Source organism: Dendronalium phyllosphericum CENA369 (assembly GCF_016056275.1).
Classification (GTDB): domain Bacteria; phylum Cyanobacteriota; class Cyanobacteriia; order Cyanobacteriales; family Nostocaceae; genus Dendronalium; species Dendronalium phyllosphericum.
This window is the reverse complement of record NZ_JAECZA010000029.1, coordinates 1-42793: the sequence shown is the minus strand read 5'-3', so window position 1 is coordinate 42793 and position 42793 is coordinate 1. Positions and strand designations below refer to the sequence as shown.

General features: G+C 41.9%; 38 protein-coding genes. 22 read left to right on the top strand and 16 right to left on the bottom strand.

Annotated elements, in window-relative coordinates; translation table 11 throughout:
- The first annotated feature begins 108 nt into the window (after nucleotides 1-108).
- Both I8752_RS09860 and I8752_RS09855 read left to right on the top strand, forming a co-directional pair.
- Nucleotides 109-684 (top strand): TIGR04376 family protein, encoded by a 576-nt coding sequence (locus I8752_RS09860; protein WP_214432133.1) that lies wholly within the window; start codon nucleotides 109-111, stop codon nucleotides 682-684.
- A gap of 292 nt (nucleotides 685-976) precedes the next feature.
- On the top strand, nucleotides 977-1549 hold the full coding sequence (locus tag I8752_RS09855) for an ABC transporter permease (protein ID WP_214432126.1): 573 nt from the start codon (nucleotides 977-979) through the stop codon (nucleotides 1547-1549).
- 107 nt (nucleotides 1550-1656) lie between these two features.
- On the opposite strand, the gene I8752_RS09850 is transcribed toward I8752_RS09855, so the two are convergent.
- A complete protein-coding gene (locus I8752_RS09850) occupies nucleotides 1657-3060 on the bottom strand; it encodes a collagen-like protein (RefSeq protein WP_214432125.1) in 1404 nt (467 codons plus the stop codon).
- A gap of 254 nt (nucleotides 3061-3314) precedes the next feature.
- Between I8752_RS09850 and I8752_RS37270 the strand changes: the two genes are divergently transcribed.
- Both I8752_RS37270 and I8752_RS37265 read left to right on the top strand, forming a co-directional pair.
- Nucleotides 3315-3674 carry a hypothetical protein gene (locus tag I8752_RS37270; protein WP_225895558.1) on the top strand — a complete coding sequence of 120 codons (360 nt, stop codon included), beginning with the start codon at nucleotides 3315-3317 and terminating at the stop codon, nucleotides 3672-3674.
- A 152-nt stretch (nucleotides 3675-3826) separates the two neighbouring features.
- On the top strand, nucleotides 3827-4048 hold the full coding sequence (locus tag I8752_RS37265; protein WP_225895557.1) for a hypothetical protein: 222 nt from the start codon (nucleotides 3827-3829) through the stop codon (nucleotides 4046-4048).
- Nucleotides 4049-4136: 88 nt separating this feature from the next.
- Here the strand turns inward: I8752_RS37265 and acsF are convergent, their stop codons facing one another.
- Nucleotides 4137-5213, bottom strand: coding sequence for a magnesium-protoporphyrin IX monomethyl ester (oxidative) cyclase (acsF, locus tag I8752_RS09840; RefSeq protein ID WP_214432124.1), 1077 nt, complete (start codon nucleotides 5211-5213; stop codon nucleotides 4137-4139).
- A gap of 531 nt (nucleotides 5214-5744) precedes the next feature.
- On the opposite strand from acsF, the gene I8752_RS09835 reads away from it, so the two are divergent.
- Nucleotides 5745-6239 (top strand): TM2 domain-containing protein, encoded by a 495-nt coding sequence (locus tag I8752_RS09835; RefSeq protein ID WP_214432123.1) that lies wholly within the window; start codon nucleotides 5745-5747, stop codon nucleotides 6237-6239.
- Nucleotides 6240-6530: 291 nt separating this feature from the next.
- On the opposite strand, the gene I8752_RS09830 is transcribed toward I8752_RS09835, so the two are convergent.
- Nucleotides 6531-7286, bottom strand: coding sequence for a DUF2996 domain-containing protein (locus tag I8752_RS09830; protein ID WP_214432122.1), 756 nt, complete (start codon nucleotides 7284-7286; stop codon nucleotides 6531-6533).
- A gap of 265 nt (nucleotides 7287-7551) precedes the next feature.
- Nucleotides 7552-8592 (bottom strand): threonine aldolase family protein, encoded by a 1041-nt coding sequence (locus I8752_RS09825; protein WP_214432121.1) that lies wholly within the window; start codon nucleotides 8590-8592, stop codon nucleotides 7552-7554.
- A 134-nt stretch (nucleotides 8593-8726) separates the two neighbouring features.
- On the opposite strand from I8752_RS09825, the gene I8752_RS09820 reads away from it, so the two are divergent.
- On the top strand, nucleotides 8727-9080 hold the full coding sequence (locus I8752_RS09820) for a hypothetical protein (protein WP_214432132.1): 354 nt from the start codon (nucleotides 8727-8729) through the stop codon (nucleotides 9078-9080).
- Between the two features lie 152 nt (nucleotides 9081-9232).
- Here the strand turns inward: I8752_RS09820 and I8752_RS09815 are convergent, their stop codons facing one another.
- Together I8752_RS09815 and thrC are read right to left on the bottom strand one after the other, a co-directional pair.
- Nucleotides 9233-9508 (bottom strand): MoaD/ThiS family protein, encoded by a 276-nt coding sequence (locus tag I8752_RS09815; RefSeq protein WP_214432120.1) that lies wholly within the window; start codon nucleotides 9506-9508, stop codon nucleotides 9233-9235.
- A gap of 72 nt (nucleotides 9509-9580) precedes the next feature.
- Nucleotides 9581-10885: a threonine synthase gene (gene thrC / locus I8752_RS09810; protein ID WP_214432131.1), complete on the bottom strand. Its 1305-nt coding sequence runs from the start codon at nucleotides 10883-10885 to the stop codon at nucleotides 9581-9583.
- Nucleotides 10886-11573: 688 nt separating this feature from the next.
- Here thrC and I8752_RS09805 point away from each other — a divergent pair.
- The 6 genes from I8752_RS09805 to I8752_RS09780 all read left to right on the top strand — a co-directional run bounded on the left by I8752_RS09805 (nucleotide 11574) and on the right by I8752_RS09780 (nucleotide 23397).
- Complete coding sequence (locus I8752_RS09805; protein WP_214432119.1) at nucleotides 11574-14165, top strand: beta strand repeat-containing protein; 2592 nt, start codon at nucleotides 11574-11576, stop codon at nucleotides 14163-14165.
- 32 nt (nucleotides 14166-14197) lie between these two features.
- Entirely contained in the window at nucleotides 14198-14761 is a 564-nt protein-coding gene (locus I8752_RS09800; RefSeq protein WP_214432118.1) for a DUF11 domain-containing protein, read from the top strand.
- 255 nt (nucleotides 14762-15016) lie between these two features.
- Nucleotides 15017-16483, top strand: a complete 1467-nt coding sequence (locus tag I8752_RS09795; protein ID WP_225895563.1) for a DUF11 domain-containing protein — start codon at nucleotides 15017-15019, stop codon at nucleotides 16481-16483.
- Nucleotides 16480-20424: a TonB-dependent receptor gene (locus tag I8752_RS09790; protein WP_214432116.1), complete on the top strand. Its 3945-nt coding sequence runs from the start codon at nucleotides 16480-16482 to the stop codon at nucleotides 20422-20424. The genes I8752_RS09795 and I8752_RS09790 overlap by 4 nt, the downstream gene beginning before the upstream one ends.
- Nucleotides 20421-20597, top strand: coding sequence for a hypothetical protein (locus I8752_RS09785; RefSeq protein WP_214432115.1), 177 nt, complete (start codon nucleotides 20421-20423; stop codon nucleotides 20595-20597). The genes I8752_RS09790 and I8752_RS09785 overlap by 4 nt, the downstream gene beginning before the upstream one ends.
- A gap of 10 nt (nucleotides 20598-20607) precedes the next feature.
- Nucleotides 20608-23397 carry a DUF11 domain-containing protein gene (locus tag I8752_RS09780; protein WP_225895556.1) on the top strand — a complete coding sequence of 930 codons (2790 nt, stop codon included), beginning with the start codon at nucleotides 20608-20610 and terminating at the stop codon, nucleotides 23395-23397.
- Between the two features lie 43 nt (nucleotides 23398-23440).
- Here the strand turns inward: I8752_RS09780 and I8752_RS09775 are convergent, their stop codons facing one another.
- Complete coding sequence (locus I8752_RS09775; RefSeq protein WP_214432114.1) at nucleotides 23441-23701, bottom strand: MoaD/ThiS family protein; 261 nt, start codon at nucleotides 23699-23701, stop codon at nucleotides 23441-23443.
- Nucleotides 23702-24212: 511 nt separating this feature from the next.
- Between I8752_RS09775 and I8752_RS09770 the strand changes: the two genes are divergently transcribed.
- The 6 genes from I8752_RS09770 to I8752_RS09745 all read left to right on the top strand — a co-directional run bounded on the left by I8752_RS09770 (nucleotide 24213) and on the right by I8752_RS09745 (nucleotide 29451).
- Nucleotides 24213-24662 (top strand): PIN domain-containing protein, encoded by a 450-nt coding sequence (locus I8752_RS09770; RefSeq protein ID WP_214432113.1) that lies wholly within the window; start codon nucleotides 24213-24215, stop codon nucleotides 24660-24662.
- Nucleotides 24663-25015: 353 nt separating this feature from the next.
- Nucleotides 25016-25357 (top strand): helix-turn-helix transcriptional regulator, encoded by a 342-nt coding sequence (locus I8752_RS09765; protein ID WP_214432112.1) that lies wholly within the window; start codon nucleotides 25016-25018, stop codon nucleotides 25355-25357.
- A gap of 245 nt (nucleotides 25358-25602) precedes the next feature.
- Nucleotides 25603-26952, top strand: coding sequence for an FAD-binding oxidoreductase (locus tag I8752_RS09760; RefSeq protein ID WP_214432111.1), 1350 nt, complete (start codon nucleotides 25603-25605; stop codon nucleotides 26950-26952).
- A gap of 143 nt (nucleotides 26953-27095) precedes the next feature.
- A complete protein-coding gene (rtcA, locus tag I8752_RS09755) occupies nucleotides 27096-28145 on the top strand; it encodes an RNA 3'-terminal phosphate cyclase (RefSeq protein WP_214432110.1) in 1050 nt (349 codons plus the stop codon).
- Between the two features lie 906 nt (nucleotides 28146-29051).
- Complete coding sequence (locus tag I8752_RS09750; RefSeq protein ID WP_214432109.1) at nucleotides 29052-29222, top strand: hypothetical protein; 171 nt, start codon at nucleotides 29052-29054, stop codon at nucleotides 29220-29222.
- A 58-nt stretch (nucleotides 29223-29280) separates the two neighbouring features.
- Nucleotides 29281-29451, top strand: a complete 171-nt coding sequence (locus tag I8752_RS09745) for a hypothetical protein (protein ID WP_214432108.1) — start codon at nucleotides 29281-29283, stop codon at nucleotides 29449-29451.
- A 45-nt stretch (nucleotides 29452-29496) separates the two neighbouring features.
- Here the strand turns inward: I8752_RS09745 and I8752_RS37260 are convergent, their stop codons facing one another.
- From I8752_RS37260 to I8752_RS09735, 3 genes are all read right to left on the bottom strand, one after another.
- Entirely contained in the window at nucleotides 29497-29712 is a 216-nt protein-coding gene (locus tag I8752_RS37260) for a DUF1830 domain-containing protein (RefSeq protein ID WP_225895555.1), read from the bottom strand.
- The gene (locus I8752_RS37255) at nucleotides 29705-30034 is read right to left on the bottom strand and encodes a hypothetical protein (RefSeq protein ID WP_225895554.1); all 330 of its coding nucleotides are present in this window, start codon (nucleotides 30032-30034) and stop codon (nucleotides 29705-29707) included. The genes I8752_RS37260 and I8752_RS37255 overlap by 8 nt, the downstream gene beginning before the upstream one ends.
- Before the next feature lie 311 nt (nucleotides 30035-30345).
- Nucleotides 30346-31038 (bottom strand): response regulator transcription factor, encoded by a 693-nt coding sequence (locus tag I8752_RS09735; protein ID WP_214432107.1) that lies wholly within the window; start codon nucleotides 31036-31038, stop codon nucleotides 30346-30348.
- A 139-nt stretch (nucleotides 31039-31177) separates the two neighbouring features.
- Between I8752_RS09735 and I8752_RS09730 the strand changes: the two genes are divergently transcribed.
- From I8752_RS09730 to I8752_RS37985, 3 genes are all read left to right on the top strand, one after another.
- The gene (locus tag I8752_RS09730; RefSeq protein WP_214432106.1) at nucleotides 31178-32557 is read left to right on the top strand and encodes a sensor histidine kinase; all 1380 of its coding nucleotides are present in this window, start codon (nucleotides 31178-31180) and stop codon (nucleotides 32555-32557) included.
- A gap of 321 nt (nucleotides 32558-32878) precedes the next feature.
- Nucleotides 32879-34099, top strand: coding sequence for a calcium-binding protein (locus I8752_RS09725; protein ID WP_214432105.1), 1221 nt, complete (start codon nucleotides 32879-32881; stop codon nucleotides 34097-34099).
- A 280-nt stretch (nucleotides 34100-34379) separates the two neighbouring features.
- On the top strand, nucleotides 34380-35603 hold the full coding sequence (locus I8752_RS37985) for a calcium-binding protein (protein ID WP_263985295.1): 1224 nt from the start codon (nucleotides 34380-34382) through the stop codon (nucleotides 35601-35603).
- 267 nt (nucleotides 35604-35870) lie between these two features.
- On the opposite strand, the gene I8752_RS09700 is transcribed toward I8752_RS37985, so the two are convergent.
- The 6 genes from I8752_RS09700 to I8752_RS09675 all read right to left on the bottom strand — a co-directional run bounded on the left by I8752_RS09700 (nucleotide 35871) and on the right by I8752_RS09675 (nucleotide 41910).
- Nucleotides 35871-37964: a hybrid sensor histidine kinase/response regulator gene (locus I8752_RS09700; protein ID WP_214432104.1), complete on the bottom strand. Its 2094-nt coding sequence runs from the start codon at nucleotides 37962-37964 to the stop codon at nucleotides 35871-35873.
- 4 nt (nucleotides 37965-37968) lie between these two features.
- Entirely contained in the window at nucleotides 37969-38541 is a 573-nt protein-coding gene (locus I8752_RS09695; protein WP_214432103.1) for a chemotaxis protein CheB, read from the bottom strand.
- Nucleotides 38541-39371: a CheR family methyltransferase gene (locus tag I8752_RS09690; RefSeq protein ID WP_214432102.1), complete on the bottom strand. Its 831-nt coding sequence runs from the start codon at nucleotides 39369-39371 to the stop codon at nucleotides 38541-38543. Before I8752_RS09690 ends, I8752_RS09695 begins: the two co-directional genes overlap by 1 nt.
- Before the next feature lie 606 nt (nucleotides 39372-39977).
- On the bottom strand, nucleotides 39978-40514 hold the full coding sequence (locus tag I8752_RS09685; protein ID WP_214432101.1) for an ABC transporter permease: 537 nt from the start codon (nucleotides 40512-40514) through the stop codon (nucleotides 39978-39980).
- Between the two features lie 138 nt (nucleotides 40515-40652).
- Nucleotides 40653-40880 (bottom strand): hypothetical protein, encoded by a 228-nt coding sequence (locus I8752_RS09680; RefSeq protein WP_214432100.1) that lies wholly within the window; start codon nucleotides 40878-40880, stop codon nucleotides 40653-40655.
- 460 nt (nucleotides 40881-41340) lie between these two features.
- Nucleotides 41341-41910 (bottom strand): PadR family transcriptional regulator, encoded by a 570-nt coding sequence (locus I8752_RS09675; protein ID WP_214432099.1) that lies wholly within the window; start codon nucleotides 41908-41910, stop codon nucleotides 41341-41343.
- Nucleotides 41911-42173: 263 nt separating this feature from the next.
- On the opposite strand from I8752_RS09675, the gene I8752_RS09665 reads away from it, so the two are divergent.
- Entirely contained in the window at nucleotides 42174-42584 is a 411-nt protein-coding gene (locus I8752_RS09665; protein WP_318780829.1) for a hypothetical protein, read from the top strand.
- Nucleotides 42585-42793 lie beyond the last annotated feature (209 nt).

Here is a 42793-nt window from a genome sequence, read left to right as displayed (position 1 = left end):
CATCTCCCCCATCTCCCCACTCCCCTGCTTAAAATTTTGGGAGACACTGCATTGCCAGGGTTCCACTACAATAAAATAGTCACACACCTGACTTCTGGAGTTCCGGCAGTGGGCTTATTTGATGATTTGAGTCGGTTTCTAGAAAACCGTTTAGAAGAATTCTTGCGTAATAATCCACATTTGGAGTTAGAGGCGCTGTTAGAGCAGCTGCGGCAGCAAGAGGAAGATACTTTAAAGTTGATTGCAGATTTACAAGTACAAGAAAAGCGATCGCAAGAGGAAATTTTGTCCACCGCTCAAGAAATTCAGCGTTGGCACATCCGCGTGCAAAAGGCACAGAATGCAAATAGACAGGATTTAGCAGCAGCCGCGCAAGAGAGAGAAGCAGCCCTATTGCGTGAAGGAAATCAGCGCTGGGGACACATGCAAGGGTTGAAAGAACGCATAGATCAATCTCAAGAACTATTGGGGAAAATTCAGGTGCGACGACAAGAGGTACAAGCTAAAGCCGCTGAAGCCCAGACAGCCCGTGCTAAAGCTCAAACCCAGCAGCGCTTAGAAACCAACGGCTGGTGGAATCCAGCTAGCAGTTATTCCAGTGGATTTGATGACTTAGAAGACAAGTTTCGCCGCTGGGAAACCCAAGACGAGTTAGAGCAGATGAAGCGTAATATGGGGAAATAATCTGTTTTTAGTAAACAGTAATGGGCGATCGCTCTCTAAATTGTTCGTTAAATTACTGTTTACCAATAGTATTGAACGCTCTAAAAATTATTTTTAATGGTATTTTTCTAGATTTTAGATTATCAGCCTTTAAAAACTGAATTATTGAGATTTTATTTATTTTTTTAATTAAGCTTTGATTCTTTGATAAATTTAACTTAAGCTGATTTTCATAGCTTTTTTCTGTGTATCTATTCGGTATTTTTTGTGATTGCCGCAGTATTCCCTAGACGTTCCAAATGAGAACTGAGGCATGGAATATAGTATATTTTTGGATGTTTTAGCTAGCTTACAAAAACTATTTGTAGGTTACATACCAGCCGCCGTTTTAGGTAGTTTCATCGGATATTTAATAGGCATCAATGGCACAATATATCAGGTGTTAAAGCGGATATTTGAAATCCCACATAGTATCCCTCCCATAGCCCTACTACCCATTACGCTCATAGTGTTTAGAGAGAGCGAACCTGCAACCATAGTCATAATTTTTATTGGCACTCTCTGGTCAACAATCATTAATATGGCAATAGGTATGCAGCATTTTCGCCGACAGAATAATAACTTTAGAGCAGCTATTTTTCATACATTTCATACTTTGAAAGTTGGCATTTGGGTAGCTTGGTTTACAGTTATTGCCGCAGAAATGTTGATCGGCCCAAGAGGACTTGGTTTTCTCCTCTGGGAGGCTTATAAAGCTGGCAATATTAATTACATCATCCAGATGCTACTTTACATTCTTATTATTGGTAGTCTAATGGATCAATTGTTAGATTTAGCAGGCAATCTTCTCTCGCAGATTGCCTCTGATGGTAAAAAATCCTCTTAAAAAGTAGATAGGTCGTAGGGTGCGTTATGGACGGAACGTCCTAACGCACCATCAGAAATTTGCGGTGCGTTATTCATTAAACAGAGTTAAATTTTAATCGATAAAAATTATCTCGCCTTGCGGATAGCACCCTGCCAGTTAATAGTTTGTTTTGCGGAACGTCCTGCTAAGGAGCGAGTTGCTACCACTTTAATATCGACGTTGACACCAGCGTTAAGGGCATCGGCAGGAATTTTCAACTTACCTAAAGCGAGAATATAACGGTTATAGTCGCGGGTTACAAGTTCGGCGGGAATGTCCCCTTCATATTCAGTTGTGTAGTCCGAGAAACCACGAGAGTCATCTCGCGCCCGAAACTTTACTCGAAACTGAGTCTGAATTACGTCAGACTTGGCAGCTAAATCAACTATTTTCAAATTAAGGTTTTGTCCTGCATCAGCAAATTCTGACACAGCTAGCCGCGTCACATCTTTTTGAGAAATTGCATGATTAACAGTAAACGTAGTCAAGTTAGCCTCGCTTTTGCTACTACCATCAACCCACAAATCATCAGGGAAAGTAACTTCCACTTGCTTGCTGTCATTTAAACTCACTGTTACAGTTTGATTGCCAAAGCTGGCAATAGGTTCTCTCTCTTGCCAAACCACTCGAACACTCTCTTCCAAACGCTGTTCAAATTCTTGATATTCATCGGCAATGACAGAACCAGGGGCAAGTAAAGCAGTTGCCCCCTGACGAAAATTCCACTTGTTCTTGGAGAGGTTGAATTGTTTGCCTGTCAATTCGGAAACTGTCAGCTTAAGGGTTGGAGTATCCGCTACCAAAGGTTCTTTGCTGTTAACAATACTCAAAATTCCTAAGCGCCCTTGCTTACCATCGCTACCATCGCTACCGTCGCGCCCATCGCTGCCAGGATAGCACCTATAGCGCTTCTTAGTACATTTATGGTCGGGGCTTCCAGGAGTACCTTTACAGGTTTCCACTTCCCAACTCCGCCTGCGACAGTTACAACCTGCTGTGCCATTGCCACCCCGACCGCCTCTTCCGCCTTCTCCTGGCGTGGCACGGACGAGAATGTTTCGTAAGTCTGCCAAATTTGTGTAATAGGCGGTGAGGGAACCACCATTGCCCCCATCTCCTCCTTTACCGCCATTGCCACCAGCACCGCCATCTGCTGCATTGATGTCATGGTCTACGTTATCACGTTGGCGATCGCAGTTTGGTCTATAACCACGTTCGCCGTCTTCCCCATCCTCACCATCCTCACCAGACAAGTCAAGATTTACTGGCGAACTATTGACAAAAATATTTTGGTTCTCGCCGTCACGACCATTTCTACCAGACCTTCCATCATCGCCTTTGCGACCATCTATGCCATATTCCCTACTTGCTAATTTGTATTTTTCAGAGGCAACTGCTGGACATAAAACCGAGCCTGACGCAGGCAAAAAGCTAGTAGATAAGCAGAATATTAACAGTAATGGCAGCTTACTCCCAAAACCTTTTTCCATTTGGGTAAATCTAGATTATTTTAATTACCGATGACGATAAATTACGACGATTTGCTCCCTATTATCAAGTAGTCAATGATACTGAGGCTTTCTAATAAATTCAAATGGTTACTTTTATGTATTACGGATGCGATCGCATCCCTGGACACGTCATTAATGTTACGTTAATTATTTGAGAACATTCTTATAAGAGTGACTACGAATTCACAAAAACTACTGTATTAATAACTACTTATCTACCAGGAGCAAGCAAGATGGGATTCACTGATGATATTGTTAAGGTATCCGAACAAGTGCGTAAACGAGCCGATCAAGTGGTTGGTGAAGAATCTACCAAGATGTCACTGATTGTTCCTTTTTTAAGCGCTCTTGGCTACGATGTTTATGACCCTAGTGAAGTAATGCCAGAATATGTAGCAGACTTTGCTGAAAGAAGAGCGCGGCAGCTTGAAAAGGTAGATTATGCTCTAGCTATTAACGGTAATATAGTTATGCTCGTAGAAGCAAAAGCTAGAGGTCAAAAAGCTGAAGTACATGATGGGCAACTTAGCCGTTATTTTAATGCTCTTGTAACAACAAAAGTGAACCTCAAGATCCTCAAGAATCAAAAATAGTCACAACAGCTGAAGAAATCACAGCTTTTGAAAAAATTAAAGCTATTACGCAAACCTCAAAAAGCTGCAATTTTGAAATTAAATATAAAGACACTGCTTCCTATTTTGGTATAAATCTTGGTAAAACTACCTGGTGGTTTTTGCGGCTGTATTTGTCTTCGCAGAAAAAAAGTATTATTACTCGGCTAAGTACAGATGAAGTCAAATCCCTAGCACCAAATTTTGAAGTGCAGGAAGTAACAGCTTCATTAGGGGATGCAGCGTCAAAAATAATCATTACCTCTGTGACTGATATTGATAAGCTTGCATCACTGATTCTCAAGTGTTATGAAGCAGAAGCAGCCAAGCACCAAACAATAAAAAAATCAGCTTAAATGATTACTTGACATTGTTAGTAATTTCCATAAAAAAGTGGTTCTGTTGTCTACAGAACCACTAACTCTTTTGCACAAATTTTATAACTTAGCGAGCCGTACCTTGAGCGGGAACAGCATCAATTGGTTTCATCAAGTATAGCCGCAGCAATTGCCAGCCATGCGAGACGTAAATAGGTAGCTTCTGGAAGAATTGCAAGAATTTGGGAGTGTTGGAATTGGAAATTGCTGTCAACTTCTCGTTATTCTTGACACATACATCTAACCGTTGATAAAACTTTGGATTATCTACATCCAGCATCAACGGGAACACTCGACCTGCGGTTTCGTTGGTCTTCTTAATTACATAGATGTCGTATTCTCGCGCATCTAGTCCAAGGGTGGCATAAAAGTCTTTGCGCTGAATGTCATTGAGATACATCGTTGCAAATACCGACAACAAAAAGAAGCGACTCCATAGCCTAGCTTTCCAGTCATTCAATATTTGTGGCTGGGCTTTCATCACGGCATCAAAGAAATCACCGTGACGGTTTTCATCTTGACACCAGTTTTCAAAGAACCGGAAGATTGGATAAACTCTGTCTTCTGGATGTGCTTCGAGGTGACGATAAATGGTGATATAGCGCCAATAACCGATTTTTTCGGAAAGATAAGTAGCGTAGAAGATGAATTTCGGCTTAAAGAAGGTATAAGCGCGGCTCTTAGTCAAAAACCCTAAATCCAAGGACATATTGAAGTCTGACAGAGCTTTATTTAAAAAGCCAGCATGACGCGCTTCATCCCGTGACATCAAGTTGAAGCATTCTGCCAAAACGGGGCTTTTATCCTTCAAACGACGGCCGAGTTCTTTATACAGCAAAAATCCAGAGAATTCTGCCGTACAAGAACGTTCTAGAAATTCTATGAATAACTGGCGAGTTTCGCCGTCAATATGATCCCAGGATTGGTCAAACTCGGCATCCCGAACGAAGTGATGGCGGTTGTAGTCGGTGCGAAACTCTTCCAAAATGGCTCTTAACTCGTCTTCATTAACGGAGATGTCCATCCGCGCCATTTCATCAAAATCGGTAGTATAAAACCGGGGTGTTAACAGGGTTTCTTTTGCCGGGACTTTAATCCCCGGCCGCATTTCTTCAAAGCCTGGTTTTTTGAGGGAATCTACCATGTCTTGATTGCTCTTTTGCCTTTATTATCTTGAGTACACCAGAATAAAGCTACTGGTAATGCTCTCACACGGTGCAGCAGCTGACAATAATTTATTTGTATAAAGTTCAGTCTACCAAGGTGTAGCCAGGAAACTGTTACGTAAAACGTTAAGAGTTGCAACAAGACATCAATAATTTGCGGAATCGAGAATCGAGAATTGGTAGCCAACTCTAGAACGAAGCATTAAAGTTGAAAGATGATGTATATCCCACAGATCGATCTGCTGAGTTGAGGAGTGACAGATAAACCGCAACAAAGAACTCTTGAGCACACTCAATCTTACACGAGTTCAACGGGCTTGACTTTGACCTCTCTCCTGCCCAAAGATTTCAAACACCTACTAATTTAGCTGTTTTTAGTTGTTGCCTCTTTTGTGGAGGAAAGGGAGGCTATTAAGGAGAGGTTCGATGTCGGTGAAGCTGATAGAAACAAAACACCATTAAAAAATCATCTTAGATAACAAGAGCAAATCCAAAAGGTTGAAAACAAGATGAATCTTGAAAACAATCAGCATAAAGACCGTATTCTTGTCTCTTACATCTTGTGTGCAGTTGGGTTTATGGGTATAGGAGGGCTGCACCGTTTATACAACGGCAAGATAGGCACAGGTTTGTTATGGCTGTGTACTGGAGGTTTGTTATACGTAGGACAGTTCGTCGATCTGTTCCTCGTCTCTAATATGGTTGACGATTACGAACTGAACCTGAGAGCAAAAGCAGGTCTATCTCCCTTGGGTGTACCCTTGAATAAAGCTGCGATCGCTACTCAAGTCTACCGCCCCACTGGCAACCAACTCATGGTTAAACTAATTGAAGTAGCGGAAACTAGAGGTGGTAGCTTGACTGTAACTCAAGGCGTGAAAGCAACAGGAGCTAGTTTTGCTGAAATAGAAGCTACTCTTAAGGAAATGTATAAATCAGGTTACGTAAAAATAGATAACGACCCCATCACTGGAGCCGTCACCTATCACTTCCACGACCTTTAAAGTCGTAGAGACGCGATACCAGTCGCTACAACGGGGAGCCACTGCGTTGGGCGGCTTTGCCGACTTGAAGCAAGTGGCGTGGGAACCCCCCTTCGGGTGACGCTCGCAGGCTCGCTAACGCTGCGCTAACACAGTTGCCCGCGGAGGGAAACCCTCCCCGAAGTCGCCTCAACGGGGGTTCCCCCCGCACAGCGCTTCTCTCCGCAGCACTGATTCACCGCAACGCGCTGGCTCATTAATCGCGTCTGTTTATTCTCCGCGTCCTTATCATCCCCCGTCTTCATTCAACAACTAATTTCTACCCAGCCACTTTTGACCGTTTAAGCGCTGCGTTATGCCATATATCAGTAAGTCGAGTGTAATTTTGCGCTCATCGATGAGGAATGACTCAAGAGTACTAGGTCTTTTGCCTTCATTACAGGAAAATGCCTTTTTCCCTTGAATGTCTTCATCGGGGAAATATAGGTTGAAGTTGTGTACACCATTTTGCCAACTGCCAACCACTTGCCAGCATTCTTCAGCTGATTGGAAGCCAACGACGGGAACCTTCTGTTTTGCAAAAGATAATTGTAAATCTTTTACTCCTTGGTCAGCGATCGCCTTTTGCAAAGCTGGCAAATAGTCTTGCTGGATGAACTCTACAAATGGTTTGTCTTCAACAGAGGGGGCTTTCTCCTTTTTAGCTTTAGCTGCGGGTTTTTCCTCTGCGTCAGCTTTTTCTTCGCCAGCGGGTTTATCTGCTTTTGCGGCTTTAGCTGCGGGTTTTTCCCCTGCGTCGGATTTTTCTTCGCCAGCGGGTTTATCTGCTTTTGCGGCTTTAGCTGCGGCGGGTTTTTCTTGCTTGGGGGATGCAGCAGCTGGCTTAGCAGCATTGGGGTTAGTTTCTGGGTTTACTGCTTTGGGGTCTGGCGCGTTGGCAGTAGGAATATCTGTCGCTTCGGGTGAGTCTGTACTAGGAGCGTGTTCTTCAGCGACACTGGGAGCCTGCTTATCAACAGTGCTGGGAGCCACTTCGCCAGCTTCATTATGATTTTGTTCTTCTGCCATTGCTCAGGTCAATCCTTAATTTAGCTTTCACAGCGATCGCTCACCGTTAAGTAGTAAGTTACCTTTATTTTGACATTAGTCAATGGTCAACAGTCAACGACTTTGCCCTCTTGACTAATGGTCTGCCAAGGAAACTTTGCTTGGTTAAAAATTCTCTCCGTCCCCATATCCCCGCGTCTCCCGAAGTTTGCTCAACGGGGGGAACCCCCGCACGCAACTTCTCTCCGTGTCAGCCTTAACCCAGCAATTTTGGGTTGGTCAAGTACTAGGAGGCGATCGCTTCCTTAATATCTCTTAGCAATTCATCCATTTTTAATTGGGTTGTATTCCAGGAACACATAAAACGTACTCCTCCCACCCCGATAAAGGTATAAAATTGCCAGTTCTTAGTTTTTAAGCTTTGAATCACGTGCTCAGGTAATTTGACAAAAACGGCGTTTGCTTCTCGCGGAAACATCATTTCAACACCATCTATATTTAATAATTGATTTTCTAAATATTCAGCACATTGATTGGCATGTCGGGCATTTTTTAACCACGCGCCAGTTTCTAACAAACCTAACCAAGGAGCTGAAATAAATCGCATTTTTGATGCTAACTGACCTGCTTGCTTGCATCGATAATCAAAATCTTCTGCTAATGTTTTGTTAAAGAAGAGAATCGCTTCACCTAATGCCATCCCATTTTTAGTACCGCAAAAACATAAGACATCTACACCACTTTTCCAGGTAATTTCTGCGGGGCTTTTATTCATAGCAGCAACTGCATTTGCAAAGCGAGCGCCGTCCATATGAATTTTTAAGTTATATTTTCGCGCGATTTCTTTTATTCCCACAAGTTCTTCAATAGAATATAAAGTTCCTAATTCAGTTGCTTGGGTAATGCTAATCACTTTCGGCTTCGGATAATGAATATCAGCCCGCCTAGTTACAATTGCTTCTATAGCCTGTAGTGTTAATTTACCATTTTCCCCTTTAGCAAGTAATAGTTTAGAGCCATTAGAAGCAAATTCCGGTGCGCCGCATTCATCTGTTTCTATGTGGGCTGTTTCATGACAAATCACACTGTGATATGACTGACAAAGGGCGGCTAACGATAAAGAATTAGCTGCTGTACCGTTAAAGGTAAAAAATACTTCGCAATCAATTTCAAAGAGTTCTCGAAAATAATCTGTTGCTTTTTGAGTCCATTCATCATTGCCATAAGCTGGCGCGCTACCTTGATTAGCTTGAATCATGTACTCGAATGCTTCCGGACAAATACCAGAGCAATTATCACTGGCAAACTGTTCTGATTGGTTACTCATAATCTCTAGTTTTGTACAATTAACAAAATATTAGTTAATAAGCTTGGCAGTAGTTCTAACTTAAAGGTAATACCAGGATGATAAGGTGTTTTTGGGGAACACTAAGTAAAAAACTACTGACGAAGGAGTTGATGATGCGGCTGAGTATAATTGACGAAAAATTGCAGATAGAATTTACATGGCAAGAGCAACTACTGGCTGTTCGCTTTCATAAACTTTGGGAAATACCGCTTACCCATATCCAACAAGTTACAATCGCCGAACCTCAAAGCAATTGGAAAGAATTGCGTGCCCCTGGTAGCTTTATTCCTGGATTAATTAAAGCTGGGACTTATTATACAAACCGAGGCAAAGAATTTTGGTATGTGAATAGAGAAACAAATTATTTAACCATTGATCTACAAGATGAATCCTATCAGCGGATTATCTTGACTATTAACAACAATGAATTTTGGCAGCAAAGACTTAATGAGGCGATCGCAACATAATTTTTCAAACAAAATCTATCTGAAAATATAGGGGCACAAAACAGTGCCCCTAATAACAATTATTGAAGATTTATTTAGTATAGCCTCACACCCTTTAAGCCAATTGCGATACAGCAACTGGGTTTTTACTCAGCACTCAGCACTTTGCTACATCAGCCTCCAGCGACAGCAGGCACAATACTAACTTCATCGCCATCTTTGAGGGCTGTATCTGTACCCTCTAAAAAGCGAATATCTTCGCTGTTGAGATACAAATTCAGAAAACGGCGTGGCTTACCCTCTTCATCACACAACCGTCCTTTAATCCCAGGAAAGTTAGTTTCTAAGGAGTCTAAAAGTTCGGCAATGGTAGTACCGCTACATTCGAGGGTAGCTTGGTTATTAGTAAAATTCTGAAGCGCAGTAGGAACTAAAACTGTTACAGACATAGTTAGTTGTTAGTAGTCAATTGTCAGTTGTCAGTTGTCAGTTGTCAGTTGTCATTTACTACTGACTAATGATTAAACGAGAACTTGTTGCCATTCCAAGCGATCGAGTGTACGAGAACGCTCAAGGGCACGTTCAAAACTATCGAGTTTGGCATCAATAGTCAAGGGTTCGCCAATGTAGCCTTGTACGGCTTCTTGGGTTTTCAGACCATTGCCAGTGATGTAAACCACGGTAGTTTCATCGGGATCGATCTTGCCAGCTTCTACCAGTTTTTTCAGCACGGCAACAGTTGTACCACCAGCTGTTTCTGTGAAGATGCCTTCGGTTTCTGCCAACAGCTTGATTCCTTCGATAATTTCAGCGTCATTAACTGATTCAATATTACCGCCAGTTTTCTTAGCGATTTCAACAGCATAAATTCCGTCTGCTGGATTGCCGATCGCAATCGATTTCGCAATTGTATTCGGTTTCACTGGCTTAATAAAGTCGCGGTCTTGTTTAAATGCTTCGGCGATGGGAGAACAACCTTCAGCTTGCGCGCCGCTGAAACGCACATTCTTGCCTTCTACCAAACCGACTTCGACAAATTCCTGGAAGCCTTTGTGGATTTTGGTAAATAGCGAACCAGAAGCTAGAGGAGCAACAATATGATCTGGTAATTGCCAACCCAGCTGTTCGGCAACTTCAAAGCCTAGAGTTTTGGAACCTTCCGAGTAGTATGGACGCAAATTGATATTGACAAATCCCCAACCATGTGTATTAGCAACTTCCGAACAGAGACGATTTACCTGATCGTAATTGCCTTTGACTGCCATCAAGGTGGGACTGTAGATCAAGCTACCCAGAATCTTACCTGCTTCTAAATCTGCGGGGATGAACACACAGCAATCTAAACCTGCGTGAGCTGCGATCGCCGCTGTAGAATTTGCCAAGTTACCTGTACTAGCGCAAGAAACAGTAGTAAAACCCAATTCCCGCGCGCGGGTGAGGGCAACAGACACCACCCGATCCTTGAAGCTGAGGGTGGGCATGTTGACGGCATCATTTTTAATATAAAGCTTGTTTAAACCCAGGCGACGCGCAAGACGGTGGGAACGAACCAACGGAGTCATACCAGTTCCCACATCAATTACATTGTCAGTTGCAACAGGCAAAAAAGGACGGTAACGCCAAATGGAATTTGGCCCAGCTTGAATTTTTTCACGAGTGACGGTGCGACGTAGAGCGCTGTAATCATACAAGACTTCCAACGGCCCAAAGCATAACTCACAAACATTGCTGGCTTTGAGTTCGTATTCTGCACCACATTCCTTACACTTCAAGGATTTAAAGGTAGCGGTGGTTGCTGAATTGTGTATGGTTGTCGCCTGAGTCATAAATCTCGCTTTCCCTGTTTGTCCGTCTACTGTCCGAAGCATACTAACACGAGCAAAAATACTAGTCAAACATACCCGATAAAATTTGTCGGGTTTGATTTACTGAAACAAAATCTCAGCGTACATCAAGATAATTGCTTGATGTATTGGCAATAGTACAGAACAAGCTTTCTCTACAGAAGAAGATTTTTTTTGTACTGATATACATAATTAATACTAAGCACTTAAGTATGTATAATTAAATTTCCTGACTCAACTCCAGTTTGAGTAATTCTGTATAAAATATTTTTATTTTATGAGTATGGTACTTAAGCAGCAATACCATTTTTTCTAAAAATAAATTTATTTTAATACCAGTAATTAAACTGTTTTAAATTCTCCGATCTTCGTTTTAAGGTTCTACTATTAGATTCTTGATTTGAAAAAATCACCAGTTTAAGGCTTAGTAACTAAAAACTTTTAGAACCTAAGTTAGTAGAGCGCAATTAGATGTTGCGTACTGCGAAAAATACCGAAAAAACAGCTATATATTGACAGTTTCAAGCAATAATTCCTGCTGCGAAACAAGTTTTTTTGTGTCTGATTGTCTTCAATCCTCACCCCGTATTTGAGACATCAGGCAAATTATGCGTTTTATTTCTGTTGACAGCATCAAGATAACAGTCTACTGAGCAACTACACTAATGCAATGAAATTTCCGAAGCAATCTACCAAAAGTAAACAATTTAATTTTTACCGTTGTTTAGTAGCAACAACATTATTAGCTAATGGAATTTTCCAACTTGTAGCGCCTGTATTAGCTGATGGTACAACTGCTGGTCAATCTATTAGCAACACAGCAACTGCGACCTATGAAGATCCCAATAGTCCGGGAACAACAATAAATTCTACCTCTAATACAGTCGTTGTGACTGTAGCAGAAGTTGCTGGTATTACTGTCTCGGCATCAGGTGTCGAAGATAGCAACGGTGGTAGTGTTGGAGTTGGTGATTTACTAATATATACCTACACTCTGACAAACGTAGGTAACGACCCCACCCAATTCCGGATTCCTAACTTAGCTACAACAACTGGGCCGGGTACAGTTTCTGGTACATTGCCTGGTGGTACAGCTAATAACTTGCAATACAGCACCGACGGTGGTAAGACTTGGCAAAATATCACTAGCACTGAAGTATTCACACCCTCGGTTTCGCCTGGCGGTACTGTATTGGTACGCGTGCCAGTCACCGTACAGGCAGGCGCTCAAACCAATGACGTAATTACCGTTACCCTTGGTAATACTCCTGGTAATGCTCAAAACCAACTGCGGAATCCCGATGGTGGCGACGTTTATACCGCTGATAACCCTGATGGTACTCCTGGTGAAGTAGCTGGTTTGCCTGTCAACGGTACGCGAGAAGCTAGCGCCACTGCTCAAATTAAGGTTGGTTCTACTGCTAAGACTTACACCTTAGCAACAATTCTGAAGACTCGCAGTACTTACAACAATGCTGGCACAGCTCAAATTACAGATGACAAACTCACTTACGATTTGAGTTTACGAGTTGAGTCCAACGACCCAACAGGACAAGGTATTACTCCAGCACCGCTAGTAGGTACAAGCATTAACGTTGATGGTACGGCTGCCACCTACATATTGGTCTCAGATGCAATACCTGCGGGTACAGATTTAGTAGTTGCACCAACTCCTCCTCCTGGGTGGCAAGCAGTTTACACCACTGACCCAGTTACAACTGATGCCAATACAGCTAATTGGAAAACTTTCCCTTTAAAAGGTGCTGACACTCTTGGTAGTGTCACCCGCGTTGGTTTTATCAATTTGCCATCTTCGATTACTTCTGTTGCTCCTGGTGTAACAGTTAGTGGCTTTTCGATTCAGATAGTTGTTGAACCTGGTGCAACTTCACCTTTGACCGTTGCTAACATCGCTCAATTATTTGGTCAAACCCCCGGTACTAACGCCCCAGTATACGACGAATCCGGCGACCAAAATCCTAGCAACTACGACGGCTCTCCAGGCAGTATGACACCACCTCCAGGTACAGATACCAATAATGATGGGATTCCCGATACTCTACCGCCTACCAGCGTTGATGACGGCTACATTAATAACCCAACCAGTCCAGAAACAGGAACCGACCCAAGTAACAACAACAGTGGTACTGGTACAGGTGGTGAGGCAAACACTTTCGTAATACAAACACCTGTTGCCTCGGCAATACTCAACGGGCCGCAGAATGCACCAGATGCTGTAGGCCCATCAGGTCTAACCAATGATGACTTCACTAATAAATCTTCTCTCGTTCCTGCTGGTACACCCCCTGGTACTAAGCTTGACCCAGCAGCGGTTGGATTTACTAACACAATTAAAAACAATGGTACTAGTACTGGCACTATTACGCTAACGCCAACTAAACCAACTAATGCCAACGATTTACCTGATGGTACAAAGGTGACAGTTACTTATGGTGGTCAGTCTGCTGTCTATACCTACAATAAAGGAACAGGAACCTTTACAACTGCCAGTACACCAATTTCCATCCCCAACGTTGCTGCTGGTGCAACTATTAATTATGGTGTAGAAGTCGATTTGCCAGCCAACACATCTCTGTCAACCGATACCATCCCAGACTATGCAGGCGACCAAGAATTTGGCTATCCAGTTTATATAACTGCCTCTATTGATACGAATGGAGATGGTACAGCTGATAGTCAAAATATCACTATCGATCGCGTATACACTGGCTATTTGAAACTGGTGAAACTGTCACGAGTTTTACAAGGAACCGGGCCAGCAGTTGGTACAGGTCAAGGTGACTTTGAGTCTACACCAGCTTCCAATGGCATCGATCCCAATGCCAACGTTGCTGATGTACCAAGAACACCTGCTCCTGGAAACATGATTGAGTACCAGATTCGATACAAAAATATTTCTGACCCTCAAGCTGGCAGCGGTAACGTAATTTTAAATGCTGACAAAGTTGTGATTGTTGAAGACGGCACAACCGCTGATGATACTCCTGCTGGTTCTAACAATTGGGCACTAGACAACGATAAAAATGGTCTCATCGATACCAGCAATATTGTCGGTTCGGCTAAAGATTCTGGGGCTGCAACCATCCAATTCTACAGCGGTAATAACCCAGCTAACACTTCTGGTATTGACCAAACTGGAACCACAGTGACTACCGATGTCACGAAGTATGTAGACACCGTTACTGGCAAAGTTGCGCCAGGCGAGCTGAGAACATTTACCTTCCAACGCAAGGTTAATTAAGTAGTTTCCGCAAATTTGTAGAGGTTATGCAGATGAAAGGTGTTTCTATTGCAAGTATAGGAGCGATCGCTCTAATTGCCACAGTTTCAACAGTCAGCCAGATACCAGGAGTGCCTTCTTTATGGCAGTCGAAAAGTGCAACTGCCCAAAATATCAAAAGTCAACCGCAAATACAATTGCGCTTGGAAGCAGAAAAGCAAGTAGTGGTCAAAGATCGCCAGGGCAAGCAAAGCAAGAATTGGCAACCTCTGAAAGGTCAAGCTGTGGTACAGCCAGGAGATGTGCTGCGCTATACCTTGACTAGTGAAAATAAGAGCGATCGCCCAGTCAAGAATTTGACTCTCAATCAACCCATTTCCAAACAAATGGTATACGTGCTGAAGTCTGTAAGTGTAACTAATGATGCCAAAATTACTTATAGCATTGATGGCGGACGCAGTTTCGTAGAAAATCCCACTGTTAAAGTCACCCTCCCTAACGGCAAAGTGGAAACTCAACCAGCACCAGCCAGTGCTTATACTAACATCCGCTTACAGGTTCCATTAGTGGCGGTGAAAACAACGCTCAAAGCAACTTATCAAACCCAAGTGCGCTGATTTACGCCATAAGTGATTCTCAGTTGTATTCAACACGAAATATAAACCTCACCTCCAACCCCCTTCCCTAATAGAGAAGGGGAGTAAGGCAATTTAGCATCTATGTATTTTCACATTTTTAAAAGTGCTTTTATTAACAAAAAAAAAGATATTTCAGAGGAGATAAGTTCAGCGCTCCATGCTGAAAAACAAAAGCAGAATAATTTTATTGGTAGCTTGTGTCAACGACTAACAGCAGTAGTTTTGCTGGGAAGTATGTTGTATACTACCACACCGACGACAGCACAGGCGCAACAGGCTGAAAGTCCAGTTGCAGCTCAACCTCTATTAAACCTCACTAATCAAGCTACCTATACTTATACAAATCCTGCCACTGATGCTCCATATCAAGGAATTTCTAGTCAAATTAATTTGACTCCGAACCTATTAGTTGACCCATTAGGGCGCATTTTAGGCTGTGCGGGCGCAGTTTTACCTGACTATACAGGTTTTTCAGTTGGCATATACGAACCATTACCTAACGACCCAACGAAAACAGAATTAGGACAATTGGTTTCTCTAACTCGCACAGAGTTGCCGGATGTTCCTAATAACAACATTCCTGGCGGCAAAACGCCAAATATAGAGAATAGTAACCCTTACTTCATTACGAATAATCAGGCTGGGATCTATAACTTTCTACTCGATCCGAATAAGGGTCAAACCACTCCAGGTAAAACCTACATTTTTGTAGTTAATCCCCCACAGAATTCTATCTATCAGCAAAGGCGGATCGAGATTCAAATTATTGATAATACTGATACGAGTAATAACGGTGTTATCCGGTATACTGCTTCTGCTTTAGATGGTCAACCAATCAATCTTCAAGGTGAAACCAAGGTAGAGGGCAAACTTGTTTTGGTTCCCAATGCAGAATTAGTGGGACTGGACTTATTTACCTTTGAATTCACCACAAATATGTGTCAAGCAACTCAGGTGCAACTCGTCAAAACAGGCGATCGCGCTACTGCTGCACCTGGAGATACAGTTATCTACCGCTTGTCGGTGAGAAATTTAGCTGATGCTGATTTGAACAATGTCACTGTCACCGACACTTTACCTTTAGGATTCAACTTTTTAGCTAAATCTGTGCGAGGAGAAATAAATGGTCAGTTAGTCACCGTTAACTCCGAACGCAATGGCAACACAGTGACATTTCGCACAAATACAAATATTCCCATTGGAAAAGTTCTAAATGTTGCCTACGCTGCACAGCTAACGAATGATTCGCAACGCGGTACTGGTCGTAATAGTGCGATCGTCAATGCACTACGAGCTGACAACCGCTTCAGTATCAAAGACGGCCCGGCAACCCACCAATTAAAAATTAGATCGGGAATTCTTTCTGACTGCGGCACAATCATTGGTCGCGTGTTTATTGATAAGAACTTTGATGGCGAACAGCAAGCTGGAGAACCAGGAGTCCCCAATGCGGTGATTTATCTAGAAGACGGCAACCGCATTACCACAGATCCCAATGGTTTGTTCTCTGTAGCCAATGTCTTACCAGGAAGTCACACAGGCGTATTAGACCTTAGCAGCATCCCTGGCTACACCTTAGCTCCCAACCGAAAATTCCGCGAACGCAACAGCCAATCTCGCCTAGTGCGTTTAGAGCCTAGTGGCTTGGTACGTATGAACTTTGCAGTCACCCCCACCTCCCAGGAGCAAGTCAAGAAATGAAACCCAGACTGCACCGTGCAACTACTTTGAATTTGAAGTTGATGGGGGCGATGGCAGGAGCCTTGAGCGTTGTTTTGTATGCAGCTATAGCCCATGCCGAAGCCACAGACACTCCACTTGCGCCAAATCAAACTGAGACTAACTCCGCAAATACAACACAACTTCAGATAGTGAAATCCCAACAAGCTGTCACGTTTCCAGCAACTGGGATGAAAGAGGTACAAGAGAAGTTCGTACCAAATTTTCTGAGCGCTGGGGAGGCTATTCAAGTCACTTCAGCAATTGAGACAACAGCACAGAATCAGAAATTTGTACCATCTAGTGCTGAAGAGGCTGTGCCAGTAACTCCAACAACACCGAGCAATTCTTTGAATCTTCGGCATCCTGCAAACCCAATAGAATCATTTCAACCAGCAACTGATACGCTCTTACCAAGAGGCTTAAGAAAAATAGCACAAAGAACTGAGGAAAATTTCTCGCCCCAGACTACTACCACAACTGAAATACAACCTTTTCAACCTGAAACTGCTACCGAGTTGCCTAGAGGCTTACGCAAAATAGCAGCAACAGAAAGCAGGGGTGAAGGGCGTAGAGAGACGATAAGTGCCGATGCTGCTTCCCCAACTGCAACAATACAAATCCTCAGTCCAACTCCTGAGAGCGTGATGGATGTACCAGCTACTACAGTGAAGGTGCAATTTCCTGCTGGAAGTCAAATAGAATTGCGGCTGAATGGGATATTGGTAGATCCTTCTTTAGTAGGACAAACAGAAACTGATGCCAGCACTAACTTAGTAACGCAGACTTGGTACGGTGTCTCTTTACAAGCAGGTGAGAACACCATTTCTGCACAGGTAGTAGGAAAGTCGGAACCTGCTGTGACGGTGCGGGTAGTAGTCACAGGAGCGCCACAGCAATTAACAGTAGAAACAGTTGAGTCTCGGATTTCGGCTGATGGACGTTCGACAGCTACAGTCCGGGGTCAACTGATTGATAGTAAGGGCAATCGCTCTAACCGAGATGCTGTTGTCACCCTTATACCTACTGCTGGAGAGTTTGTCGAAAAAGACTTCAAACCCGACCAACCGGGATTTCAGGTAGAAGCACGCAACGGACAATTCACTGCTACTTTACGCTCTGATTTAAAAGCGCAAACTGTGCGAATTCGGGCAATAGCTAATGATTTAGAAGCTTTTACCCAACTGCAATTTGAAACAGCACTGCGTCCCAGTTTGGTAACTGGGGTAGTAGATTTACGTTTAGGTGCGAGAGGCACAGATTATTACGGTAGTTTCCGTGATTTTCTGCGTCCTGACAAAGATACCAGAACGCAATTAGATTTTCATTCAGCGGTGTTTGCGACTGGTGCGATCGGGGAGTGGTTGTTTACAGGTGCATACAATAGTTCTCGCAATCTGAACGAAGATTGTAACTGCGATAATCGTCTATTTAGAACTTACCAATTCAACGAGCAAAATTATCCCGTTTACGGCGATAGTTCTAAGGTTGATGTTGTCACTCCTTCCATTGACAGCGTATTTGTGCGTTTTGAGCGTTCGACTGGTATCCCCGGAACTGCGCCTGATTATGCTATGTGGGGCGACTATGACACTGAAGAATTTGCCCGTTCTTCGCAGCAATTTACTTCTATTACCCGCCAACTCCACGGTTTTAAAGCTAACTATAACCTGGGGAATGTTCAAATTACGGGATTCTATGGAAATCATCTAGAAGGTTTTCAACGCGATACCATTCCTCCTGATGGCACTAGTGGCTATTATTTCCTCTCCCGTCGGATACTCGTTCCAGGCAGTGAAAATGTCTTCATTGAGTTAGAAGAACTTAATCGCCCCGGTACAGTGCTGCAACGCAAACAGCTAAACCGAGGGCCAGACTACGAAATCGATTACGATCGCGGTACTTTATTATTCCGCGAACCGATTCTTCGCACTGATATCGATGAAGTCGGACAAGTATTGGTACGTCGGATTGTAGTTACTTATCAATACGATAATCAAGAATCTGACAGCAATATCTTTGCCGGTCGCGTACAATACAACCTTTCTCGCACTCTCAACCAGGAAAGTTGGTTAGGAGCGACTTATGTCCAAGAAAATCAGGGGGTGCGTGACTTTCAACTCTACGGTGCGGATGCTTTGATTGCTTTAGGTGACAAGGGCAAGTTAATTGCAGAATATGCCCATTCCACTAATGATTCTGACGTGATGGGAAACGTTAGTGGTGAGGCTTATCGCTTGGAAGCTGAGGGACGGATTACCAATGGCATTCAAGGTCGTGCCTATTATCGCTATGCCGATACAGGTTTTGCGAATAATGCCACTGTCAGCTTTGTACCAGGACAAACTCGTTATGGAGCGCAGCTTACAGGAAGACTGACCTCAACTACTAATGCACGAGTGCAATACGACCATGAAGACAACTTTGGTATTGCTCCTCAACCCTTAGATACCTTTGAAGAACTATTTGCACCGCGTTCTGAGGCGATACCTGGGAGCCAAGTCGATAACTCGCTAACGACAATTTCGGCTGGAATTCAACAACGTTTGGGTAAAGCTACTGTTGATGTGGATTGGATTCATCGTGACAGAGAAGACCGCATTCCGACTAATGCTCTTAGTAGTAGTTCGGATCAATTGCGATCGCGTTTTACTTACGCCCTCGCCAAAAACCTGACTTTCCAAGCCCAAAACGAACTCACCTTATCTTCTCAAGAAGATAGCGTCTACCCAGACCGTACCATCTTGGGGTTGAATTGGGCGGCAATCCCTGGTATCAACATCAGTCTTGCCCAACAGTTTTACACTAGCGGTCAGTTTGAGGGTAATTCCATCACCAGCTTAAGTGTCAACGGCGAACACAAACTTGGTTCAGATACTACTTTGACTGGCCGTTACACAATTTTAGGAGGTGCAAATCAACTTACTACTCAAGGAGCCATTGGTTTAAATAACCGCTGGACTCTTGCTCCTGGTTTGCGGCTGAATTTGGCTTACGAACACGTATTTGGTAACTTCTTCGGGCGGACGGCAGCAGGTCAGCAATATGCCCAACCCTTCGCTGTTGGTCAATCAGCTTCTGCGATCGGTTTTGATAGTGGTGATAGCTACAGCGTTGGGCTGGAATACATTGATAATCCGCAGTTCCAAGCCAGCGCTCGTTACGAGCATCGTACTTCTTCTGGTGGTTCTAATACTGTTATTTCAGCAGCCGCTACAGGTAAGATTTCCCCTGCTCTCACCGCCTTGGTACGCTATCAACAGGCAAACTCTTCTAATCAAAAGCTTTCGGGATTGGGAGATACAGTTAATCTCAAAGTGGGTTTAGCCTACCGCGACCCCAACGATGATAAATTTAATGCTTTGTTGCGTTATGAATATCGTCAAAATCCAGCAACTATACCTGATACTATCCTTTTAGGTAGTGGTACGGGGTCTGAAGACCATACTTTTGCTTTAGAAGCTATCTACGCCCCCAACTGGCAATGGGAATTCTACGGCAAATATGCCCTACGTAACAGTACTTCTTACTTGGCTAACGATTTAGCAGGTACTAGTACGGTAAATTTGGCACAATTGCGAGCTACCTATCGCTTAGGATACAGCATGGATTTAGTGGGTGAAGCTCGTTGGATTGGTCAATCTAACTATACAGAGACAGGCTTTGTTGTAGAAACAGGTTATTACCTAACTCCTAACTTGCGCCTTGCTGCGGGATATGTGTTTGGGAAAGTCGATGACCGAGATTTTTCGGGTACGCGTTCCGCAGGCGGCCCTTATTTGGGTTTAACCTTGAAACTTAACGAATTGTTTGATGGTTTTGGACAGCAAAAAATTCCACCACCACAACGACAAGAATCCACAACCTTGGTAAATAGACTCAAGAATGCAACGTTGGCTAGAGAGTCGGCAATCAAACCATGAAATCTTTATTTAGGTATTTGAGAGCGATCGCCACTATGAATATAAATGCAGATGGTAGATTTTACCTGACTTTGGGCAAACTCAAAGCGGGCGATCGCTCAATTAAAACAGCTAATGGAACCTCTAAACCTGCTGTAAATACCCCGATAGATTTGTTTGTTCTCCTTAATTAGTAGTTGCTAAATGCAGAAACCACCTATGAACATCAGGATGAAACGTCCATTCTCAAGCAGCTATAAAGGAAAATTACTAGGTAGCTTTGCCTTTGTTCTATGCATTTTAGGACAAGGAATACAACCTAGCTGGGCTGAGGGAAGCAAAGAATTAGTCGCCGATGGTGGATATAGACCTTACTTAGAATGGGCAAATACAACTACTGCGGGTATTACCAGACAAACAACACTCCAAGTTTACGTCCAAGCAGGAGAAATTGTTAATCTTGGTTCTAGTGTCCCTACAAGTGCTAATGGAACTAAAGATATTGTCTACAGCAGTCCCTTTGGGGGTCAAAATGGGTCTTGTGATGTTCTAGCCTCTGGCTTTGGCTTGATTGATACTGTTGCTAAAGAATCAGCTGGCCCTCTACCAAACGCAGGTGGGTACACCCCTTGTAGTTTCACTGCTACAGAAACTGGTATTTACAAAGTAGAGTTTCATGCCCCAAATACAACTAACAATCCCCCACCTAGAACTACAACTGCGGCATTTCCTACAGATGGCAGCCAAAATGCGGGGGTGGCTGCTTGGGATATTACAGTTAAAGATAGTAGCAACAATACCAAAAAAGGGCGGGTATTTACTAACTACATTGCTATGAATATGGGGGCAAATGCTAGTGGAAGCACTCCCATAGCACTCAACTCCAAGCTTTATATTCAAACCAAAGATGGGTATCGGTACGAAACCGATATGAATGGGGTCGATCCCTTTGGCTTCATCTTTTTTGCTAACAGTCGTGGATATCTTGACAAAACGAATAACAGCACTCTTTACCATTCTGCCGGCGGTGCTACTGATAATAATCTTAACTTTGCTGGCAATGTGCGAGTTCAAGATCCGACTGTTGCCGATACTGCAACGGACATTACGCACTTGGTTTTTTTCAACCGACCTGATACCGCAACGCTTAGTTATTTGGGGATTGATACACAAGCAAGCATACCGACACCACCTACTAATTTTCAATTCACTGGAAAAAATGGGGGAAGCGGTAATCAAACTTATGTTGGGGTAGGGGGTTACTTTAGTTTTGATTCTAGTTCTAGCGGTAGCTATCAAATCATCATCGACACCAATAATGATGGTATTTATGACCCTAGTTCCGATAGGGTGCTACAAAACATACTGTCTTTTGGTTCTAATGTAGTCTCTTGGGATGGCAAAGATGCTAGTGGAACGGATGTACAACCCCTACCAAGTAATGCACCTTACAAGGCTCAAATCATAACAAGGGCAGGCGAATATCACTTTCCTATGTTAGATGCTGAGAATAATCCTCTGGGGTTCAGAATTACGATGGAAAACCCCCCTGCCGCATTTCCTAGTCTTACAGATCAAAATGGACAGCAGATTAGCTCTACGACAGTTTATTACAACGATAATAATTACACTACTGCTAATGCAACATCAATTAATCTAAATGGTACGGGAGCTACTAATCCTCGTAATGCTGCTAGAGGGATCAATAGTGCAACGGGAGAGCATGAGTTTAGTAGCAACTACGGAGATTTTAAGGGGATAGACACCTGGACATACTTTCCCAGTCAAGCAGTACTGACTCCCTTAGTAATTACTACAAACAAGCAGGCCAATGTTAAAGGAACTAAGTCTGTTCGCTTCTTGAATGACAATGATGGTAGCGGTACGGTGACTGTGGGCGATAACATCGAATACACCATCACTTATTCCAACCTCAACCCAGGTAACAGTGACGCAATTAATTTTGTTGTTAAGGATTCCTTGCCTTCGCAGTTAACTTATGTAAGTGCAGCAATTACTGCTGCGACTGCGGGGAATAATATCACTCTCAATTCCAGTTACAACGGTTCTGGTGCTGTTACCAATTCTGGTACTTTGCGTGTAGGCGACACCATCACCATTAAAATTACTGCCACAATTAACAATGCCAATGGCAGCAATCCCATTAGTAACCAAGCAAATGCTACCTTCAACACTCCAGATAATCCTTCAGGAACAGTTGGCACTGTATTCACAGATGCAGACTCTGCTGGTGCTACTACTAATCCACCTACTTTAGGTAATTATTTCTTACAAACTGCTGACGATGGTGTGAACTTAGGTAACGATCCTAGTAAAACAGGGGATGATGACCCTACTTTATTCACAGCATTAAATGTTGTCAGTTCTAATCCTCAAATGCTGTTAATTAAACGCATCACTCGGATTAATAATCAAGATTTAACTGACATTGTGGATGGTCGTAGTGATGTTTCTGCTACTGCTACTAACTACGTACCAGCACCCTATGATGCTGATGATAACGATGCCAAATGGCCTGCTAGTTACTTACGGGGATTAATTAATGCTGGCACTGTCAAACCAGGGGATGAAGTTGAATACACTATCTACTTCCTCTCTAAAGGTCAAGGTAATGCAACGAATGTCAAACTCTGTGATTTAGTCCCTAGTAATACTACTTTTATTCCCACTGCATTTAATGGTATGACTCCTAATGATGGTGGTTTAGTAGGAGCAGACCAAGGTATTGCTTTGGCTGTTGGTTCTAATACACCTACAGTTTACTTGAGCAATGTAGCAGATGGCAGCGATCGCGGACGTTTTTATCTTGCTAACGATTCAACCACACCATCATCCTGCGGTGCTAACACGAATGGGGCAGTAGTGGTAAATATTACACGAAGTCCAGATTTGCCCAACCTACCCCCAGCAACTAACCCTGGTACACCTGCTAATTCTTATGGATTTATTCGCTTCCGCGCCAAAGTGAAATAGTAAAAGTATGGTTGTGGCTTGAGTTACACAAGCCAAAATTGAATTAGCCACCACTGACAGGAGGAATTAATACTACCTCGTCGCCATCTTGCAAGAGAGTATCTGGTTCGACAAAGATTAAATTAATTCCAAAGCGGGTGAGGTCTCGCCATTGCGCTAGTTCTGGGTGTTCGATAATCAGGCGATCGCACACCACTTTAACTGGTGTACCATCAGGAAACTCCAGCACCAGTTCCGAAACCCCATAGGCTTCTTGATAAGCAGCAAACAATTTGACAGTAACTGTGATTGCAGACTTAGACATATAATATGCTCTGGGAACACCACCAAGCACTTTCATAGTAGAAGAATACTCTATATCTATTATTTATCGAAATCGTAGATTTACATTGTTTTAAAATAGGGAACAGATTTTACTGGGTAAACAGGACTTTTACTTAGCTAAAGATACCCGTTCTAACTAGGAACTACAAAAAATAATTTTTCGTCATATTCATTTATTGCCAACTTCAGGCAGGGTACTATTAAAGCCTGTTTTTAGTTTTGTAGTATGTCTGTATTTATTGAGAAATTTGGCATTTCTTCAGAAATATGCTTCCTTTAGTTTGTAGTTAATCATGTATAAGCCAAACAGAGATGCGGCTTTGCAAGTTAATGCACGTTCAATTTGAATTGCGTCTGCGGCTATTTACAGTATTTATTGTTAAAAATATAACAATTTTTTACTGAAAGCCGACTACCTTTGGTAATTCAAATTGTATGCGTATTAGCAGCTCTCTTGCACTACATTTATCGATCCATAAGAGGAGTTAAAAGTGATCGGGATTTTAGTGGATGCTGACTTAATAATAGAAGCTTTGCTAAATCGTAATGAATTTGCAGAAGATGTCAGAGAATTACTGGATATTATACATCCATCAATTCAGATGCATTTAACAGATGTTGGCTGGCAAAAAATTTATGCATATGCCAGTCGCTTTAAGAATAATAAGACTGCTGAGATAGTAGGCGATTGGTTACAAAAGAAAATTCAGATTTGCGTTGTTGACCAGACCGTTCTACAAAAAGCACGCTTGTTACCTCTCAAGGATTTTGAATCTGCTGTGGAGTTAGTCTGTGTCAGCTATCATCAACTGGATGCAATTGTTACCCATAAACAACAAGATTTTGCGGAGGCTCCAAATAAGTTCTGGGTTTGGTCGGTAGCAGACTTGCGACTGCGCGCAAATTTAGAAAGTAAGTTACAAACCACAATATCTAGTTAGTTCCATTTAAGTAGAGTTGTGTTAGTAATTTTGCATTACTGAACAATAAGTACTTAGACAAAATTAATTATACGCATTGGTTTCTTGTTCCCTGTTTTCTGTTAAAAGTTCTGTGTCTTCACTCATAAAGTTAATTTTCTCGGCTGGTTGCAGCGAAGCGCAATTCTTGAGTGTGACAGTCCTCACGATACTTTTATGTTGGTGGCAGTAAAACTTATATATTTAAAAAGTTTAGCCTAAGATTTTTGGTGTATTGAGAATTTAAGTAAAAGTTTTTTCGTGATTTTTTAAGCACAGGTTTTTTTGGTGGTAGGATCTACGACTATAAGATGTAAGATAAAATTGCTGTTGCTGTGAAACATAAGCCAAAACCAAGGATCGCTTTGCTTCGTGAAAAAGCAGGGCTAACCCAGCTTGAATTGTCGCGCCTTGTTGGCGTGACTGAAAGCACTATCCAAAACTGGGAAAGCGGCAGGACTGGGACAGAGCATATTGAAAGAATCATTAGGTTTTGCAAAGCCCTGAATTGCCAAGTCGATGACCTAATTGAGTATTTAAGCGAGTCATTAGAGGAGCCTGTAGCTCAACCTGGTTCGTTAAGTGAAATACATCATCTTTTGGGAACAGAGGAGCCAATTAGAGCTACAAGTCCCGAACGTGAGGTTACGCAAAAGCGAAAAGCTAGGAGCAGTTAATACTACGGAATCTGCTTTCACGATCGCGAAACTTGAGGCAGATGTAGAGATTGAATCTTAACTTCTAACTCTAGCTTATTCAAGGTGTAAATCGAAATAATTTATTCTTTTTGGTGTTTTGGTGGTAAAGAATTTCACTTTTTTACCACTAAAACACGAAGATGAAAAGCTGACAATTTAGTTAATCTTTTCTAGGATTTGTGGCCCATTTTGAAAGGGTATTTGTAAATTTAACAAATATACCTATGAAAAAAATCGACCTCGATATTCTAACCACTGCTTTCGCTGGCATAGAAACGATCGCAGACCCCGCCCAAGTAGCAAAGTTATCCCAGGATTACCATACCTTTAGTCCGGTGTTAGCACCAAAACTAGAAGGAAAGGTTGGAGATATAGTGGTGCGTCCTGCCAACGAACAAGAGGTTTTAAAAGTTGCAGCTATTTGTGCGAAATATCGCGTACCTGTGACTGTAAGGGGTGCAGGTACGGGCAATTACGGGCAATGCGTACCGTTGCACGGGGGTGTAATTGTTGATATGACCCGGATGCACGAAATAGTTTGGTTGAAACCAGGAGTGGCGCGTTTAGAAGCTGGGGTAAAGTTAGCAGCTTTGGATAAACAAGCCAGAGGAATTGGCTGGGAAATGCGAATGGCTCCTTCGACATACCGCACAGCGACAATCGGCGGATTTATTGCTGGTGGAAGTGGGGGCATTGGCTCGATACAATATGGATTGTTAAGCGATCGCGGCAATCTTCTAGCACTGCGAGTTGTGACTTTAGAAGATGAACCCCGGATCGTCGAATTACGCGGCGATGATGTCCGCAAGGTAAATCATGCTTGGGGAATTAATGGTATCATCACCCAATTAGAAATTCCTTTGGGGCCTGCTTATCCTTGGGCAGAAGTCATTATCACCTTTGAAGACTTCATCACAGCAGCAAAGTTTGGTCAGGCCCTTGGTAATGCTGATGGCATGATTAAGAAGTTGATTGCGATCTTTGCATCCCCAATTCCCCAATACTTTCACGCCTTACAAGAGTATATTCCTGAAGGTGTTCACCCAGCATTCTTAATGGTTGCCGAATCCAGCTTGGAATCATTACCTGGGTTAGTGCAGCAGTATGGCGGTCAAATTACTTATCAAAAACCCGCGCAGGAAGCTGGAAAAGGCACGCATTTAGCAGAATTTACCTGGAACCACGCGACTCTCCACGCTCGGACTGTAGATACTTCCATTACCTATTTGCAAAGTATGTTCCCTGCCGATTCCAGTCTGCAACTGGTAGAGCATATGTATCATTACTTCGGCGATGAGGTGATGATGCATTTAGAATTCTTGCGAGTAAACGGTAAGGTAACTCCCGGCGCTTTACAACTCGTGCGCTACACCACAGAAGAACGCCTCAACGAAATTATTCGTTACCACGAAGAACAAGGCGTGCAAATTGCCAATCCTCACACATACATAATTGAAGACAGCGGTAGAAAAGTAATTGACTCCGAACAGTTAAAATTTAAAGAAATGGTCGATCCCTATGGATTGATGAATCCTGGTAAAAGTAAGGTTCTCCAATTTAAAATTACCAGCTAAAAATTAAAAATATAAAAAAATCCATTGCCGATATCTACAATCTGTGCTTAGATTTCAAAAGTTGTGGGGAAAACCCAAAATAACGTCACTTTGTTCTATGGGGAAACCTCATACGCAAGTGACCCCACCATGCAACATCGCTCATGATTGACATTGACGGTTCTTACGGGGAGGGAGGAGGACAAGTTCTCCGCAGTTCTCTAAGTCTAGCCGCCATCACTGGCGAACCCATACGCATTGTCGGAATTCGCGCCGGACGCAAAAAGCCAGGGTTAGCAGCTCAACATTTAACAGCAGTTCGCGCTGCGGCTAGAATTTGTAATGCCCAACTGCGTGGAGATGCTTTGGGTTCGATGCTGCTGGAATTCATTCCCGGTACTGCTGTACAAGCAGGAATATATACTTTTGATGTCAGGGAAGCACAACAAGGTGGTTCTGCTGGTGCTATTGCTTTGGTATTACAGACGATTCTTTTGCCTTTAGCCTTAGCAACTGGTGATTCTCAGGTAACGCTACGGGGTGGGACTCATGTCAGCTTTAGCCCGACAATGACGTACATTGAGCAAGTTTATCTGTCGATGTTACGGCGAATGGGGGTAGAGGCAGAAGTCAAATTAGGTGCTTGGGGATGGTATCCCCAAGGAGGTGGAGAAGTGAAGATGCAAGTCAGCAGTGGGATAAAACTCGGTGGCATCAACTTGCTAAAACGGGGAGATTTGCAGCAGGTGCGGGGACTGGCAGTGGCGACAGAACTTCCCGCGCATATTCCCCAACGTATGGCAAATCGTGCTGAGAATTTATTGAGGGAAGCAGGACTAAAAGCATCTGTACAGGCTTTGCGAGAAAAGGGTGTAGCACCGGGAGCAGGTATTTTTTTAACTGCTGAGTATCAAAATAGCTTGACTGGGTTTGGTGGGTTCGGACGTTTGCGGATGACATCGGAAAAAGTGGCAGAAATCGCCTGCGAACAGCTATTGAAGTTTCATCAAACTGGCGCACCAGTGGACGAACATTTAGCAGATCAGTTGTTATTGCCAGCTGCTTTAGCATCACAGCAAAGTCAATATCGAGTGGCTGAAGTGAGTACGCACTTGACGACAAATGCAGCAGTAATTGAACAGTTTGGGTTGGCGAGGATAAGGGTAGATGAGTCTGAGAAAACAGTTACAGTGATTCCTGTGATTGGGGATTAGGGATTGGGGATTGGGGATTGGGGATTAGTATTTTTACTCAGAACTCTAGTTTTTATGAGTGCATGAATTACTCAAATGAGTCAGTAAACTGGTAAATTTAGAAAGTAATCTGCCTGTTTGCTTGCGGAAAACACCAAAATGAGAAAGCAAACTGAGGTTTGAGAAAGTAATCTGCCTGTTTGCTTGCGGAAAACACTAAAATGAGTGCGCGATCTACTGAAATGAGAAAGCAAACTGGGGTTTGAGAAAGCAATCTGCCTGTTTGTTTGCGGAAAACACCAAAATGAGAAAGCAATATGCCTTTTTGCTTACTAAAAATACCAAAATGAGAAAGCAAACAAGGTAAATGAGTTCTGATACCAATTCTTTATAAAGATGCGCCTAATTTTAGGACATAGTAGATTCTCTCTCTGAGAAAACCTCTGTGACGGCAGTCGCATCAAGCCAGGGAACCCGTCCAACGCACTGCCTCAAGCATTTATAGGAAGCGAATTAAAGATTAGGACATCTTGAAAGCGTGGATGTTAGGAATAGTAGTGTTTTTCCTCCTGCTTTCTGCCTCCTGGTATAAATTATATAATTGGTTAATTAAACCAATAGAAAATAACCTCAAACAAACGGAAGCTAAAGCAATTACCCCTCTTCTGTCACTCTCCGTGAGGGCGATTGCTAGAAGTCTCACGAGGCAATCAATACAACCTATACTATTAGAAAAAAATTGCTCTTGAATTTGTTATTAGAAAATAATCGCGCGATCGCTTGCTGTACAAAAGCTCTAGAATTCAGAAATGGCAAATGTTTTCGGAGACTGACAGAAGAGGGGTATTTATGCACCCGATGGTAAACTCAGATATATTCCTTTAGCAGCATTGTGCAATAGCAAAAATTGGTTAGCGCAACGTTTCAATGAATGCATTTGACACAGCCTTAAAAGCAGGAAATATCACAAAAGCTGAAGCTTTGCAAAAAGCACAAATTGCTTTAATGACAGGTGATTCTTCCGGACTGGGTAAAGGAGAATCAATAGTAGGGCAAAGCAGCGATAAAAAGAGTGAGTTTAGCCATCCCTACTATTAGGCATCCTTCATTTTGATTGGTAACGGACTGTAAAAATCGGCGTTGCTGAATAAAGGGGATGATTGAGGGTGACGCGGGGACGCGGAGAAACGGAGACTTGGTGAGCCAAGCAAGTGGTTTTTACTCAGCACTCAGCACTTTGCTCTATCTATATTTTTTCAAATCTACCACTGCCGCGATCGTCGGTTTTAATTTTGGCAAAAAGTTTCATATCCATGAGTTGAAATAGGTATAACGTCAAGCACACTATATAAGTGTTTATATATTAATTAATCTAGTCTTCACCTAACACTTTCAGATAGAGACACAGAATTTTACTTGTTTTAATTACACCTGTTTTAGTGTCAGTATCTATTTTTAGCTCAGTATCAGGACGAGCTTTAAATAAAAGTTGTTCCCCTGGAAATACTACTTGCTCAAAACACTCATTGCGAGCAATTTGGAGTTGATTAGTTGTGTTTTTGTAAAAACAAAGAATTTGATTATTCATCTGCAAAGTCTAAGAAGCGTCGAATTTTAGGTTTACTAACTGAAGTAGTAAAGTCAGAAATAGAAATCGCCAAAGCTATATGTTCTTGAGAACTAAGATAAGAGTTGTTATAGGATTCATTTAAAAAACGCATGAGTGCTAAACTTGCAGACTCTAGTTTTGCTCTTTTCCTAGCTGCCCTCATAGCCTGACATAGAGTTGGATAAACATGATAATTACTAATTCCTATTTGCTTATCTGGTATCCAACACTTAAATGCATAGCCTTCAGAGGATGGTATTAATTCAATCAACCAACCATAATATGAATCTTTCCATGTCATGCACAATTTGCCTCCTGGTTCATTGATTGAAATCTTAAGCCTTAGAAGGTAGTTATAAAATAAACACTCAATTCTGTAGGATACGAAGTGTGAAAAGGTAATGCATCATCTACAGATTTTTGAGCGTATGTAATGCCTGAAAATCATTAATCGCCTTTCAATATAAAGTATTATGGCATCACACACTCTACTTAATATTTTCTACCTGCTAATGTCAGAAGAAAATTATATAACCCATATATGCGATCGCTGTGCAGATTTTGTGTAGAATCTGTGTAGACATAACACCAATCAATTTTTCTTTCAAATTCTTATTGCAGACGATAGCCCAGTCCATGAACCGTCTCAATAAAATTTTCTGGCGCGCCTAAAGTTCTCAGCTTTTGCCGAAGACATCTAATGTGAGATCGAACGGTTTCCTCTACCGGAGAGTCGTCTACTGACCAAACCTGCTCAATAATGCTAGAACGGCTCAACACCCTTCTGCCATTAGCAACCAGCAATTCTAAAATTGCATATTCTTTAGGAGTTAATGACAAAGGGGAACCGTCATAAGTCGCCTCAAAAGTACTAGGATTCAAATACAGTTTTTCCCAAGATAGACTAACTGTGCTTGCACAACTACCGCGTCTGAGTAAAGCACGTATACGAGCCATTAACTCTTCTAAGTCAAATGGTTTGGCAACATAATCATCTGCTCCTGCATCTAACCCAGCTATTTTATCAGCTACAGTATCGCGGGCTGTTAACATTAGTACTGGTGCGCCAGAGTTGCGATGCGCTGGATTGTTTGTGCTACTAGTACGTAAACGTTGACAAAACTTTATACCATCTAGTTTTGGTAGCGTCACATCTAGTACTACTAAGTCATACTTCATTGACTCTGCTGAGTTCCAAGCCATTTCTCCATCTTTGGCAACATCTACTACATACTGTCGTCTGCTTAAAGCTTCTGTCAACACCTCCGCTAGTTGAGTATCATCTTCAACTACAAGAATTCTCATGATTTATTCCTTGTTTACCAAGAAGCAAGTAGGTAAACATCAACTTCACTTTATCATGCCAGCTATTCTACTGTAGTGTCATTGCTTTACTTTTAATAGAATAAACAAGCATAAAACAAGCTTTTGTTCGCCCTAATTTATGACTCGGCAATTGATAAAATGGTCTTTTCAAGGTAAATGGATTGCAGGAGGGTTTGGTTTAACCCTGTTACTTATCGGATTAGTCACTTTCGCTTCATTTAACAATACAACTGAAATTAAACAAAGCGCTAATAGAGTACACCATACATATCAAACTCTCAATACTTTGACAAATTTTTCTGCGGCAATGACAGGTGCAGAATCAGCGCGCCGAGGGTATATATTTTTGGGAAATACACAAGATTTCAAGCGTTATCAAGATGAAGTAGCAAATATGCGGTCTGAAATTAAGCTTTTAAAAGAGCAAATATATTCTAGTTTGAGTCAGCAACAGCGATTTATCCAGTTGAATGCATTAGTCAGTCAAAGATTAGCTCTTTTGCAACAGTCCATAGAACTCTATCAAAAAGATAGAACAGCATTGCCAACACAAAACAATATTACCGATCGCAGCATTAGTATCCGAGAAAAAATTCTACCAATCATAGCAGCTATTACAGCAGAAGAACAAAGTTATCTCCAAACTTCTCTTCAGCAATCTGAGTATAGTATTAACTTAAGAATATTCATAGAAATACTAGGAACAGTTTTAATTATTGTCGTAATTTTTAGTTTATGTGTCATACTTGAGCGTCAATGGATCAAACGCGATCGCATTGAATCTTTAGAATCTTCTCTGGCTCAAGAAATAAAGTTAGGAGAACTCAAAATCCAATTGTTTTCTATGATTTCTCATGAATTTCGGACACCTTTGAGTGTAATTTTACTTTCTTCTCAATTATTAAAAGAGATTCTTGAAGAGTTGGTGGATGAAAAACAATTAAAAAATCTCTACCGTATCCAATCTTCAGCCAAATTAATGAATCATTTATTAACAGATATCTTAACTTTAACTAGAGCGGAAGCTGGTAAACTAGATTACAAATCTCAATTAATCAACGTAGAAAGTTTTTGTTTAAATTTAGTAGAAGATTTACGGCTTTTCGATACAACACCACATCTGATAGAGTTTAAGAATTATAGTGAGTGTTTTCGTGCCTATCTCGACGAAAAACTATTGTATTCCATCCTCAGTAATTTGCTTTTAAATGCGATTAAATATTCATCGGCTGACAAAAAAATATACTTAGTTTTAAACTCCGAATCAAAAGCGATAGTTTTTCAAGTTATAGATGAAGGCATAGGCATTCCCTTAGCAGAACAGCAAAAAATTTACGAGCCTTTCTATCGATGTCAAAATGTTGACAACATAGTTGGTACAGGACTGGGATTATCAGTGGTCAAGAAGTGTGTAGAACGACACCAAGGAGAAATTACTGTCAAAAGTCAAGTAGGAGTTGGAACAACATTTACTGTCAAGATTCCTCACCAAATGTAGCCACGGTTTAATATTACGCGACAAGCTGCCAACGAAAAGTATTTGTTATGGCTGGCGTTTATATAACAGTTTCCAAAAGTGTTTTCTAGGCAATTTCTGCAATTTACTTATGCATGTCCTTGAACAGCAGCGATAATTAACCGCACGAATTATTAGAGAATTATTTTGAAAACGAGTATTCTGTGCAGAAATTTGCAGTGAGTGCAATCCAATCCAACATTTCTAAATCATCCTTGAGATAGATGTATTTCTATTAAATAAAAACACTTAATAAAAACGTAATTTTTAATACAAAAAATACATCAAAGGGAGTTAACGGTTATGTCAGTTATCACTGGTACTTTGTTTAACGATACTTTAACTGGAACTATATATAATGATACACTCAGCGGTTTAGCTGGAAACGACATCCTTTACGGTTATGAGGGTAGCGATTGGCTTGATGGTGGTGCGGGAAATGATACATTAATTGGCGATCGCTTAATTGGTCTTCAAGACGATGGGGTAGGAAATACCAATGCTGATGATGTTCTCAAATTTAACCGTGAGGGAAAAGATACTTTAATAGGTGGCTTTGGTAATGATTTTTTAGAAGGCGGTGCTGGCAAAGATACTTTGATTGGCGGTACGGGTAATGATGTTTTATGGGGTGGTTTTGAGCCTAGTCAAGCATATGGAGACTATGTTGATGATGGTTTTGGTGAGTTTTTGGACGAGTACTTCAAAAATGGTTATGGTAATGACCTTTTAGTAGGCGGCTCTGGAAACGACACTTTATACGGCGATTCTGGTACTCCTTTTCAAGATGCCGATAGAATTCCTACTGGAGATGACACTCTAGATGGTGGTGCAGGAGACGATTTTCTAGAGGGCGGTGGAAGAAATGATTACCTCTACGGCGGCTCTGGGAACGATACTATGTATGGTGGTTATGAAGCTCTCGGCCCCCGGAGTCAAGTTGTTACAAACAACGACACTTTATATGGTGGCTCTGGTGATGACTACCTTGCAGGCACTTTCGGTAATGACTTTCTAGACGGCGGTACAGGTAACGACACATTAATAGGCGATCGCGGGTCTACGCTTAACGGTGATGATGACACTTTATATGGTGGCTCTGGTGACGATTCGTTACAAGGAAACAAAGGAAGTGATTTTCTAGATGGCGGTGCTGGAAATGATGTGTTGAGTGGCGATGAACCCTCTTACGGTTACGGAGTTTTTGCAGATGCCGTTGACACCTTGATAGGTGGCGCAGGAGCAGACCAATTTATTCTAGGGTATGAGTATGGTGGTATATATGATGGCAGTCCATTCAGCCAATACTCACTCATAACAGACTTTAACCCTAGTCAAGATATTATTCAACTTGCTAGTTTTGATTCTTCAGGAATACAGAATCAGTTTGTCTTAGGTTCTGCTCCTGTTGGTTTACCACAAGGGACAGGGATATATGTTGACCAAGACACAGACGTGCTAATTGCAGTTTTACAAGGAGTTACAGGTCTAAGTCTTCAAGGAAGCTATTTCCGTTACGTTTGATTGAGCCAAATTTCTTAGTTAGCTCATAGTTTCCAAAAATGTTTTTTATGCAATTTCTGCAATTTACTTATGCTTATTATTGTAAAGCAGCAATAAACAACCATATAAATTGTTAGAGAATTTTTTTGGAAACGAGTATTCTGTGTAAAAGTTTGCTATCAGCGCAATACAATCCAGTACTTCTACATCATCCTTTAGATAGTTGCATTTTTAACCCAAAAAATAATTGACATCAAGGTTACTTTTAATACCAACAATACATTAAAGGAAGTTAACGATTATGGCAGTTAAAACTGGTACTTTGTTTAACGATACTTTAAGTGGAACCATATATAATGACACACTCAGCGGTTTAGCTGGAAACGACATCCTCATTGGCTATGACAGTAGCGATTGGCTTGATGGTGGTGCGGGAAATGATACATTACGTGGCGAGTTTTCTCTAAGTGATATAGGTTTTGACGCTCACTATGATTTTTTGACACTCCACCGCCAAGGACAAGATACTCTACTAGGTGGCAATGGTAATGATTTTCTGGAAGGTGGCTTTGGCAAAGATACCTTAATAGGTGGTGCGGGCGATGATGTTTTATGGGGTGGTGACACTGGTTACGACATAGGATATTTTGACAGCGATTATACTCAGGAATACAATGACAACGGTTACGGTAACGATCTGTTAGTAGGTGGGTCGGGAAACGATAGCCTACATGGCGATTCTATTTTGGCAGATCCCTTTTTTGGAAACTTTACTGATAATCTTGGTGGAAAAGACACACTCGATGGAGGTTCGGGAGATGATTTTTTAGAAGGTGGAGTCGGGAACGATTATCTCTATGGCGGCACTGGTAACGACACTATATATGGTGGTGCAGAATATTATTCCAGTTCGCGTGTATTTGCTCCTGGTGATGATACCTTTTATGGCGGCCCTGGTAATGACTCCTTGGTGGGCACTTTTGGTGACGACTTTCTAGACGGTGGTACGGGCAACGACACGTTGATTGGTAATGATAATGGTTACGTTTATGATAATAACGATACTTTAATTGGTGGCTCTGGTAACGATTTATTAATAGCAGGCCCTGGAAGTGATGTCTTAGATGGGGGTACTGGTGATGATGTACTTATTGGCGATGTTGTGGACAATTTTTACGATATTCCAGTTGATACGTTGACAGGCGGTGCAGGAAGAGACCAATTTATTCTAGGAGGAGAATATGGCAATCTTTATTATTCGTCTGACCCTGTCCTGCAAAGTAACAAAGAATATGCAATCATTACTGACTTCAGCCGCAGCCAAGATGTTATTCAACTGCCCAAATCATATTCTAATTATGGTGAGCCTTTAGGAATACCAGTGAAATATATTTTAGGCTCTTCTCCTATTGGTTTACCACAAGGAACAGCAATATATATTGACCAAGACACAGATGTGTTAATTGCAATTATACAAGGAGTTTCAGGTCTAAGTCTTGACGAAAGCTACTTCCGTTTCGTTTAGACTTTTATCCTTCAGGTGCAATTGATTGAGCCAAATTTCTTAGTTAGCTCATCGTTTCTAAAATTGTTTTTTATACGATTTCTGCAAATTGCTATATTACGCATTTTCTTGTACAGTAGCGAGAAACAACCGCACGAATTATTAAAGAATTCTTTTGGAGACGATTATTCTGTGCAAAATTTTGCTGTCAGCGCAATACAACAAAGCATTTCTAAATCATCCTTGAGATAGTTGCATTTTTAAGAAACAGAGATAATGGCGCTAGATTTAGCTAACTGGAACTGGTGGAGGTAGTTTTAAAAGATTGGCAACTACAGCAATTAACTTGTTGGGGTCAACAGGTTTAGATAAATGCTGTTGAAAGCCAGCTGTCAGAGCTTGTAGGCGGTCTTCTTCTCGTGAATATGCTGTTAAAGCGATCGCAGGAATACTTCCTCCTTTTTCCGGTTCTAGAGAACGTAATTGACGGATCAAGGTGTAACCATTTTGTTCTGACATGCCGATGTCGCTAATTAAGACATCCGGTTTTGATTGTTCGAGTACTTCCAAAGCAGCCTCTACCGATGCTACTGCTGTGGCACTTGCTCCGTACTCCTCAAACATAAAGGCGAGAAAGTTACGGGTATCAGCTTCATCATCCACAATCAGCACATTTAAGCCATTCAGGGGGGCAGAAGTATCGGGGAAAGAGGAAATAGCAAAATTTTCTTGCCCTGCTTCACTACTTCTGTTGCCCTGGTTTCCATCTGGCATTAGTGGTAGCCTCACGGTAAAGGTTGCTCCTTGTCCCGGTCCTGGACTTTCTGCCAAAATCATACCGCCATGCAATTCTACTAAATGCCGAACGATCGCTAGTCCCAATCCCAATCCATTGTGCGCTCGTGTTGTGGTGCTATCTGCTTGGCGAAAACGTTCAAATACTTTAGGCAAAAAGTCAGACTCAATGCCAACACCTGTATCAATTACTCGGATTTGAGCGTAGGATGATGCTGGAAAGGAAAGGGGCACAGAAGCGGATGTCAGCTGAATATCTCTGCTTTCTTGCTCTATTTTTTCTAGCCGGATTTCTACTTCCCCACCTTTAGGCGTGAATTTAATGGCATTAGTTAGTAAATTCCAGACAACTTGCTGCAAACGGGCCGGATCGCCACAAACTGAGCCTAACGTACCATCTAGCATCGTATTTATCCGAATACTTTTTGTATCTGCTAGGGGACGGACTGCTACTAGGGCTGCTTCCACCACAGTAATCGGATTGACCGCACATAAATTTAATCGCAGCTGACCTCGGATAATCCGCGATACGTCCAAAATGTCCTCAATGAGTTGCACTTGGGAGATAGCATTGCGTTCGATGGCTTCCAGGGCTTTAGCCGTAGCTGTTTCGTCAAGTTTTTTAGAGCGGAGTATTTTTGACCAGCCCAACATTGAAGTTAGGGGCGTGCGGAGTTCGTGGGAGAGAACGGCAAGAAACTCATCTTTCATGCGGTTTGCCGCTTCTGCTTCCTGTCTAGCGGTCTGTTCTCGAATTACTTGAGCGCGGATTTCTTCGGCTTGCTTGCGTTCGGTAATGTCTTCAAGAGTACCTACATACCCTAGCAATTCTCCATGATTTGACAGCATGGGTGACGATCGCACTTCTACCCAACGAACTATACCGTCAGCTGTTTGAAACCGAAAATCTTCTGAATATTCACGACCTTCACGAATGTATGCAGACCAACTAGCAATTGCTCGTTCCTGGTCTTCTGGATGCACTGATTCCAGCCATTTCTTTTCTAAACTTGCTGCTGCACTCAAGCCGCAAATTGTTTGGTAACGGGGATTAGTATACTTACACTGCCCTTCTGTATCGGTTTCAAAAATGCCCACGGGAGAGCAGGTACTTAACGAACGAAATCTTTCTTCACTTTGCTTGAGTTCGGCATTCACAGCTGCCAGTTGGGCTGCTTGTTGCTGGACTGCTTGTGTTTTTTTAAATAGTTCGACAAATACTATAACCTTAGAAGTCAAAATATTGGGATCTATGGGTTTGAGCAGATAATCCACTGCACCCAAGGCATAACCTTTAAACAGCATTTGATCGCTAGTGCTAAAGGCAGTCAGAAAGATAATTGGAGTATGACGCGATCGCCCCCGACTGCGAATCAAGGTAGCAGTTTCAAAGCCATCCATCCCTGGCATTTGCACATCCAGCAAAATCACCGCAAAGTCCTGATGCAATAAGCACCTCAAGGCTTCCTCTCCGGAAGTGGCTCTGACTAGCGTTTCTCCCAGCCTCTCCAAAATAGCCTCTAGTGCCAGTAAATTTTCCAGTTTATCATCCACCAAGAGGATGTTGACTTTGGGTTCCGGCTGCATGAGTTCAGTTCCGTATAGAGTGACAAAGGTTGACTAGCAAAGGCGCAATTTCTGAGAGTGACAAAATCCAGTCTACTGCAACAGCAGAAATTGCGGCTCCTGGCATAATTGAGCTTTCAGCTGTGGTAGGCTCCTGTACAATGGTCATTCCTCCTAGTGCTTTCACTTTTTTTAGTCCTTGCTTACCATCTTGATTTGCGCCTGTCAAGATGACACCAATAACTCGTTCGCCATAGACATCGGCAGCTGACTCAAACAGCACATCGATGGACGGTCGGGCATAAGAAACTGGCTCATCAATAGAAAGAGTAAAATAACCTGGTTCTACTAACAAGTGATAATCTGCTGGTGCTAGATAAATCTGTCCTGGTACGATCTCGTCTTTATCTTCAACCTCCCGAACTGGCAAATCTGTGTGTTCTTGTAATAATTCTTTAAGAGTTTTGTTAGACTCTTTGTGACGATGTTGCACGATCGCGATCGGTGCTTGGAAGTCGTTCGGTAAATTGACTAAAACAGTTTTCAGTGCCGAAAATCCCCCTAAAGAAGTCCCTATTACTACAATTTTAAAGGACACTAGTTTAGCCTCCGGTAAAGCTTTTCACCCTTGGCCATTTCTTCATAATATTTTTCATAAGAGGAAAATCTGATCGATTCTTGTCGTCCCAGACCCAAAATTCCAAAGGTACACAAACTGTTATAAAACAAGGCGTGTACCCGCTTTTGTAATGTCTGATTGAAATATATCAGGACGTTACGACAAAGAATGACATTAAACTCGTTAAAAGAACTGTCAGTAGCTAAATTATGCTGGGCGAAGATGGCGTTTTCTCTAAGAGATGCTCGGAAAATGGCATTATCATAAGCTGCGGTGTAGTATTCTGAAAAAGACTGCTTGCCACCTGCTTTTAGATAAAGTTGGGTGTATTCTTGCATCAGTCTCAGAGGGAAAATACCACTTTTGGCATTTTGTAATACCTTCTCGTTTGTATCGGTGGCATATATCCGACAACGGTGGTAGAGATTTTCTTCTTGTAATAGAATCGCCATTGAATAAACTTCTTCCCCTGTTGAGCATCCAGCGTGCCAGATGCGAATAAAAGGATAAGTTCGTAACAAGGGAACTACTTGCTGTCTAAAGGCCAAATAAAAGCTAGGGTCGCGGAACATAGATGTGACATTCACTGTCAGACTAAGCAAAAATCGCTCCAAATAGGGGCGATCGTGCAGCAAGCGCTCTTGTAAAGCAGAAACACTAGCTAACTCCTGCGATCGCATAAAGCTATGAACTCGGCGTTTCAGCGAAGACAAAGCATAATTGCGGAAGTCATAACCGTAGTACTGGTAAATCCCCTCCAATAGCAACTGGATTTCAATGTCCTCCAACTTGGCTTTGGGCAAATTCATAACTAAACTTAGGAGATGATGCTGAACGAGTTAATTCGTAATTCGTAATGTAAGACAGCTAGTATAAAAATTGATAAAGCTGTTTTCAATACTTTACCTTGTTCCTCAAACAAAGGAACTCCAAAAAATAAATTATCCTGTTTCATTATTTATTGACAGCCATCTGTCATCTGTCAACAATTACTTTTTTCATTTCTTCTGTGTGGCGAACACGCCCCAAATCACGAAAAGCGTGAAACCTACATAGGCTGATACGGTTAGCCATTCTTGAGCGCTACCATCGTTCATGAGCAAATATGTAAAGTAAATTATAGTTAACTATTCTTGCTTTTAAATTTTATGCTTATGTGCTGGCGTTGCCAATCTACTGCTATGTTTAGCCATCGGTTGTCAATGGTGACTGGATAAAAATTTTTTCTAGGTTTCCGGAATTGGCAAAGCGGCAGTGGTAGTACTGAATAGGACAGCGATTTATACTGAACTTCTATAACTAAACTTTCGGGGAATATATCTCCATCTCCCAGTTTTGAGCGAAAGCCCGGTTACAACGACCGGGCTTTTGATTGCGATCGCTCCAAAGAATTGGTACATTAGCCAAATGCGAGTTTAGGCACTTAGCTGACTGCGGAATTTTCTAGTGCTGATTACTAAAAGCACAGTTGAAAAAAATAATAGTGCGATCGCATTTGGCCAAACTACATCAATACCAACACCCTTTATGAGTAAGTTACGTACAATTGTGATGTAATGGCGTAGCGGATTTAGCAAAGATGCGTACTGAAACAGTGATGGCATACTCTCTACAGGCGTAATCGCACCAGAGAGTAGCCCCAACGGTACATTGATAGAGAAAGCTATAAGTTGAGTCTGCTGCTGATTTTGTAGCATCGTCCCGATGAGGATGCCCAGAGAAATTACGATTGAAATGTAAATACTTGAGAATAGTAAACAAAGAAAAATATCACTCCGTAAGGGAAGCCCAAAAATAAAGCGGGCTAAACAGAGAACTAAAACAACATCACCCAACAACAAAATAGACAAAGGTGAAAGTTTCGCTAATAAGATTTCCCAATTTTCCGCAGGAGTCATCAACAACTGTTCTAGCGTTCCAGACTCTTTCTCGCGTACAGCCGAACATGACACTAGACATTAAAAAAATTAAAGTAGCAATAAATAATGGTGTTGGGTTGCCCACCAAGTGCAGCCCAAAAATGAGTGAGCCTATAAACATAATAAATAGAGTTTGACCAATAGCAATTAGTACGTAGGCCAGACCCTTGCCTAATAAAAGTTCAGCAGCACTGATGCTAGCAGCGTAAGCTTAATAATTGTGCCTTGCTCTTTTTCACGGGTCATTGCCAGTGCTGCTAAGAGTGATGGATAAACACACAAAATTAGGGCATAAGCACCTGGTACAAGATAAAGAGATTCTTTTCTTCCTGGATTAAACCAAAGACGCACGCGGACGGTAATTAATTGGTTGCTTGGTTGTAAGCCAACGCTTTGCAAAAAGAAATCTGACCTTAAGTGTCAGTTTTAACATTTCAATACATTTTTGTCGATGTATACCCGTAAAGTATTCTAATGTTTGGTAGCTTTAGTATCTTGCTATCGCCTCCAAGAGACTTGCAAAGTAGAATCTGATACTTGTGTTACATGTAACAATTAGATACTTTATTTTTTATAATTTCTTAATAAGTACTGCTGAGGCGCGATCGCAGTCTTATTGTGTCTGTTCTACAAGTGGTGGTTGATATGAAGAACTTCAGCAAATAGAAATGTCTTTATAATTTTGAATCTATAGAGTTGGCATTACCTTCTCGCACACAGGATGAGCAAATAATGACGCTATTTACTCAACAATATTTAAACAGATGTAGATTCGTTAAACTATACTAATAATAGGGAATACAGTTTAGTGCGCGTCTAAATTGCTTTGTTTCGCGTTCAGACGTTATTGAATTAATTGTCAGTTAACTTCTCTGTTTTCTACTCTTTCATCTCCTTGGTGGTGAATAACATCAATAGCGGTCATTAGCCAATCAATGTAAGTTTGTTCTCTTCGGATCGCAAAATCTAGTACGAGCTTTTGCATCATTTGCTCGCGGCTAGTAAAGCGATCGCCAAGCATCGGTAACTGAATCTTTTGACATTTAGCCAGCTTTTCATTGCGTACACTAAGCTGCTGTTCTAGCAATTGAACGATCGCTTCATTCGATAACTGTGCGGCAAAAAATAACTGAACTAGTAATGGTTCTCGCAGCGTCGGTAATGGTTGAGGACATTGCAACCATCGAATTAACTCAGCTTTTCCGGCTTCAGTCATACTATAGACTTTGCGGTTAGGGCGATCGCGCTGAATTTCAACAGTACAAGTAATCCAACCACAATCAACAAGTTTATCCAGCGTTCTATAAATCTGAGCCTGATCCGCAGACCATAAGTGAGCAATGCAGCGATCAAAACAGCTTGTTTTCAGATCGTAACCTGTCATTTTTTCTTGCTGAAGGAAACCTAGAATTGTGTGTGCCAGCGACATAGACGGTTTTCCGAACGTAAAGTAGTAGAAACTATATCTGTTCAATCGTATATGTTTTTATGTTAATATATGACTAATCATATATAGAAACTATCTAGCAAAGTAAAAACCTAAACAGCGAGTATTGAACTGCACTTCACACGTCAATTAAGTGCGACTGTAGTTCAGCAAATTAATTGTTCGTTATAGTTTATTTGTAAATAATACTGAAGAAGAAATTATTCAAGCTTTTAAAGATTATCGTAATGGGAGGAAGGATTCCATTGACTTCTAATACACTTCAACAAAGAATAAGTCAACATCAGCATCTACGCGATCTGCGAAACAAATTGCTACGCCTTCACCAAGTGTTACTTAACACAGAACGCATTGCTTACGAACAGGTACGCGGACGAGTATCGAGCGGAGAACTGCTGCAACTCGTAATTAACGATGGACAATTTGCTTGGCTGCATCGCATTTCTGAGTTAGTTGTAAGAATCGATGTCATGCTGGCAGCAGACGAACCCATAACGCTAGAAGATATCCAAAATTTGAGTGCTGATGCGCGGATGCTAATTACGCCGTCAGAAGAAGGTAATACCTTTGCTAGAAAATACTATGCTGCTCTCCAAGGCGAACCTAATGTTATATTGGCACACGCAGCGGTATCAGAAGTTCTGGCATCCAAATGAAAGGATAAAGGATAAGGAGAAAAGGACAGATATTCTCATCCACTCCTTATTACTAAACAAAGCGCAATAAAACAAATGCACCGTGAGTTACTTCCCGGTGCATTTCCATTTCGAGATCGGAACTTAATATTTGTTAGGATTTGGATAGACTTTTGGCTGCATTACCAAGCCCCGTTGGGGAGGGGTGTAGGGTGTGGGGTGTGGGGTGT

Excerpts from the sequence above, each read along its gene's own strand:
- I8752_RS09855 (WP_214432126.1), top strand. The coding sequence starts at position 977 with ATGGAATATAGTATATTTTTGGATGTTTTAGCTAGCTTACAAAAACTA.
- I8752_RS09850 (WP_214432125.1), bottom strand. The coding sequence starts at position 3,060 with ATGGAAAAAGGTTTTGGGAGTAAGCTGCCATTACTGTTAATATTCTGC.
- I8752_RS37270 (WP_225895558.1), top strand. The coding sequence starts at position 3,315 with ATGGGATTCACTGATGATATTGTTAAGGTATCCGAACAAGTGCGTAAA.
- acsF (WP_214432124.1), bottom strand. The coding sequence starts at position 5,213 with ATGGTAGATTCCCTCAAAAAACCAGGCTTTGAAGAAATGCGGCCGGGG.
- I8752_RS09835 (WP_214432123.1), top strand. The coding sequence starts at position 5,745 with ATGAATCTTGAAAACAATCAGCATAAAGACCGTATTCTTGTCTCTTAC.
- I8752_RS09830 (WP_214432122.1), bottom strand. The coding sequence starts at position 7,286 with ATGGCAGAAGAACAAAATCATAATGAAGCTGGCGAAGTGGCTCCCAGC.
- I8752_RS09825 (WP_214432121.1), bottom strand. The coding sequence starts at position 8,592 with ATGAGTAACCAATCAGAACAGTTTGCCAGTGATAATTGCTCTGGTATT.
- I8752_RS09820 (WP_214432132.1), top strand. The coding sequence starts at position 8,727 with ATGCGGCTGAGTATAATTGACGAAAAATTGCAGATAGAATTTACATGG.
- I8752_RS09815 (WP_214432120.1), bottom strand. The coding sequence starts at position 9,508 with ATGTCTGTAACAGTTTTAGTTCCTACTGCGCTTCAGAATTTTACTAAT.
- thrC (WP_214432131.1), bottom strand. The coding sequence starts at position 10,885 with ATGACTCAGGCGACAACCATACACAATTCAGCAACCACCGCTACCTTT.
- I8752_RS09805 (WP_214432119.1), top strand. The coding sequence starts at position 11,574 with ATGAAATTTCCGAAGCAATCTACCAAAAGTAAACAATTTAATTTTTAC.
- I8752_RS09800 (WP_214432118.1), top strand. The coding sequence starts at position 14,198 with ATGAAAGGTGTTTCTATTGCAAGTATAGGAGCGATCGCTCTAATTGCC.
- I8752_RS09795 (WP_225895563.1), top strand. The coding sequence starts at position 15,017 with ATGTTGTATACTACCACACCGACGACAGCACAGGCGCAACAGGCTGAA.
- I8752_RS09790 (WP_214432116.1), top strand. The coding sequence starts at position 16,480 with ATGAAACCCAGACTGCACCGTGCAACTACTTTGAATTTGAAGTTGATG.
- I8752_RS09785 (WP_214432115.1), top strand. The coding sequence starts at position 20,421 with ATGAAATCTTTATTTAGGTATTTGAGAGCGATCGCCACTATGAATATA.
- I8752_RS09780 (WP_225895556.1), top strand. The coding sequence starts at position 20,608 with ATGCAGAAACCACCTATGAACATCAGGATGAAACGTCCATTCTCAAGC.
- I8752_RS09775 (WP_214432114.1), bottom strand. The coding sequence starts at position 23,701 with ATGTCTAAGTCTGCAATCACAGTTACTGTCAAATTGTTTGCTGCTTAT.
- I8752_RS09760 (WP_214432111.1), top strand. The coding sequence starts at position 25,603 with ATGAAAAAAATCGACCTCGATATTCTAACCACTGCTTTCGCTGGCATA.
- rtcA (WP_214432110.1), top strand. The coding sequence starts at position 27,096 with ATGATTGACATTGACGGTTCTTACGGGGAGGGAGGAGGACAAGTTCTC.
- I8752_RS09750 (WP_214432109.1), top strand. The coding sequence starts at position 29,052 with ATGAATGCATTTGACACAGCCTTAAAAGCAGGAAATATCACAAAAGCT.
- I8752_RS09745 (WP_214432108.1), top strand. The coding sequence starts at position 29,281 with ATGATTGAGGGTGACGCGGGGACGCGGAGAAACGGAGACTTGGTGAGC.
- I8752_RS37260 (WP_225895555.1), bottom strand. The coding sequence starts at position 29,712 with ATGAATAATCAAATTCTTTGTTTTTACAAAAACACAACTAATCAACTC.
- I8752_RS37255 (WP_225895554.1), bottom strand. The coding sequence starts at position 30,034 with ATGACATGGAAAGATTCATATTATGGTTGGTTGATTGAATTAATACCA.
- I8752_RS09735 (WP_214432107.1), bottom strand. The coding sequence starts at position 31,038 with ATGAGAATTCTTGTAGTTGAAGATGATACTCAACTAGCGGAGGTGTTG.
- I8752_RS09730 (WP_214432106.1), top strand. The coding sequence starts at position 31,178 with ATGACTCGGCAATTGATAAAATGGTCTTTTCAAGGTAAATGGATTGCA.
- I8752_RS09725 (WP_214432105.1), top strand. The coding sequence starts at position 32,879 with ATGTCAGTTATCACTGGTACTTTGTTTAACGATACTTTAACTGGAACT.
- I8752_RS37985 (WP_263985295.1), top strand. The coding sequence starts at position 34,380 with ATGGCAGTTAAAACTGGTACTTTGTTTAACGATACTTTAAGTGGAACC.
- I8752_RS09700 (WP_214432104.1), bottom strand. The coding sequence starts at position 37,964 with ATGCAGCCGGAACCCAAAGTCAACATCCTCTTGGTGGATGATAAACTG.
- I8752_RS09690 (WP_214432102.1), bottom strand. The coding sequence starts at position 39,371 with ATGAATTTGCCCAAAGCCAAGTTGGAGGACATTGAAATCCAGTTGCTA.
- I8752_RS09675 (WP_214432099.1), bottom strand. The coding sequence starts at position 41,910 with ATGTCGCTGGCACACACAATTCTAGGTTTCCTTCAGCAAGAAAAAATG.